Origin of the sequence: Aestuariivirga sp. (assembly GCF_047602625.1) — a bacterium.
Lineage (GTDB): Bacteria > Pseudomonadota > Alphaproteobacteria > Rhizobiales > Aestuariivirgaceae > Aestuariivirga.
In genome coordinates this window covers 1,789,826-1,847,496 of record NZ_JASGGV010000002.1, presented here as the reverse complement: position 1 = coordinate 1,847,496, position 57,671 = coordinate 1,789,826, and the positions used below count along the sequence as shown (strand labels likewise).

51 protein-coding genes, 1 tRNA gene and 2 pseudogenes (2 of these 54 running past the window's edge) are annotated in these 57,671 nt (G+C 62.1%); 30 read left to right on the top strand and 24 right to left on the bottom strand.

Translation table 11 applies throughout. The annotated features are described in order from the left end of the window. Positions 1-1,004, top strand: partial view of an ROK family transcriptional regulator gene (locus QM694_RS14135; RefSeq protein WP_415008638.1) — the 3' portion only. 220 nt of this gene lie to the left of the window's left edge; the window shows 1,004 of its 1,224 coding nt (coding positions 221-1,224); the start codon falls outside the window, past its left edge; its stop codon occupies positions 1,002-1,004. Further along, positions 1,004-1,435 (top strand): RbsD/FucU family protein, encoded by a 432-nt coding sequence (locus QM694_RS14130; protein WP_415007565.1) that lies wholly within the window; start codon positions 1,004-1,006, stop codon positions 1,433-1,435. Before QM694_RS14135 ends, QM694_RS14130 begins: the two co-directional genes overlap by 1 nt. On the opposite strand, the gene QM694_RS14125 is transcribed toward QM694_RS14130, so the two are convergent. Beyond that, positions 1,436-2,209 carry an enoyl-CoA hydratase gene (locus QM694_RS14125; RefSeq protein ID WP_415007564.1) on the bottom strand — a complete coding sequence of 258 codons (774 nt, stop codon included), beginning with the start codon at positions 2,207-2,209 and terminating at the stop codon, positions 1,436-1,438. Positions 2,210-2,217: 8 nt separating this feature from the next. Next, complete coding sequence (gene mutM, locus QM694_RS14120) at positions 2,218-3,099, bottom strand: bifunctional DNA-formamidopyrimidine glycosylase/DNA-(apurinic or apyrimidinic site) lyase (RefSeq protein WP_415007563.1); 882 nt, start codon at positions 3,097-3,099, stop codon at positions 2,218-2,220. A 110-nt stretch (positions 3,100-3,209) separates the two neighbouring features. Here mutM and trpS point away from each other — a divergent pair, with 110 nt between their 5' ends. Next, on the top strand, positions 3,210-4,253 hold the full coding sequence (gene trpS / locus QM694_RS14115) for a tryptophan--tRNA ligase (RefSeq protein WP_415007562.1): 1,044 nt from the start codon (positions 3,210-3,212) through the stop codon (positions 4,251-4,253). A gap of 4 nt (positions 4,254-4,257) precedes the next feature. Here the strand turns inward: trpS and QM694_RS14110 are convergent, their stop codons facing one another. Next, on the bottom strand, positions 4,258-5,499 hold the full coding sequence (locus QM694_RS14110; protein WP_415007561.1) for a VPLPA-CTERM sorting domain-containing protein: 1,242 nt from the start codon (positions 5,497-5,499) through the stop codon (positions 4,258-4,260). A gap of 303 nt (positions 5,500-5,802) precedes the next feature. Between QM694_RS14110 and QM694_RS14105 the strand changes: the two genes are divergently transcribed. The 7 genes from QM694_RS14105 to QM694_RS14075 are packed head-to-tail and all read left to right on the top strand — an operon-like array spanning position 5,803 to position 12,052. Then, positions 5,803-6,363, top strand: a complete 561-nt coding sequence (locus QM694_RS14105) for a NifU family protein (protein WP_415007560.1) — start codon at positions 5,803-5,805, stop codon at positions 6,361-6,363. Between the two features lie 35 nt (positions 6,364-6,398). Further along, complete coding sequence (gene tsaB, locus QM694_RS14100) at positions 6,399-7,451, top strand: tRNA (adenosine(37)-N6)-threonylcarbamoyltransferase complex dimerization subunit type 1 TsaB (protein WP_415007559.1); 1,053 nt, start codon at positions 6,399-6,401, stop codon at positions 7,449-7,451. Next, positions 7,448-8,221 (top strand): lysophospholipid acyltransferase family protein, encoded by a 774-nt coding sequence (locus QM694_RS14095; RefSeq protein WP_415007558.1) that lies wholly within the window; start codon positions 7,448-7,450, stop codon positions 8,219-8,221. Before tsaB ends, QM694_RS14095 begins: the two co-directional genes overlap by 4 nt. A gap of 11 nt (positions 8,222-8,232) precedes the next feature. Further along, on the top strand, positions 8,233-9,585 hold the full coding sequence (miaB, locus tag QM694_RS14090) for a tRNA (N6-isopentenyl adenosine(37)-C2)-methylthiotransferase MiaB (protein WP_415007557.1): 1,353 nt from the start codon (positions 8,233-8,235) through the stop codon (positions 9,583-9,585). A 22-nt stretch (positions 9,586-9,607) separates the two neighbouring features. Beyond that, entirely contained in the window at positions 9,608-10,618 is a 1,011-nt protein-coding gene (locus tag QM694_RS14085; protein ID WP_415007556.1) for a PhoH family protein, read from the top strand. Further along, positions 10,615-11,079, top strand: coding sequence for an rRNA maturation RNase YbeY (gene ybeY / locus QM694_RS14080; protein ID WP_415007555.1), 465 nt, complete (start codon positions 10,615-10,617; stop codon positions 11,077-11,079). The genes QM694_RS14085 and ybeY overlap by 4 nt, the downstream gene beginning before the upstream one ends. Beyond that, positions 11,066-12,052 carry a hemolysin family protein gene (locus QM694_RS14075; RefSeq protein ID WP_415007554.1) on the top strand — a complete coding sequence of 329 codons (987 nt, stop codon included), beginning with the start codon at positions 11,066-11,068 and terminating at the stop codon, positions 12,050-12,052. Before ybeY ends, QM694_RS14075 begins: the two co-directional genes overlap by 14 nt. 157 nt (positions 12,053-12,209) lie before the next feature. On the opposite strand, the gene QM694_RS14070 is transcribed toward QM694_RS14075, so the two are convergent. After that, positions 12,210-13,199, bottom strand: coding sequence for a 2-hydroxyacid dehydrogenase (locus QM694_RS14070; protein WP_415007553.1), 990 nt, complete (start codon positions 13,197-13,199; stop codon positions 12,210-12,212). 163 nt (positions 13,200-13,362) lie between these two features. Here QM694_RS14070 and QM694_RS14065 point away from each other — a divergent pair, with 163 nt between their 5' ends. After that, positions 13,363-13,965 (top strand): SH3 domain-containing protein, encoded by a 603-nt coding sequence (locus QM694_RS14065; RefSeq protein ID WP_415007552.1) that lies wholly within the window; start codon positions 13,363-13,365, stop codon positions 13,963-13,965. A gap of 185 nt (positions 13,966-14,150) precedes the next feature. After that, positions 14,151-14,495 carry a hypothetical protein gene (locus QM694_RS14060; protein ID WP_415007551.1) on the top strand — a complete coding sequence of 115 codons (345 nt, stop codon included), beginning with the start codon at positions 14,151-14,153 and terminating at the stop codon, positions 14,493-14,495. Between the two features lie 8 nt (positions 14,496-14,503). Here QM694_RS14060 and polA read toward each other — a convergent pair whose 3' ends face one another. After that, the gene (gene polA / locus QM694_RS14055) at positions 14,504-17,440 is read right to left on the bottom strand and encodes a DNA polymerase I (RefSeq protein WP_415007550.1); all 2,937 of its coding nucleotides are present in this window, start codon (positions 17,438-17,440) and stop codon (positions 14,504-14,506) included. Next, positions 17,409-18,467 carry an acyltransferase family protein gene (locus QM694_RS14050; RefSeq protein ID WP_415007549.1) on the bottom strand — a complete coding sequence of 353 codons (1,059 nt, stop codon included), beginning with the start codon at positions 18,465-18,467 and terminating at the stop codon, positions 17,409-17,411. The genes polA and QM694_RS14050 overlap by 32 nt, the downstream gene beginning before the upstream one ends. Before the next feature lie 163 nt (positions 18,468-18,630). Here QM694_RS14050 and QM694_RS14045 point away from each other — a divergent pair. Next, positions 18,631-18,707, top strand: a tRNA-Arg gene (locus QM694_RS14045). A 312-nt stretch (positions 18,708-19,019) separates the two neighbouring features. Here the strand turns inward: QM694_RS14045 and QM694_RS14040 are convergent. The 5 genes from QM694_RS14040 to QM694_RS14020 all read right to left on the bottom strand — a co-directional run bounded on the left by QM694_RS14040 (position 19,020) and on the right by QM694_RS14020 (position 23,284). Further along, a complete protein-coding gene (locus QM694_RS14040) occupies positions 19,020-19,367 on the bottom strand; it encodes a hypothetical protein (RefSeq protein ID WP_415007548.1) in 348 nt (115 codons plus the stop codon). Between the two features lie 94 nt (positions 19,368-19,461). After that, positions 19,462-20,790 carry a histidine kinase dimerization/phospho-acceptor domain-containing protein gene (locus QM694_RS14035; RefSeq protein ID WP_415007547.1) on the bottom strand — a complete coding sequence of 443 codons (1,329 nt, stop codon included), beginning with the start codon at positions 20,788-20,790 and terminating at the stop codon, positions 19,462-19,464. Continuing rightward, the gene (locus tag QM694_RS14030; protein WP_415007546.1) at positions 20,787-21,461 is read right to left on the bottom strand and encodes a winged helix-turn-helix domain-containing protein; all 675 of its coding nucleotides are present in this window, start codon (positions 21,459-21,461) and stop codon (positions 20,787-20,789) included. Before QM694_RS14030 ends, QM694_RS14035 begins: the two co-directional genes overlap by 4 nt. A gap of 5 nt (positions 21,462-21,466) precedes the next feature. Further along, the gene (locus QM694_RS14025) at positions 21,467-21,730 is read right to left on the bottom strand and encodes a PepSY domain-containing protein (protein ID WP_415007545.1); all 264 of its coding nucleotides are present in this window, start codon (positions 21,728-21,730) and stop codon (positions 21,467-21,469) included. A 442-nt stretch (positions 21,731-22,172) separates the two neighbouring features. Further along, positions 22,173-23,284, bottom strand: a protein-coding gene (locus QM694_RS14020; protein ID WP_415007544.1) for an IS3 family transposase whose coding sequence is annotated in 2 segments (ribosomal slippage) — positions 22,173-23,032 and positions 23,032-23,284 — 1,113 coding nt in all. Because the reading frame shifts where the segments join, the coding sequence is not laid out codon by codon here. A gap of 408 nt (positions 23,285-23,692) precedes the next feature. Here QM694_RS14020 and QM694_RS14015 point away from each other — a divergent pair. The 9 genes from QM694_RS14015 to QM694_RS13975 all read left to right on the top strand — a co-directional run bounded on the left by QM694_RS14015 (position 23,693) and on the right by QM694_RS13975 (position 34,340). Beyond that, positions 23,693-25,651, top strand: a complete 1,959-nt coding sequence (locus QM694_RS14015; RefSeq protein ID WP_415007543.1) for a DUF4387 family protein — start codon at positions 23,693-23,695, stop codon at positions 25,649-25,651. Positions 25,652-25,685: 34 nt separating this feature from the next. Further along, entirely contained in the window at positions 25,686-26,507 is an 822-nt protein-coding gene (locus tag QM694_RS14010; protein WP_415007542.1) for a hypothetical protein, read from the top strand. Positions 26,508-26,524: 17 nt separating this feature from the next. Beyond that, a complete protein-coding gene (locus tag QM694_RS14005; RefSeq protein WP_415007541.1) occupies positions 26,525-28,168 on the top strand; it encodes an alpha-keto acid decarboxylase family protein in 1,644 nt (547 codons plus the stop codon). A 70-nt stretch (positions 28,169-28,238) separates the two neighbouring features. Continuing rightward, entirely contained in the window at positions 28,239-28,535 is a 297-nt protein-coding gene (locus QM694_RS14000) for a hypothetical protein (protein WP_415007540.1), read from the top strand. A gap of 17 nt (positions 28,536-28,552) precedes the next feature. Beyond that, a complete protein-coding gene (locus QM694_RS13995) occupies positions 28,553-28,987 on the top strand; it encodes a hypothetical protein (protein ID WP_415007539.1) in 435 nt (144 codons plus the stop codon). A gap of 149 nt (positions 28,988-29,136) precedes the next feature. Continuing rightward, entirely contained in the window at positions 29,137-30,240 is a 1,104-nt protein-coding gene (locus tag QM694_RS13990; RefSeq protein ID WP_415008637.1) for an alpha/beta fold hydrolase, read from the top strand. Between the two features lie 368 nt (positions 30,241-30,608). Then, entirely contained in the window at positions 30,609-31,208 is a 600-nt protein-coding gene (locus QM694_RS13985; RefSeq protein WP_415008636.1) for a gluconate 2-dehydrogenase subunit 3 family protein, read from the top strand. Positions 31,209-31,211: 3 nt separating this feature from the next. After that, complete coding sequence (locus tag QM694_RS13980; RefSeq protein WP_415007538.1) at positions 31,212-32,984, top strand: GMC family oxidoreductase; 1,773 nt, start codon at positions 31,212-31,214, stop codon at positions 32,982-32,984. 12 nt (positions 32,985-32,996) lie between these two features. Beyond that, entirely contained in the window at positions 32,997-34,340 is a 1,344-nt protein-coding gene (locus QM694_RS13975; protein ID WP_415007537.1) for a c-type cytochrome, read from the top strand. Between the two features lie 8 nt (positions 34,341-34,348). On the opposite strand, the gene QM694_RS13970 is transcribed toward QM694_RS13975, so the two are convergent. After that, complete coding sequence (locus tag QM694_RS13970; protein WP_415007536.1) at positions 34,349-35,230, bottom strand: PilZ domain-containing protein; 882 nt, start codon at positions 35,228-35,230, stop codon at positions 34,349-34,351. Between the two features lie 159 nt (positions 35,231-35,389). Between QM694_RS13970 and QM694_RS13965 the strand changes: the two are divergent. Next, positions 35,390-36,084: pseudogene (locus QM694_RS13965) on the top strand (DUF1194 domain-containing protein). Here QM694_RS13965 and QM694_RS13960 read toward each other — a convergent pair. Further along, positions 36,081-37,484 carry an aspartate ammonia-lyase gene (locus QM694_RS13960; RefSeq protein WP_415007535.1) on the bottom strand — a complete coding sequence of 468 codons (1,404 nt, stop codon included), beginning with the start codon at positions 37,482-37,484 and terminating at the stop codon, positions 36,081-36,083. The pseudogene QM694_RS13965 and the gene QM694_RS13960 overlap by 4 nt on opposite strands. Positions 37,485-37,644: 160 nt before the next feature. Between QM694_RS13960 and QM694_RS13955 the strand changes: the two genes are divergently transcribed. Then, a complete protein-coding gene (locus QM694_RS13955) occupies positions 37,645-38,742 on the top strand; it encodes a TRAP transporter substrate-binding protein (protein WP_415007534.1) in 1,098 nt (365 codons plus the stop codon). A gap of 70 nt (positions 38,743-38,812) precedes the next feature. After that, the gene (locus tag QM694_RS13950; RefSeq protein WP_415008635.1) at positions 38,813-39,145 is read left to right on the top strand and encodes a DUF1330 domain-containing protein; all 333 of its coding nucleotides are present in this window, start codon (positions 38,813-38,815) and stop codon (positions 39,143-39,145) included. Positions 39,146-39,491: 346 nt separating this feature from the next. Here the strand turns inward: QM694_RS13950 and QM694_RS13945 are convergent, their stop codons facing one another. Then, positions 39,492-40,937 (bottom strand): TRAP transporter large permease, encoded by a 1,446-nt coding sequence (locus QM694_RS13945; protein ID WP_415007533.1) that lies wholly within the window; start codon positions 40,935-40,937, stop codon positions 39,492-39,494. After that, a complete protein-coding gene (locus QM694_RS13940) occupies positions 40,934-41,545 on the bottom strand; it encodes a TRAP transporter small permease subunit (RefSeq protein WP_415007532.1) in 612 nt (203 codons plus the stop codon). The genes QM694_RS13945 and QM694_RS13940 overlap by 4 nt, the downstream gene beginning before the upstream one ends. A 93-nt stretch (positions 41,546-41,638) precedes the next feature. Here QM694_RS13940 and QM694_RS13935 point away from each other — a divergent pair, with 93 nt between their 5' ends. Further along, positions 41,639-42,094 (top strand): MmcB family DNA repair protein, encoded by a 456-nt coding sequence (locus tag QM694_RS13935; RefSeq protein WP_415007531.1) that lies wholly within the window; start codon positions 41,639-41,641, stop codon positions 42,092-42,094. Between the two features lie 3 nt (positions 42,095-42,097). On the opposite strand, the gene irrA is transcribed toward QM694_RS13935, so the two are convergent. Further along, a complete protein-coding gene (gene irrA / locus QM694_RS13930; protein WP_415007530.1) occupies positions 42,098-42,508 on the bottom strand; it encodes an iron response transcriptional regulator IrrA in 411 nt (136 codons plus the stop codon). Positions 42,509-42,639: 131 nt separating this feature from the next. Between irrA and fabA the strand changes: the two genes are divergently transcribed. From fabA to fabI, 3 genes and pseudogenes are all read left to right on the top strand, one after another. Then, complete coding sequence (gene fabA, locus QM694_RS13925; RefSeq protein WP_415007529.1) at positions 42,640-43,155, top strand: 3-hydroxyacyl-[acyl-carrier-protein] dehydratase FabA; 516 nt, start codon at positions 42,640-42,642, stop codon at positions 43,153-43,155. A 20-nt stretch (positions 43,156-43,175) separates the two neighbouring features. Continuing rightward, positions 43,176-44,391, top strand: a pseudogene (fabB, locus tag QM694_RS13920) (beta-ketoacyl-ACP synthase I). Between the two features lie 4 nt (positions 44,392-44,395). Next, the gene (gene fabI, locus QM694_RS13915; RefSeq protein ID WP_415007528.1) at positions 44,396-45,193 is read left to right on the top strand and encodes an enoyl-ACP reductase FabI; all 798 of its coding nucleotides are present in this window, start codon (positions 44,396-44,398) and stop codon (positions 45,191-45,193) included. Here the strand turns inward: fabI and QM694_RS13910 are convergent. The 8 genes from QM694_RS13910 to mutS are packed head-to-tail and all read right to left on the bottom strand — an operon-like array spanning position 45,190 to position 57,070. After that, positions 45,190-46,005, bottom strand: a complete 816-nt coding sequence (locus tag QM694_RS13910) for a HesA/MoeB/ThiF family protein (RefSeq protein ID WP_415007527.1) — start codon at positions 46,003-46,005, stop codon at positions 45,190-45,192. The two genes, fabI and QM694_RS13910, sit on opposite strands and share 4 nt — an antisense overlap. Further along, positions 46,005-46,445, bottom strand: a complete 441-nt coding sequence (dut, locus tag QM694_RS13905) for a dUTP diphosphatase (protein WP_415007526.1) — start codon at positions 46,443-46,445, stop codon at positions 46,005-46,007. The genes QM694_RS13910 and dut overlap by 1 nt, the downstream gene beginning before the upstream one ends. Next, the gene (gene coaBC / locus QM694_RS13900; protein ID WP_415007525.1) at positions 46,442-47,650 is read right to left on the bottom strand and encodes a bifunctional phosphopantothenoylcysteine decarboxylase/phosphopantothenate--cysteine ligase CoaBC; all 1,209 of its coding nucleotides are present in this window, start codon (positions 47,648-47,650) and stop codon (positions 46,442-46,444) included. Before coaBC ends, dut begins: the two co-directional genes overlap by 4 nt. Before the next feature lie 39 nt (positions 47,651-47,689). Continuing rightward, positions 47,690-49,252: a 2-polyprenylphenol 6-hydroxylase gene (ubiB, locus tag QM694_RS13895; protein ID WP_415007524.1), complete on the bottom strand. Its 1,563-nt coding sequence runs from the start codon at positions 49,250-49,252 to the stop codon at positions 47,690-47,692. Continuing rightward, entirely contained in the window at positions 49,252-50,016 is a 765-nt protein-coding gene (gene ubiE / locus QM694_RS13890; RefSeq protein ID WP_415007523.1) for a bifunctional demethylmenaquinone methyltransferase/2-methoxy-6-polyprenyl-1,4-benzoquinol methylase UbiE, read from the bottom strand. Before ubiE ends, ubiB begins: the two co-directional genes overlap by 1 nt. 23 nt (positions 50,017-50,039) lie before the next feature. Next, the gene (gene murJ / locus QM694_RS13885) at positions 50,040-51,596 is read right to left on the bottom strand and encodes a murein biosynthesis integral membrane protein MurJ (RefSeq protein ID WP_415007522.1); all 1,557 of its coding nucleotides are present in this window, start codon (positions 51,594-51,596) and stop codon (positions 50,040-50,042) included. Positions 51,597-51,599: 3 nt separating this feature from the next. Continuing rightward, a complete protein-coding gene (locus tag QM694_RS13880) occupies positions 51,600-54,368 on the bottom strand; it encodes a [protein-PII] uridylyltransferase (protein WP_415007521.1) in 2,769 nt (922 codons plus the stop codon). Continuing rightward, positions 54,365-57,070, bottom strand: coding sequence for a DNA mismatch repair protein MutS (mutS, locus tag QM694_RS13875; protein WP_415007520.1), 2,706 nt, complete (start codon positions 57,068-57,070; stop codon positions 54,365-54,367). The genes QM694_RS13880 and mutS overlap by 4 nt, the downstream gene beginning before the upstream one ends. A 123-nt stretch (positions 57,071-57,193) precedes the next feature. Here mutS and QM694_RS13870 point away from each other — a divergent pair, with 123 nt between their 5' ends. After that, positions 57,194-57,671, top strand: partial view of an NADP-dependent malic enzyme gene (locus QM694_RS13870; RefSeq protein ID WP_415007519.1) — the start only. 1,802 nt of this gene lie beyond the right edge of the window; 478 of the gene's 2,280 nt are visible here — the first part of the coding sequence; its start codon is at positions 57,194-57,196; the stop codon falls past the right edge of the window.

The window sequence follows — 57,671 nt, the reverse complement described above, 5'->3', positions numbered from 1 at the left end:
GCCACAAGCCGCAGCGCGGCAAGGTGGGGCAGCCGCTGGTGCCCTTCGCGCTCGATCCCGACGGGGCGTTTTCCATTGGCCTCAAAGTGGGGCGGCGCTCGGCCGACCTCGTGCTGATGGACCTGACGGGCGCCCTCCGCAAATCGGTGCGGCGGGCCTATGCCTTTCCCGCCCCCGCCGAACTTCTGGGCTTCGTGCGTTCAGGCCTCACCGAACTGGTGGAGGACCTGAAGCCAAAGCTCCGTACACGGATTTCCGGCATGGGGATCGCGGCACCCTTTGAATTGTGGAACTGGGAAGAGGAAGTGGGCGCGCCGCATGATGTGCTCGACGCGTGGCGGGGCTTCGACCTTGCCGCCGAGATTGCGGTACTCTGCGACTGGCCGGTGGAGTTCTGCAATGACGCCACCGCCGCCTGTTCCGCCGAACTGCTGTTCGGCAAGGGGCGCGAATACCGCGACTTCGCCTATTTCTTCTTAGGCTTCTTCATCGGCGGTGGGCTGGTGATCAATGGCAGCGTGCATCATGGCCGCACCGGCAATGCCGGGGCGCTCGGCTCCTTTCCGGTGCCGCAACCAACGGGCGGTGCTGTGCAACTGATCCGCACCGCGTCTTTCTACGTGCTGGAACAGGAGTTGAAGCGGCAGGGCAAGGACCCCAACATGCTGTGGCGCAACGCCGATGACTGGAGCGATGTGGGACCGGCGCTTGACCGCTGGATCGCCGAGGCCGCCACAAGCATCGCCTATGCGGCGGCGGGAGTGGCCAGCGCCACCGAGATGGTGGCGGCGGTGATCGACGGGGCGATGCCCGGGGATGTGCGCGCCAAACTGGTGAGCGCCACCAGTGCTGCGCTGGCGAACATCAACATGCAGGGCATTTCGCCGTTCAGCGTGGTGGCCGGCACCATCGGCGCCGATGCGCGGGCGATGGGAGCGGCCAGCCTGCCGCTGTTCGCCAACTACATCATCGACCGCGACGTGCTGTTCAAGGAGATGGCGTGATGCTGAAGGGAATCGACCCGCTGCTCGGGCCGGAGTTACTCCGTGTGCTGAGGGCCATGGGGCATGGCGACGAGATCGCCATCGTGGACGGTAACTATCCCGCCGAGACCGACGCCAAAAATCTCATCCGCATGGACGGCCACGACGCGCCGCGCATTCTCGGCGCCATCCTGTCGGTGATGCCGGTGGACGAGATGGTGCCGCAGGCCGTGTGGCGCCCGGCCGCGTTTGGCGATCCCGCCCGCATGGAGGCGGTGTTCGATGACTTCGCCGCCGTTCTGAAGAAGCACGAGCCGCAGCAGAACATCGTGCCGCTTGTGGGGGCCGATTTCTACAATCGCGTGAAAGGCTGCTTCGCGCTCGTCGCCTCGGGCGAGCGGCGGCTTTACGGAAATATCGTCATCCGCAAGGGCGTGATCCAGCCAGGGTGATCAGCGGTTGTGGAAGTCGGGTTTGCGCTTGTCGATAAAGGCCTGCATGCCTTCCTTCTGGTCTTCGGTTGAAAACATCGAGAGGAACAGGCGGCGCTCGAAGCGCATGCCTTCGGCGAGGGTCGTTTCAAAGGCGCGGTTGACCGTCTCTTTCGCCATCATCACGATGGGCTGCGAATAGGAGGCGATCTTCTGCGCCGCCGCAACCGCTTCATCGAGCAGCTTTTCGGGTGGCGTGACGCGGGCAACGAGGCCGCAGCGCTCGGCCTCCGCCGCATCCATCATGCGGCCGGTGAGGATCATGTCCATGGCCTTGGACTTGCCGATGAACTTGGCCATGCGCTGCGTGCCGCCCGCACCCGGCATGATGCCAAGGGTGATTTCCGGCAGGCCGAATTTGGCGGTGTCGGCGGCGAAGATCATGTCGCACATCATGGCGAGTTCGCAGCCGCCGCCCAAACAGAACCCCTGCACGGCGGCGATCATGGGCTTGCGCGTTTCGGCAATGCCGTTCCAGCCGGAGAGGAACTTTCCCATATAGGCATCGACATAGGTCATCGACGCCATTTCCTTGACATCGGCGCCCGCCGCGAAGGCCCTGTCGCTGCCGGTGATGAGGATGCAGCCGACATCGTTTTCAAGTTCAAATACGGCGAGCGCCGTCTGCAGTTCCTCCAGCAGTTCGGCGTTCAAGGCGTTCAGGGCCTTGGGACGGTCGAGTGTGATGATGCCGGCGCGGCCCTGCGTATCGACACGGATATTCTTGTAAGCCATGGCGGTTCCTATTTCTGGCAGGCCTGACAATAGAACGTGGAGCGGCCGGCTTGCACCTTTCTTTTGAGCGGCGATCCACAGGACGGGCACGGCTCGCCCTCGCGGTCATAGACGGCGAAGCGCTGCTGGAAGGCGCCGGATGCGCCATCGGTGTGGGCAAAGTCCTGCAAGGTCGAACCTCCGGCTGCAATCGCCTCCTGAAGCACGGCGCGGATGTGGCGCACCAGTTCCTCAAGACGGGGATCGGTGGATTTGCCGCGCGCCAGGGTTGAGGCCTTGCGGGCGGGCGACAGCCTTGCGCGATAGAGCGCCTCGCAGACATAGATGTTGCCCAGCCCCGCGACGATCGACTGGTCGAGAAGGGCGGCCTTGAGGGGGGCGCGCTTTCCGGTGAAGGCGCGCTTCAGCAGCATCGCATCGAGTTCATTGCCCAACGGCTCGATGCCGATGCCATCCAGCAGGGGATGGCGGCCATCGGCTTCGACAATATCCATGACGCCGAAGCGGCGGGGATCGGTATAGACGATGCGCGTTTCATCGCCCAACCGGATCAGCACATGGTCGTGCGGGCCGTTGCCCTGTTCGCCCGCACCCGTTTCAAAATAAAATTCGCCCAAGTTGCTGGCCGGGCCTTGACGCTTCAGCACCGTGAAGCGGCCGGTCATGCCGAGATGAATCAGCAGGCTCGCGCCGTCATCGAGGGCGGCCAGAATATATTTGGCGCGCCGCCTCAACCCGGTAACCGTGCGGCCTTCCAGCCTTTCACGGAAGCGCTCGGGGAACGGAAAGCGAAGGCCGCTCCGCCTTGTTTCAACGGCAGCGATGCGCTGGCCCGCGAGCACGGGCTCAAGGCCCCGCATGACGGTTTCGACTTCCGGAAGCTCTGGCATGAGGTCCTTCAGCTAGGCGCATGAGGCGTCCTTCGCAAGCCCGCAATCGGCTCTTTTCAGGCCCAGCGTTTGGGCGCATAAGCCTTCGCGGTTTTTTACGAAAGCATCCCATGTCTCACTTCAGCCCACGCGTCTTCTCCGGCATGCAGCCGACCGGCAACCTGCACCTCGGCAATTATCTGGGCGCCATGCTGAACTGGATCGCCATGCAGGAGACGCACGAGTGCATCTATTGCGTGGTCGACATGCATGCGATCACCGTATGGCAGGATCCGAAAGAACTGCGGCGGGCCATCGTGGACGTGACGGCGGCCTATCTCGCCTGCGGGCTGGACCCGAAGAAGAGCATCATCTTCAATCAAAGCCAGGTGGCCGAGCACGCCGAGCTGGCGTGGATCCTCAATTGCGTGGCCCGCATGGGCTGGCTGAACCGCATGACGCAATTCAAGGAGAAGGCCGGCAAGGACAAGGAGGCGGCGAGCGTGGGGCTGTTCGTCTATCCCACCCTCATGGCCGCCGACATTCTTGGCTATCACGCCACCCATGTGCCGGTGGGCGAGGACCAGAAGCAGCATCTTGAGCTGGCGCGCGACATCGCGGTGAAGTTCAACAATGACTATGCTGAAGCGATTGCCGCGGCAGGGATCAATGACGGGGTGTTCTTCCCCTCGCCCGAGCCCTTCATCACCGGCCCCGCCACGCGGGTGATGAGCCTTCGGGACGGCACCAAGAAGATGTCAAAATCCGATCCTTCAGACCTGTCGCGCCTGAACCTGATCGACGACGCCGACACGATTGCGAAAAAGATCCGCAAGGCCAAGACCGACCCCGAACCCTTGCCCACCGAAAAGGCGGGGCTGAAAGGACGGCCCGAGGCCGAGAACCTGACCGGCATCTATGCGGCACTTGCGGGCGAGAGCGTGGAGAAGGTGCTCGGGCAATATGGCGGCGGGCAATTCTCGGTGTTCAAGAATGCGCTGGCCGACCTTGCGGTGGCGAAACTCGCCCCCATCGGGGCCGAGATCAAGCGCATGCAGCACGATGACCGGGCGCATGTGGAAAAGGTGCTGGCCGATGGCTCGGCCAGGGCGCGGGCCATCGCCGCGCCGATTTTGAGGAAAACCCGCGAGCTCGTCGGGTTCGTGCTGTCCTGAAGGATCAGGCGCGCGGACGGCGGCGGCGCAGCAGGTTGAACGCGCCCAGCCCTGCGATGCCGCTGGCCAGCAGCGGCAATGCGGCGGGAACCGGAACCGGCGACAATTCGGGCTTCGTCAGGCTGCCGAGGCTGAGTCCGGTGCCGAGATCGACGGGCGGGCCGTCACCGATCTGCAGGTTGTTCCCAGTGTTGTTATTGCCGTCCTGGCCGCCATCGCAGGCGCAGGCATATTGTTTTTCGGGCTCTCCGGTGTCCGTGCCGGAGACGGGGAGCGCCTGATGCAGGGGCGTCCAGAACATTTCGGCCCTGCCATATGACGCTTCCAGGGAACCTGCGAAGAACGGCGCGCTGTAATTGAAGGAGACGCGGGCGACAAAGCCGGAGCTGATTGTACGGGACCGCGAAACCGCGTTCACGCCGGGTTCATTGCGCTCCCACCCCCAGCGGACAACATCAGCCGGACACGCCCTGCCAGAGCCACAACCGCCATCGTCAGGCGAGGGTTCTGTTGTAGCGTTTTCCGAGCGGTCAAGACGGTCAAATTGCACGGTGATGGAATTGCTGAAGAATGGCAAAGCCTGATTGACGGGATAAAGATAAGGAAACGATGCGGAAAATGCCCGGTAGGCTTGCCCGATCGGAGTCTCGAAGGTCTTGCGGTTGCGCCCGTCCTGCCAGAGCGATCCCGGGGGCTCCCGCAGGCTGGCCATGGCGTTCAGGCCATAAAGCATGTTGACGGAGGCCGCGGCGAAGGACGATTCGAGGGCATGGGCCTTCACATCCCGCTGGACAGGCAGGTATTCGGCGCGCGGCCGCGCCGTGATGACATCGGCCAGAACCCTGTTGCCGGGCAGCTTGAATTCATCAGGCCTGACCAGACCCCGCACATCCATATGCCATGCGGCCAGCGGCGCTCCGGTTTCAGCCCCGCCGCTTTCGCTGGTGAAGCCGTAGAAAACGCCAACCGCCTGGCTGAAAAACGGGTTGTCCTGCCTGAATGGGGAAAGGGGCGCGAAGCCACCGGCGCTTTCCGACATGAGATAAAACCGGCTGCCGGGCGCGATCATGCCATCGGCAAAGCAAGACATGGAAACGCAGCGATCCGCCACGAGCTTTGCTGACGTTGCGGCACTCCGTTCCGTCTCGAAGTCCGGCCCAACCGGCACCGCATTGGCGGGCGCGGCAGCGGCAAATCCCGCCCAGATCAGGGCGAAACAGAGAAGGCCTGGCTTGAGATACTTCAACTTCCAACAACTCCACCAACTTCATGGATTGCGGCCAGGCATAGCATTGGCGATCTAACAAACTAAAAATTGCAAAGGTGTTTGCTTGCACCGGAAGCACGAAATGAAACTAACTTGAATTATCCGTTTCGTTTTCCTTCAAATTCAAACGCCTCTGTTAATGGTTTGAAAACCCCGCCTTGCGGCAGGCGCCAAGAGCGGCAATATGATTTTTCGCGGCGTAACCCCCACGGCAGGGCCGGCAGAAACAGATTGGAAACCTTCTAAAGAATGTCTATATAATCCCGACAAGAGGAATCGGACATGTTCATCCAGACAGAAGCCACCCCCAATCCCGCCACGCTGAAATTCATCCCCGGCAAGCCAGTGCTGCCCGGCAGCACGCGCGAATACAAGGGCGTGGGCGAGGCTTCGGAATCGCCGCTGGCCCAGAAGCTGTTCGGCATCAGCAATGTGGCGGGCGTGTTCCTGGGGCAGGATTTCATCACCGTGACCAAGGGCGGCGGCGAATGGCAGCATCTGAAGCCCGCCATTCTCGGCACCATCATGGATCATTATCTCTCCGGCGCGCCAGTGCTGACGGGTGCTGCGCCCACGGAGGATGCGGCGGGCGAGGAAGAGTTTGACGAAGCGGATGGCGAGATCGTCTCCACCATCAAGCAGCTGCTCGAAACCCGCGTCCGCCCGGCGGTGGCGCAGGATGGCGGCGACATCACCTTCCACGGCTTCCGGGACGGCGTGGTGTTCCTGAACATGAAAGGCTCATGCGCGGGCTGCCCCAGCTCCACCGCCACGCTGAAGCACGGCATCGAGAACCTGCTGCGCCATTTCGTTCCGGAAGTGACGGAAGTCCGCCCGGTTTGACGGCGGCGGCGTCTCCCGCCTAAGACGCCGCTGACATGAAGCTTCTCGCACTCGATACCTCGATGTCCGCTTGTTCGGCGGCGCTCCTTGATGACACCACAGTGGTGGCTGAGGACTACGCCGTCATGGAGCGCGGCCATGCCGAGGCGCTGGCCCCCATGGTGCAGCGGGTGATGGCGGGTATCCCCTTTTCCAGCCTGCAGCGGATTGCAGTGACAACCGGCCCCGGCACCTTCACCGGCGTGCGGATCGGGCTTTCGATGGCGCGGGGGCTGGGGCTTTCGCTCAAGATCCCGGTGATTGGCATCGACACGCTGCGCGCGATTTCCGCCAATGCACAGGGAGACGGCCCGCTGCTGGTGGTGAATGACGCGCGCAAGGACGATATCTATGCGGCGTTGAACGGCGCCGTGCCCGCCGTGATGGCGATGGCCGATTGCCTGGCGCTTTTGCCGCAAGGGCCTGTGCGGGTGATCGGCACGGCTGGTGATGCGCTGATCGCCGCCTCGGGGCGGAACGACCTGATCCGTATACGGACGAATGACTTGCCTGTTGCGGCGCGGTTCGGGGCGCATTGCCTCTATACCCAGCCCGAAGATGCGCCGCCGGAGCCGCTCTATCTCCGCGCGCCCGACGCCAAGCCGCAGGCGCTTGACCTGCGGCTGATGTCCTGCGGGGATGAGGCGGCGGAACTGCTGGCGGAGCTTCACAGGGCGTGCTTCGCGGACGGGTGGGATGCGGCGGCGTTCCGCAAGATGCTGGCGATGCCCGCCACGGCGATGATCGCGCAGGCGGGCTCCATGCCGGTGGGCTTCATCCTGACGCGGCAGGCGGCGGATGAGGCCGAGATCATCACCATCGGCACGCATCCATCCGCGCAGCGCCGCGGCGTGGCGCGGGCGCTGCTCGATCATCAGTTCACGGAGCTTCGTGGGCGGGGCGCGGTGCAGTGCTTCATCGAGGTGGCGGCGGAGAATGAGGCGGCGCTGGCGCTTTATGCCTCCGTCGGATTCACGCAGGAAGGATTGCGGCGCGGCTATTACGCCAATGGCGATGACGCCATCGTTATGCGGCGGATGCTGACGTGAATCCCCTGCGCTCCTGGTCGGTGCTGATCGTCTATGCGCTGGCGACGATTCCGCTGATGCCGCTGCAGCAGTTGTTCGTGTGGGCGTGGCCCGGCATGGCGCGGGTGTTTCCGCATTATTATCACCGCATGGTGCTGCGGATACTGGGCGTGAGGCTGAAGGTGGTGGGCGAACCGGCGCAAGGCCCGGCGATCCTCGCCTGCAACCATGTGAGCTGGCTCGACATCGAGGTGATGAGTGCCGTGGCGCCTGTCTCCTTCATCGCCAAGCGGGAAGTGAACCGCTGGCCGTTCTTCGGATCGCTGGCCAGGCTGCAGCGCACGGTGTTCGTGGACCGCGAGCGCCGCCACGCCACCGGCCCCTCGCGTGATGAAATGCGCGAAAGGCTGAAGGCTGGCGACACGCTGGTGCTGTTCGCGGAAGGAACATCGGGCGACGGCTTTTCCGTGCTGCCGTTCAAGAGCGCCTTCTTTGGCGCGGCGGACGAGCCGGGCGTTCAGGTGCAGCCGGTGACCATCGCCTATAACGGCCACCGCAACCTGCCGATGACGCGGCGGCTGATGCCCTTCTATGCCTGGTATGGCGACATGGATTTGCCGCCGCATCTCTGGGGGGCGATCGCCTCAGGGCCCATCGAAGTGACGGTGATCTGCCATCCGCCGCTGAGGCTTGCCACGGAGATGAACCGCAAGCAGCTGGCCCGCCACGCCGAAACACTGGTCCGGCAGGGGCTGGTGGAGGCGCTTCACGATCCGGCGAAATTCCGCTAGGACGCGGGGCCATGGATGCACCCGCAAAAAAGGTCTTCGTCAAGACCTATGGCTGCCAGATGAATGTCTACGACAGCACGCGCATGCGCGATGTGCTGGCGCCGCTCGGCTATGCCGAGACCGATACGGCAGAAGGGGCGGACCTCGTCATCCTCAACACCTGCCATATCCGCGAGAAGGCGGCGGAAAAGGTTTATTCCGAGCTTGGCAAGCTGAAGCGCCTGAAGCGCGAACGGCACGCCAAGGGCCAGGAGATGCGGATTGCGGTGGCGGGCTGCGTGGCGCAGGCCGAGGGCGAGGAAATCATCCGCCGCGCGCCAACCGTCGACCTCGTGTTCGGGCCGCAGACCTATCACCGCCTGCCCGCCCTTTTGGCCCGGCAGGAAGATACCGGCCGCGCGGTGGTGGAAGCGGAGTTTCCGGCCGAGGACAAGTTCGCGGGGCTTAGTACCGCCAAAAGCCCGGTGCGCGCCGTTTCGGCCTTTCTCACCGTGCAGGAGGGCTGCGACAAGTTCTGCACCTTCTGCGTGGTGCCCTATACACGGGGTGCGGAATTCTCGCGTCCCCTGGCGCAGATCGAGGCGGAGGCGCGGCGGCTGGCGGAGGCGGGGGTGCGGGAACTGACGCTGCTCGGCCAAAACGTCAACGCCTATCACGGCGAAGATCAGCAGGGCCAGGCCATCGGGCTTGCCGCTCTCGTCGCACGGCTGTCATCGATCCCGGGTATCGAGAGGCTGCGCTACACGACGAGCCACCCTCGCGACATGGATCAAGCCCTGATCGCCCAGCATGCCGAAAACCCCAAGCTGATGCCCTATCTGCATCTCCCCGTTCAGGCCGGGAGCGACCGCATCCTGAAAGCCATGAATCGTGGCCATACCGCAGGGGACTACCTGAAACTGATCGCAAAAATCCGCGCCGCCTGCCCCGGCATCGCCATGTCCGGCGATTTCATCGTGGGCTTTCCGGGGGAAACGGACGCCGATTTCCGCGCCACGCTCGGCCTCGTGCGCGAAGTTCACTATGCCAGCGCCTTCAGCTTCAAATATTCGCCCCGCCCCGGAACGCCCGCCTCGGACATGAAAGCCCAGGTGCCGGAGCCCGAGGCCTTGGCGCGCCTCCATGAACTGCAGGCGCTGCTGCATGAGCAGCAGACGGCCTTTAACGCCGCCTGCGTGGGGCGCACGCTCGACATCCTCGTGGAAAAGCCGGGCCGCGATCCGGGGCAGCTGGTGGGCAAATCGCCCTATCTGCAGGCGGTGCATCTTCAGGGCGAAAAGGCCCTTATCGGGCAAATTATCCCTACCCATATAACAAGTGTTGGACGAAACAGCCTTTCCGGTCATTATGGGACCACGGCATGATTGATTCTGGAGAAACGATCCGTTGAATCCGCCTGTCACTGCAGCTCAGCTGACCCAGCCCAAGGGCGCACGCCCCGACGATACCGACATCCTGACCATCGCCTTTGACGACAATCGCCTGCTCTCGCTGGTATGCGGGGAGCATGACGAGCATCTGGCGCTGATCGAGCACCGGCTGTCGGTTGACATTACGCCGCGCGGCAACCGGCTGGCCGTGAAAGGCCCGGCTCCCGCCCGCGCCATGGCCAGAGACGTGCTCTCCTCACTTTATAACCGTGCCAAGCGCGGGCTCGACATCACCAAGGGCGAAGTCGACGGGGCGATCCGCATGCGCGAGGACGCGGCAGCGGCAGGCAATGCACCGGCGGGCGCCATCCGCACCCGCCGCAAGCTGGTGATGCCGCGCACCCCGGCGCAGGGGCGGTATATCGAGGCGATCCGCCACAATGAACTCGTCTTCGGCGTGGGCCCTGCGGGCACCGGCAAGACCTATCTGGCGGTTGCCTGCGCGGCGGAAGCGCTGATGAATGGCGACGTTGACCGGATCGTGCTGTCGCGCCCCGCTGTCGAGGCAGGCGAGCGGCTGGGCTTCCTGCCTGGCGACATGAAGGAGAAGGTGGACCCCTATCTCCGGCCTCTCTATGACGCGCTCTACGACGTGATGCCGGCCAGCCTCGTGGCCAAGGGCATGGCGGAAAACCAGATCGAGATTGCGCCGCTTGCCTTCATGCGCGGGCGCACGCTGGCGGGCGCCTTCATCATTCTGGACGAAGCGCAGAACACCACGCCGCAGCAGATGAAGATGTTCCTCACCCGCCTCGGCGAAGGAAGCCGCATGGTGGTGACGGGCGATCCCACGCAGGTGGATCTTCCCAATGGCGTGACCTCCGGCCTTGCCGATGCTGTCGCGACGCTGAAAGGCGTGGACAGCGTGGCGGCCATGGCCTTCGCCAATGCCGATATCGTGCGCCATGCGCTGGTGGGGCGGATCGTCCAGGCCTATGACAAGAAGGCCAAGAAGCCCCGGGCATGATCGTTTCCATCGATGTCGAGGAAGAGGGCTGGGAGGCGATCCCGGCCCTTGAAGATTTGACGCGGGGCGCGATCGATGCGGCTGCGGCGATGACCCATGCGCCGGACGGCGAGGTGAATGTGCTGTTCACCGGTGACGCGGAGATCGCCGGGATCAATGCGGAATGGCGGGGCAAGCCTCAACCCACCAATGTGCTGTCCTTTCCGGCGGAGGATTTTCCGCTGCCGCCGGGCGAGGCAAAGCCCCTGGGCGATATCGTGCTGGCCTTCGGCGTTGTTGCTCAGGAAGCACGCGAACAGGGCAAGACATTGCCGCACCACACGCAACATCTTATTGTGCACGGGTTTCTGCATCTCCTCGGGCATGACCATGAGGACGACGCAGAGGCCGAGGCGATGGAAGGCCTCGAACGCGACATCTTGAAAGGACTCGGTATTTCCGACCCCTATGAGCGACAGTGACGACCGGCCTTCGGGCACAGCACCCGACAGTTTCTGGCGGAAACTGAAAGCGCTGGTGGCGCGCAGCCCCGACAAGGGCCTGCGCGAAAGCCTCGAAGGCGCCATCCAGACCCATGAGGCGCAGAATTCCAGCGAAAACCTGGGGCAGGAAGCGAAGTCGATGATGCTCAACATCATCGACTTCTCGGACTTGCGCGTCGACGACGTGATGGTGCCGCGCGCCGACATCGAGGCGATCGACGACACGGCGACGCTCCGTGAACTGATGAAACATTTCCTCGACGCCGGCCATTCGCGCCTGCCCGTCTACAAGGAGACACTCGACGGCATCACCGGCATGGTGCATGTGAAGGACTTCATGGGCTGGATGGCTGCCAAGGGCCAGAAGCGCCGCAAGACGAAATCCGAAAAGCCCGCGCCAGCCGGCATTTCCATCACGGCGGCCGATCTCTCCACCACCGTCAGGCAGTCGGGCCTGCACCGCGAGGTCTTGTTCGTACCGCCCTCGATGCCCGCCACCGACCTTCTGGTGAAGATGCAGGCGAGCCACATTCATCTCGCCATCGTGATCGACGAATATGGCGGCACCGACGGGCTGGTCTCGATCGAGGATCTGGTGGAGGAGATCGTTGGCGATATTTCCGACGAGCATGACACCGACGAGGACAGCCTGATCAAGAAAACCGGCGACGGCGTTTATACCGCCTTGGGCCGCGTCGATATTTCCAAGCTCGAAGACCTGCTGGGCGTCGATTTCCTGCCCGAGGATGAGGAAGAGGAAGCCGACACGCTGGCCGGCCTGGTGTTCAAGCTGGCCGGCCGCGTTCCGGCGAGGGGCGAAATCATCCGGCACCCGAGCGGAACGGAGTTCGAAATTCTCGACTCCGACCCCCGCCGCGTGAAGCGGCTCAGGATCACCGTCAAGACGCCAGTGCAGGAAGGCGGCGAAGGGAAGGAAGACGAGACGGGGTGAGAGGTGGTTGCGTCACCATCTTCTAACTTTGTAAAAGCAGCGGGATTCCTGCTTTCGCAGGAATGACGGAAGAAAGAGTGGGCCCGGCTTGATACGTCACCCTGGCGAAAGCCAGGGTCCCGCTTGCTAATGATGGATGACGCGGGCGAGGAAGATTTCACACCATCCCCGGCAGCACGCGGTCCGGGGGGTTGTGGCCGTCGACCCAGGTCTTGATGTTGATGATAACCTTCTCGCCCATGTCGATGCGGCCTTCGATGGTGGCGGAGCCCATGTGGGGGAGGAGCACGGCTTTCTTCGACTTCAAGAGGCGCGGGTTGACGGCCGGTTCGTTCTCGAACACGTCGAGCCCCGCGCCGCCGAGATCACCCGATTCCAGGAGCCTGGCCAGCGCGCCTTCGTCGATCACTTCGCCCCGCGCGGTGTTGACGAGAATCGCCTCGCGCTTCATCAGCTTGAGTCGGCGGGCGGAGAGCAGATGATAGGTGGCGGGCGTGTGCGGGCAGTTGATGGACACGATATCCATGCGGGCCAGCATCTGGTCGAGGCTTTCCCAATAGGTGGCTTCCAGCTCTTCCTCGACCTTGGGGTTCACCGGCTTGCGGTTGTGATAGTGAATCTGGAGGCCGAAGGCTTTGGCTCTACGGGCCAGCGCGGTGCCGATGCGGCCCATGCCGATGATGCCCAGCCGCTTGCCCCATATCCTGTGACCGAGCATCCAGGTGGGCGACCAGCCTGCCCATGTATTATCCGCGCCGATGACCTTTGCGCCCTCGATCAGGCGGCGGGAGACGGCCATAATGAGGGCCATGGTCATGTCGGCGGTGTCTTCGGTCAAGACCCCCGGCGTGTTGGTGACGGTGATGCCCTTCTTCTGCGCCGCCTCAATGTCAATGTGGTCGACGCCATTGCCGAAATTGGCGATGAGCTTCAACTGCTCGCCGGCGGCGGCGATCACGTCCTTGCCGATCCTGTCGGTGACCGTCGGCACCAGAACCTCGGCCTGCTTCACGGCGGCGGTGAGGGCTTCCTGGTCCATCGCCTCGTCGGCGGCACTGAGCCTCGTATTGAACAGTTCCATCATCCGCGTTTCCACCACATCCGGCAGTTTCCGGGTGACGATCACGAGGGGCTTGCGCTTGCTCATATTCTTCGGCTCTCCGGCATCAAACCTTGACACATTCTTAACCCTGCCCGGGCCATCGTAATGCGGCGGCCCATCCGTTGCACGGCGGGGCCGTTGGTGTAAACTGTGCTTCGCGTTGCCGGGGCACGCCAAGGCGGGCTTCGGCGGGGGAACTGGTACTCAGATGGCTGGACATCGGCGGATCGGCTCCATCGTTCTGGGCTTGGCCTGCCTCGCAGTGGCGGGCGGGGTGGCGTTTTCGCTGTTCACCAAGCATCCCGATTCGCTGGCGCGCGCCATCCCCGCGGATGGCAGCGAGACGACCGGCGCCATCGACAATGCCCCCAAGACGCTTGGGCCTTCGGGCCTTCCAATCCCACGCTTCGTGTCGCTCAAGGCCGAGAAGGTGAATGTGCGGCGGGGGCCCTCCAGCGACCATGCGGTGGCCTGGGTGTTCCAGCGCAAGGGCATGCCGGTGGAAATCGTCGCCGAGTTCGAGAACTGGCGGCGCATCCGCGACAGCGACGGGCAGGAGGGGTGGATCCTGCAGAACATGCTCTCCGGCAAGCGCACCGCCGAAGTGGCGCCGTGGCGGCAGGGCGAGGACATTCCGCTGCACAGCGACGCCGCCGCCGCGTCTGGCCTCGTGGCGCGGGTGTCGTCGGGCGTGATCACCGACGTCAAAAGCTGCACCGGCGACTGGTGCGAAGTCTCCGCCGATGGCTACAAGGGCTGGATCGAGCAGACCAGCCTGTGGGGCGTTTATCCGGGTGAGCCGGTGGATTGACGCAGGCTCCCTGAGCGCCAAGTCCCAACCTCACGTCTGTCTTTCCCGCAAAAGCGGGAATCCCGCTTCTCTCTCCGCCCATTTTGCCTCATCAAAGCGGGGCCCCCGCCTTCGCGGGGGTGACGGGTGTGGTTTGTGATTCCCGAGTGGCAAGAGGAGACGGCATGAAACGATTCTTGTGCGCCATGGTTGTGCTGGCGTGTTCCACCTCGATGGACGGCGGCGCGGGCAATGCAGATTCTTCACTCATGCCTGAAGTATGCGAAAATCCAGACATCCCGGCCGATGTTCTTCACAAGATCGCCAATATCGCCTTCGCTGAAGCACGGCAGAAGGGTAAAACACTGGCCAGGCACGCGAGCGTTCTTGCCGACCTCTTGCCGGCGCGGAAGGATGCCGGCAGGCAGGTGTGGGCGGTCCGGCTCTCGCCGCTTAAATGCCACTCGCTTTCAACGGACGGCGGCGGGTTTGATGTCGAGATTGATCCCGCCACATTCACCGTCATCGTTAGTTATGTAAGCTTATTGTAAGCACCCGCTCAATGCGCCTCTTCCCAGTTCTGGGCGGCGCGGGCATCGACTTGCAGGGGGACGGTGAGCGCGACGGCGGGAAGCGGGGCTCCTTCCATCACCTTCCTCGCCACGGCCATGGTGTGCTCCACCTCCGCCTCCACCGCCTCGAAGATCAGCTCGTCATGCACCTGCAGCAGCATGCGGGCGGAGAGGCCTTGTTCCGCAAGCGCCCCGTGCATGCGCGCCATGGCGCGGCGGATGATGTCTGCCGCCGCGCCCTGGATGGGGGCGTTGATGGCGGCGCGTTCGAGAAAGGCGCGTTCCGACGCGTTCGGCGAATTGATGCGCGGGAAATGCGCGCGCCTGCCGAAGATGGTTTCGACATAGCCATCGGCCCGCGCGGCCTTGCGCGTTGACTCCATATAATCCCGGATGCCGGGGAAGCGCTTGAAATAGGTCTTGATGTAATCGCCCGCCTCCTCCCGCCCGATCGACAATTGATTGGCGAGGCCGAAGGCCGAGATGCCGTAGATGATGCCGAAGTTGATGGCCTTGGCCCTGCGGCGCACCAGCGGGTCCATGCCCTGAACGGGAACGCCGAACATTTCACTGGCCGTCATGGCGTGAATGTCGAGGCCATCGGCAAAGGCCTTCTTGAGCTGCGGAATATCGGCGACATGGGCTAGGACGCGCAGTTCGATCTGGCTGTAATCGGCGCTGATGAGCTTCGAGCCCGGCGGCGCGATAAACGCCGACCTGATCTTGCGGCCTTCCTCGGTGCGGACGGGAATGTTCTGCAGGTTCGGCTCTGTCGAGGAGAGCCGCCCGGTGGAGGTGGAAGCCAGCGAATAGCTGGTGTGGACGCGGCCCGTTTGCGGATTGATGTAGCCCGGCAGCGCATCGGTGTAAGTCGAGCGGAGCTTGGAGAGCTGCCGCCAGTCCAGCACGCGGCGGGCCAGCTCCACGCCCTGCGCCGCCAGATCCTCCAGCGTATCGGAATCGGTGCTCCAGGCGCCGGTCTGCGTCTTGCGGCCACCGGGCAAATTCATCCGTCCAAAGAGGATATCGCCCAGCTGCTTGGGCGAGCCGATGTTGAAGCGCTCGCCCGCCAGCGCATAGACTTCCGTTTCAATGGCCGCCGCCGCTGTGGCGAAGTCATTGGAGAGTTTCTTCAGCGTATCGGGATCAACCAGCACGCCTTCGCTTTCCATGCGCGCCAGAACCGGCACCAGCGGGCGCTCCAGCGTTTCATAGACGGTGGCCTTGGATTTCGCGGCGAGCCGGGGCTTGAGCAGCAGCCAGAGCCTGAGCGTCACGTCAGCATCTTCGGCGGCATAATGGGTGGCGCGGTCGAGCGGTACGCGGTCGAAGCTGATGGCCGATTTGCCGGAGCCCGCCACATCCTTGAAGGAGATGCACTTGTGGCCGAGATGTCGCTCCGACAGCTCGTCCATGCCATGGCCGACATCGCCCATTTCGAGCGTGTAGGAGATGAGCATCGTGTCATCGATGGGCGAAACATCGATGCCGTAACGCTTCAGGACTTCGAGATCATATTTGAGGTTCTGGCCGATCTTGAGGATCGAGGGGTCTTCCAGCAATGGCTTGAGATGCGCCAAGGCATCGGCCAAGGCGATCTGGCCTTCCACTTCCTCACCACCGAACAGGCCGCCGCCCGCCGCCTTGTGGGCGAGCGGGATATAGCAGGCCTTGCCCGGTGCTACGGCCAGCGACACGCCGACGAGATTGGCCTGCATGGAATCGAGCGCATCGGTTTCGGTATCGACGGCGAGAAAGCCCTGCTCCCGCGCGGCGGCGATCCAGCGGTCAAGGCTTTCGAGCGTGGTGACGGTTTCATACTCCGCATGGACGAAGGGAATGGCGAGGAGGGCGCTGTCATCCCGCGTGAGATCGGAGTCCGTGGCTGCGGGCGCGGGTTCAGGCGTTGCGGCAGGCGCTGTTTGCGGCGCGGCTTCCGCAGCGGGCGATTCCGGGGCGGCCTCAGCGCCATCCGGCGGCCAGAATTTCACCTCGACGGGGATGGGCTCAATGGCCGCCATATCGGCATCGAGTTCGCCCGCCACCTTGCGCATGAAGGAGGAAAATTCCAGCGCCTTGAGAAAGCCGATCAGCTCTGCCGCCTTCGGATCATCGACCGCGAAGGCGCCGATCTCGTGTTCCAGCGGCACCTTGTCATCCAGCGTGACGAGGTGCTTTGAGATGCGCGCCTGCTCCGCAAACTGCACGAGATTTTCGCGCCGCTTCTGCTGCTTGATCTCCGGCGCTTTGGCGAGCAGCGTTTCAAGATCGCCATATTCTGAGAGAAGCTGAGCCGCCGTCTTGATGCCGATGCCGGGAACGCCCGGCACATTGTCAACCGAGTCACCCGCCAGCGCCTGAACGTCGATCACCTTGTCCGGCGTGACGCCGAATTTTTCCAGAACCTCGGCCTCGCCGATCTCCCTGTCCTTCATCGTATCGTAAAGCGCCACGCCCTTGCGCACGAGTTGCATCAGGTCCTTGTCGGACGACACGATGCGGCAGGTGGCGCCCGCCTCCGCCGCGAGCCTGGCATAGGTGGCGATGAGATCATCGGCCTCGTAATTTTCCTGCTCCACGCAGGAGACATTGAAGGCGCGGGTGGCCTGGCGGATGAGGCCGAACTGCGGGCGGAGATCGGCCGGAGGCTCGGGCCGGTGGGCCTTGTATTCGGGATAGATGTCATTCCTGAAGGTCTTTGCCGAATGATCGAAGATGACGGCGAGATGGGTGGGCTTGTCGCCGCTTTTGGTTTCTTTCAGCAGTTTCCACAGCATGTTGCAGAAGCCCTGCACGGCGCCCACCGGCAGGCCATCGGACTTGCGCGTCAAGGGCGGCAGGGCATGATAGGCGCGGAAAATATAGCCCGATCCGTCGATCAGGTAGAGATGGTCACCGGGCTTGAGACTGGAGGGATTTGCCATGAACGGCACTATGCCATCCGGCCCCCGATGATGAAAGCCTTGCCCACTCGGGCCTCCGGAACAGGAAGGAGGCCCAAGTGTTGCGCGTGGCCCAGAACAGCAGCACCGGCCCCACCACGCCCGCCGCCGTGACGAGCAGCGACACAAGCGCCAGATCACCGGCGAGCGGCGTCTTCAGCAGCAGCGACCGCGCGCCCGCCATGAAGAGGAAGAAGGCGAGATAGATGACGATGGAGTTCTGCCCGCAATAGCGGAGCGGCTGGGCCAGCCTGGTCTTCGACAGCAGCACGCCAGACGACACCACCGCCAGCGCGCCGATGAAGCCCAGCACGAGGCTGACGCCGGGAAGCTGAGACCAGCCGTGATGCACCACGAAGGCATTGCCGAAACCCCAGATGACGAGGCCTGCGAAAATCACCGCCATCGGCCTTGCATCGACGCGGGACGCGAAGGCGAAGATATGGGAGGCCAGCCAGAAGCCGGCATAGAAATAGACGAAGCGGGCGGCGAATTCATCGATCAGCAGCCAGCCGGTGTTGAGGTGGCTCATTTCCAGAACGGCGCCCGCTGCAAACATCGCAAGCGGCGGCACGCGGCGCAGCGCCTTCACCACCACGAAGAAGATGGCCAGCATATAGATGAACCACAGCGTGCCGAAGGGTTCGATCAGCCCCAGCGCATAGTTCTGCGCGAGCCCCGTGACGCCGCCATCCTGATAGAGGCCATAGCCCTTGGTGAGGAACTGGATGGTCATCCACAGCAGATAGAAATAGGCGAAGTGCAGCACTTTGGAATCGAGATAGCCCGCCCAGGGCTTGTCGATGCGGGCGGCGAGGAAGAGGCCGGAGATCATGAAGAAATCCGGCATGCGGAAGGGCCTCGCCCATTCGATGAAGCTGTTGAGGGAAGACAATTCGCCCGCCGCCTTTTCCACGCCCAGCGTCGAATGCATCATCACCACGAGGATGATGCAGATGCCCTTGGCATAATCGACCCAGTCAATGCGCGGTTTCGCCGTGGCGGCCATGAGTTTTCTCCCGGCTGTGCCCCAATGGAACAGCGTGTGTGCGGTTTGAGGCTTTTTGTGCAAGGGCTGGGCCTTGCGGGACTTGGCGGGAAAACAGGGTAAATGCCGGAAACCCGGCCATTGCGCGGCAAAGTGTTGATCGGCTATAGGTTCAGCGCGAGTTGCACCCGTAGCTCAGCTGGATAGAGCGCTGCCCTCCGAAGGCAGAGGTCGCACGTTCGAATCGTGCCGGGTGCGCCATAAAATCAAACACTTAGCGCATAACACCAAATCCCGTCAGGGGCACCGGAAGCATATAGGAAGCGCTGGCGGGAAAAATATTTTTTCTCGTTCACGTCTCAGGAAGCACCTTCCCACCCGAGAAGCCGTTCCCGCCCGTCCCTTTGCTGTTCTTCACGGCGGGCGATCCGGCGACGCCGTCACCACTGAACTGCTGGTCCATCCAGTTGGGAGCAGGTTTTGGCTTGATTCGAGTTCCGCATGAGACCGGATCGAAACTTCAATTTCGTGGCCCACAATCCTTGAGCGATTGCCACTTTGGATGTCACACCCTCACGTGCAGGATTTTCCCATGGCGGGCGTGAGTTCCAGAGCGGGAGCCTTTATTGTCACATTGCGCATATAGCACAAAACACCGTCGTCCGGCGCTGAAATCCGGAGATCGAAAGTTCCCTCCTTGAGCGCCGGAATGACGACGGACTTTCCGTCATCCAAGGCGCCATCGGGAATCGCCTCCATGATGTTCTTGCCCCAAGCCTTCTTGCCGGGTTTAGAGACAAACATTTCGTCAATTGGCAATCCTGAATGGTTGGTGACTTTAATGCCGGCAGCTGAAGCTGTCGACGCAGAAAGAATCAAAAAAACAACAGCTATCGATCTTGCATTCATCGTCATCTCCATGGCACGCACCGGTTCGGTTGCCGCAGGAAAGAGAATATCCGCAGAACCCTGTCAGGTTGCTGTCAAAGTAGACGATGAGGCCGCCGCCGAATATTCAGTCTTTCTGGCCGGGCGGCAAATACAGCTCAAACGCAATGCTTTTATCGCTCCTGATTTCCCGGACGGAGCCGCCATGGATCCCTGCGATTTTCCGGACAATCTTCAGGCCAATTCCCAATCCTTCGTTTCGAGTGCGCATGCCTTGACTTTGACCGCTCAAAGGCCGCTCGCTCTCCACGCGAATGCAGCTTTCCAGAACAACGACCGAAATGCCAGTTCCTCGCGGCGTGTGAAAGACAGCATTTTCAATGAGATTTCTCAAGGCGTCTTTCAACAATGCCGGAATGGCTGATGCCATTGTTTTTTGCGACATGACGGCAAGTTCAATCGCGTGATTATTTTCGTAAATCCACGGCGCCAGCTGCGACACTGTTTCCTGGCAAAGGCCCGCAAGATTGACGGTTTCGAACATGCCGTGATCGAAGGATTCAAGCCGGGCCAGGGCCGTCATCTGATCCACAAACTGCACCAGTTCGTCGAGATCACGTTCGGCTTTGCGCGCCCGGGGACTCGATATGCGCTCCAATTCCAGTTTGATTGCCGCGAGCGGAGTCCTGACTTCGTGGGAAATTCCGGACGTAAGAGTCCTTTGTGCCTGCATCAACTCCCCCACACGCGCGAAGGCCTTGTTTACGGCATTCGTCAGATGAGCGATCTCCTGAGGCATGCCTTCAGATTGCAAATGCGAACGTGCATCCAGCGGATCCAGGACTTCCGCCGCCGCCGCGGCTCTGTGAACAGGTTTCAATGCCTGCCGGACAGAGAGCGTGGTGGCGCCCAGAACCAGAACCAGCAGTATTCCCATGGGAATGATCATGTGCTCCAGAACTTCATTCAGAAGGACGGATCGCACGACATCCTGCGGGTCACCGGCAGTTTCCACATCAATGACAAACACTTGGCCAGAGATAGAAAACGCCCTGCCCCCCACAAGAGCGAGCGGTTTGCCCGGAGTGACAGTTCGAAGCCAAAAATCGGGCGGATGAACTTCAATGGGCAGGAAACGCCCTTCGCAGGCATCGTCACAGGAATTGAAAATCAGGCTACCCGAAGCTTTCCGTATCCGCGCCACATAGCCGGTTTGCGGTCCTTCGTATCGGTCCGCGAGATATGCCGGCAGATGATAGGTGACAATCGAATCTCTTACCTGAATGCCTTCGGCAAGCCGCTCCGTCTCCTGTTCCACATAGAGCCGCGAAAGCTCTCCGACATTCCAGTAGTAGTTGAGAAACACCACGGCCAGTTGCAGGAGCATGGCGAGAATGGCAAAGAAAAAGACCCTTGTGACCAAAACGGAGCCTAGTGTCGGAGTCCCTCTGTTCACGGTCGCGTTCCGCGAAGAAGGTAACCCACACCCCTGATGGGCTCGATTGCGACGGTTGCGCCTTTGGCTGTCAGCTTCTTCCGAAGCCGCGATATTGTCAGCTCAATTGCGTTTTTGCTCCGCTCCGCTGAAAAGTCCGACAGGGCATGCTCAAGTTTCTGATTTGCAACGACCGTTCCCGCGGACCGCAAGAGCAACTCCAAAACCGAGGCTTCGGAATTCGTCAGTGCGAGAGACAACCCTGAGCATGCCGCCGTGCGCGAGGCCACATCCATCTTGAGGTTCGAGTATTCGAGAACAGGCATGGCAGAGACGGGCGATCTGCGCATCAAGGCCCGAACGGGACTGTGTCCGATATAGCGTGGTTCGGCACCGCTCAAAATGCCTTTGAGTTGAGCGGCGAGTTTCGCCGGTGTTGGAAAGAAGTCGGCAAAACGTGCGTGCCGGGAGCCACAAAATCCCCAGAAGAGGCGCACGATGAGAGCCAGAAAAACCACATACCCTGTGACCCGGTGCCAGTATTTTCCTTCGTCGAGAATGAAAAGATTCAGCACACAACACGTTACGATCGTCCAATGAAACGACCTTACCACCGGGTCCCAGACCACGATCTGATTCCGCGTGAGAGGAGGGCCCGCGCCCTCCTCTTGATCCTCTGACAAATACTTCATCGAGTTCAATCGTCCTTCTGGACAATTCCGCCATTCAAAGGATTGAAATAGACCTCGGCCCGCTCGCCGCTTTTGTCTTTGCCATAGATTTCATAGCAACTTCCGGTGATCTCAAAGGTTTTTACCTTGTATCCCAGGCTCTCGATGATTCCTTTCATCTTGGCTTCTGTCATCCACTCTGACTTTGGCCGGTCTGTGCAATTGGGACTGGCGTTGGCCGCGACGGAAAATACGGCACAAAATGCAGCGGTCATCGTAAGGGTTTTCATATCATTTTCCTGAGTGACACCACCCTGGCGGCGGCTCTCGCACAGATAACGATCAAGGCTGTCAGATCACCGTCAGTGTGATCAATGGACGCATTCAAGCATGCCAGCGCCGCATGGGTTTTGCGTTCTCATTCGCTGTATTCTTCGCTCTATCGTGTGTTGGAAGCCCGGCTTTCATCCCGGTCTCATGACAGTTGCGCTGGGGTATTTTGATTAAAAAGCGGCTTCAGCCTTACCAGGCCGTTCACGAGAACCCGCGCCACGAACGGGTATCCTTTGCTCTGGAGATTCCGGAACGGTGAAACTCACCCGTCCTGCTTCTCGCCCTTCGCCACGATGCGCAGGGAGCCATCCGGCAGAGGCCGCTGCACCTAAGCAGTGCCTCATGACCGCCCTACAACTCCTCCACAACTGTCTGACCTGCTTCCCTGAATGCCCTCGCTTATAGGTTGGTCCTGTTCAGGTTTTGGTCCATGTTGGACCGGTTTGCAAACTCGACTGGGGTGAGCCCGTTCAGGCTCGTGTGTGGGCGGTTCTGGTTGTAGTCGGTCCTCCATTCTTCGATGATGTTCTGCGCCTGCCGGTAACTTACGAACAAGTGCGCGTTGAGACACTCGTCGCGCAGTCGGCCGTTGAAGCTTTCGACGAAGCCGTTCTGCATGGGTTTGCCGGGGGCGATGTAGTGCCATTCGACGGCGTGTTCCTCTTGCCACTGCAGGATGGCATTCGAGGTGAGCTTCGTGCCGTTGTCACTCACCACCATCAGGGGACAGCCACGGCTTTCGACGATGCGGTCCAGCTCCCTCGCAACTCGGTGGCCGGAGATCGAGTTGTCGGCGACGGCGGCGAGGCATTCCCGGCTGAAGTCGTCGATGACACAGAACACCCGGAACCGTCGGCCATCGGTCAGGGCGTCGGACACGAAATCCAGGCTCCAGCGCTGGTTCGGCTCCTGCGGGATGTTCATGGGCGACCTGGTGCCAAGAGCCCGCTTCCGGCCGCCACGCTTGCGGACCGTAAGACGCTCCTCGCGATAGAGCCGATACAGCTTCTTCCAGTTCACATGGACGCCTTCACGCTCCAACAGGATGTGAAGCCGCCGGTAGCCGAACCGCCGCCGCTGGCTGGCAAGCTCCTTCAGCCGCCGCCGCAAGCCAGCATCGTCAGGGCGCTGTGACTGGTAGCGGTAGACCTTCGGATCGATCCCCACCAGGGCACAGGCATGGCGCTGGCTATACGCCTTCTCCTTCATCGCCCAATCCACGGCATTCCTCCTCGAACTGGGCGTCAGAAGTTTTTTGACAACATCTCGCGGAGTGTCGAGGCATCCATCATCGACTCCGCCAGCAGCTTCTTCAGCTTGGCGTTCTCTTCTTCCAGAGCCTTCAGCTTCCGGGCCTGGGACACTTCCATGCCGCCATATTGCGAACGCCACTTGTAGAACGTCGCATCGCTGATCCCGTGCTTCCGGCACAGATCCGCCGCCGACAAGCCAGCGCGATGCTCCTTCAGGATCGAAATGATCCGTTCCTCGGTGAACCTGCTCTTCTTCATCGTCCGTCTCATTTCCAGAGAACAGACTAACCGCAAACCGGGGACATTTCAGGGGAGCAGGTCACGACGCATCGTGCCTCGAAGGTGGCCTCCAGAGAAGCGGTGTAGTTTTGCGAATGAAAAGGCACTGCTTGAGTGCGAGAGCCGCTGAAATCACTGGCTGAAGTGCCGTCAATTTCCGCTCGCCGAACACTGTGAAGGGCGAGGGCTGCCGCTCCCGGCACACCGCGAGGAATCCGCCGGGGCCCGCGCGGGCAACAAGGCCGCGCCGCACGTTCAGCGGCCTGATGGTGCTCTATGCATCAATTTCAATAACATAGGAGTTCTCATCTTTACGGGTATCCTAAGGAATCTCTTGAAACGGCCCTTCAGGGGCGCATTGATGCCATCATCTCTGATGCGGGCTCGATGGATGCAGGCCCTTATTATCTCGGAACCGGCACGGAATATTTCGAGCGCGAGGCCGTGAAGGCGGACTGGCGCCACATGGTGGAAGCGGCGCAGAAGACCGGCGCGCCCGTCATCCTCGGCTCGTCCGGCATGGCAGGCGGTGACCGGAATATCGCTTATATGCTTGACGTGGCCAAGGAGGTGTTCGCGGAACTGGGCGTCAAGGACGCCAAGGTGGCGGTGATCGGCGCCGAGCTTGCCCCCGAGATCGTTATCAAGGAATTCCGCGCCGGGACTCTTCGTGCAACAGGTGCTGGGCCTGAGCTTTCCGAGGAGGCGCTCCGCGAAAGCACAATTGTGGGCCAGATGGGCATTCATCCGCTCATCACCGCGCTTGAGAGCGGAGCGCAATATGTGATCGCTGGGCGCTCGTGCGATATCGCCCTTTTTGCGTCTGACATGATCCGGCGCGGCATCGATCCCGGCATCGCCTATCACGTCGGCCATGTGCTGGAATGCGGGGCGCTGGCTTGCGATCCCGGTTCGCCGTCGGATTGTCTGGTGGCGGAAATCTATGATGACGGTTCGGCGCTTTTCGTCGCTCCCAACCCGCAACGGCGCTGCACACCCTATTCGATCGCCGCGCATTCCCTTTATGAAGAAAGCCATCCGCAGCTGCAGTTCTATCCGGAAGGCATTCTGGTGATGGAGAAAACGGAGTTCTTCGCCAAGGACTCGCGCACCGCCGGAATCCGCAACAGCCAGTTCGTGCGTTCATCAAAGCCTTGGCCGTGGAGCATCAAGCTCGAAGGCGCGCGCCGCCTCGGGGCGCGGAAAGTGTCGCTGCTGCGCATCGATCAGGCCGATTTGCCAAAAGTGCCCGCCGATGTTCTCGTCTATGGCCGCAACGGCGTTCAGGCCCGTCCCGTTTCCGGCGACGAGCGCGAACTGGGCATCATCATCGAAACAACCTCCAAGACGGAAGAGGGCGCGGTGCTGCTGGCCAGCCTGCTGACGCATTATCTCATCCACTATGGCTATCCCGGCCGCAAGGCGACAGCCGGCAATATCGCCTATCCGATGTCTCCGAATCTCGTCTCGTTTCAGCGCGCGGATGGCAGCTTTGGCGCCGTTGTGCCAAGTGGCACGCGTGATCCCGTGTTCTTCGAGAACTACGCCAAGGTGAAAGGCGCCGTGCTGAAGTTGATCCGGGAGGAGTTTCCCGATGCGCTGGCGAACGCCCGCTACGAGATCATCGATGCCGATGCCTGCAGCCCGGTGGCGCTCATCCGCACCGTTGACCGCGATCCCGCATTGCTGGCGAAGCGTCATGCGAAGGATGTGGCGAAGGTCACCTCGATTGTCCCCGCGCAGCCCGGCTCGCTGTTCAACCTTGATGCCGCGGATGCCTATGAGTGGACGCTCTATCATCTCCTGCAGAACGAGAGCGTGATCAAGGAAACGATGTTCCCCATCACCTATTATCAGGCGAACGGGAACGTGTGGACAAAGACCCGGTCGGCACGGCCAAATTATTTCGATATCGGCATCACCGGTTATAATGGAAATCTTGACGACCGCTCCCTGTCGCGCATATCCGATGTGCCTCCGGCGGGCCTCAGGCATGGCGACCAGCGGCTTCTTGATCTGGCCGTGGTCATCCGTTCGAAGGACGCGGGCATCAACCGGCTGACCTTCGACATCATCTTCAACTCGCCGGAACACTATGAAACGGGCCTGCGGTCGAACGTCTTCCACGCCGGCAGCATCGCGAAAATCCTGGGGCTTCCCGAAAAGCAGATCGTCGGCACCTTCTTTGTCGACAGCTGCAATGCCATCAAGATTTCCATCGACCGCCCGAATATTTCAGCATCGGTGGATGAACACGATGTATTCGGCGCGCAGCAGCAGTCACAGATCGAGCGCCTTGTGGTGCCGGTCTATACCGAAGCGCTCGCCAAGGCATCGGCGTTCTGACGTTTACCTGCTCCCATCACACAGGATTGCGGCCATGATCGAGTTATCTTCCCTGGCACTCACGCTGTTGCCAAAAATGGCCATTGCCGCGATCCTTGTGGTGGGCGCGACGCTGATTGCAGAGCGCGCCGGGCCTGTCGTCGGTGGCCTGGTGGCGACGCTGCCGCTGGCGAGCGGCCCTGCTTTTGCCTTCATCGCGCTGAACCATCCTACGAGTTTTATCGCAGGGACGGCGTTGTCGAGCCTCGGCGAGATCGTGCCGACACTTCTCTTTGTGGCGAGCTATGCCCTGCTTGCGCAACGGTTTCATGCGCTGGCCTGCATGGGCCTCGCTCTCGCCATCTGGGCCGTCTATGCCGTCCTTACTTTGTGGAGCGACCGCGGCATCGCCACCGCCCTGATCCTCAACCTTGTGGCGTTCCCGCTCTGCATCGCCCTGACCTATCACCTGGGAGACGCGAAGGTCCCTGCATCCCGGGCGAGCGCGCTTGACATCACCTTGCGGGCCGCCAGTGTCGCGGTGGTTGTCGCCGCCGTCGAGATTGCGGGCCTCATCGCCTCGCCCGCGGTGACGGGCGTTCTAGCCTGCTTCCCCATCGTTTTCGTCACCATGGCGGGCATCATACACTTTCGGCACGGCGGAAAGGCTGCAGCCGCCGTGCTTGCCCACTCTGCTCCTGGCCTTGCCGGTATTTCGCTGGCCTTCCTCGTCGTGAACCGGCTGGCCGAGCCGCTCGGCTCATGGCCCGCGCTGGGCCTCGGCCTGCTCACCTCAATCTGCTGGAATATCGCGCTGTTCCTTCTTCACAGGGCGCGGCCTTCCATGCGTTCCCAAATTGCTCTCGCTCAAAACTGATCTGAAGGACCAAAGCCATGACCAAGACTGTTATCGAATATGCCCTCTCCCGCCTGAGGGAGATCGGAATTGCCGATGTGTTCGGCGTTCCTGGTGACTATGCCTTTCCGGTCAATGACGCCATCTGCAATGATCCGCGCATGCGCTGGATCGGCTGCACCAATGAGCTGAACGCAGCCTATGCCGCGGATGGCTATGCCCGCATCAAAGGTGTTGGCGCGGTTTGCACAACATTCGCGGTTGGCGAGCTGAGCGCCATCAATGCCATCGCCGGATCCTATGCCGAGCATCTGCCGGTGTTTCATCTGGTGGGCATGCCGAACATGGCGACCCAGGCCGGCCGCAAGGCAGTGCACCATACGCTTGGCAATGGCGAGTTTGATCTGTTTCGCCGGATGAGCGAGCCGGTCACCGCCGCAACCGCGGTCATGATGCCAGAGACTGCGGCGCGCGAAACTGAAAGGCTGATTTTTGAAGCGCTTTACCATCGCCGCCCCGTCTACATGGGATTCCCGGCCGACCTGGCGCTGAAGCCGGTTCTTGATACCGCCGAACCCATCCCGATGCCGCCGAGCGATGCGCAAGCGCTGGCGCAAGTCAGCGCTGCGATCCTTGAAGCGCTGTCCAAGGCAAAAACTGCTGTCGTGCTGGCGGGCATGCTGGTGGGGCGCACGGGTCAATCCTCTGCGCTGTCAGAACTGCTCGACGCATCAGGACTTCCGTTCGCCACCATGTTCATGGGCAAGTCCGTTTTGGACGAGCAGCATCCCGGCTATATCGGCATGTATGATGGCAGCCTGCTGGAGCCCGAGGTGCAGAAGTTCGTCGAACATGCCGATCTGGTTCTCGATATCGGCGCGCCGCTGACCGACTTCAACAGTGGTGTGTTCACGGCCCGCCTTGATCCCGCCAAGACAATTTATATTGGCCATCACCATACACGCATCGGCGCAAAGACGTTCGCCAATGTCGAACTTGGAGACCTGCTCGCGGCGCTTGCCGCACGGCTCTCACGCCGCGACTGGCCAAAGAGAAAACCCTCGCAACTGGGCGCCGCCAAAGGATCGGGTGCAGACCCGATTACCGCCGATGCGCTTTATCCCCGCTGGGCAAAGCTCATTGAGGCCGGCGATGTGGTGATTGCCGAAACCGGCACCGCATCCATGGGGCTGGGTTTTGCGCTGCTGCCGAAAGGCGCGTCTTTCCACAATCAGACGCTCTGGGGTTCGATCGGCTGGGCCACGCCAGCTGCAGTTGGCGCTGCTACCGCAGCGCCCGGGCGCCGGACTGTTCTCATCACCGGCGAAGGGTCGCACCAGCTCACCGTTCAGGAACTCGGGCAATTTGCCAGGCTGGGGCTGAAACCCATCGTATTCGTGCTGAACAATGACGGATATCTCATCGAGCGCCTGCTCTGCAAGGACCCGGACATTGCCTATAATGATCTCGCTCAGTGGCACTATACGGAACTGCCGCATGCCTTCGGCTGTGAAGACTGGATGTGCCTGCGCGTGACCACTTGCGCGGAACTGGACGATGCCATGGCAAGGGCGAGAAATGCCAGCACGGGAGTTTACATTGAAGTCATTACCGATAAATACGTATCCTCACCCTTGGCGCTGAAACTGCATGACGCCATGCAGGCCATCTATCGGGCCTAAGGATAAGGAGCGCGCCTCAACCAGGCCCCAAACGGCAACTCACACTTTGTATTTTAAGAGGAGAAAGAGCATGTCCAAGACGCTAAGCCTTCCCATGCGGGCCGCTATTGTTGCCATGGGTCTTACAGCGGGGGTTTTTTCGCTGACAGACAGCGCCTCGGCGCATTACTGGCGGCACGGCTGCTGGGGCTGCGGGGCATTTGTTGCCGGAGCCATCGCGGGGGCCGCTGTTGCTGCGCCCGCCTATGTTCCGCCCTACTATTATCCGCCGCACCCAGTGCCGGTCTATCCGCCGGTTGTCTATCCCGCCTATCCCGCCTATCCGGTGTGCCCGGTTGGCGTGAAACCCTGGTATTGCGTGTATTGATCGGGAGAGGATGAATCATGTCCATAAAATCTTTTGTGGTGTTCGGCATCGCTGCGTTCAGCCTTTCTACCGCAACGGTGGCGCTGGCAGATGAAGCAGCCTCTACTAACCCGCCGCCCATCCCGACGCTTCGCTGCGAGATGAAGCACATGACGGCCTGCGATGCTGACGGCAAGTGCAAGTCCGGCAGCGAGATCGACGGTATGAAACTGCCTCTGAAAGTGACTGTCGATTTCGAGAACAGCGTCGTGGCTGCGGTGGATGAAACAGGCTATGCGCGCACCGACCATGCTGATCAGATCGTCAAGACGGAACAGCAATTGGTTCTGCACGGCGTCGACGGCGAATATGGCTGGCAACTGATGATCAGCGACAAATCGGAAATCGCCTCTCTGATGATGTCCACCGCCGACTCCTCGCTTGCGGCGTTTGGAACTTGCAGCAATAAATAAATTGTATCGCAGCACGCTCCGCCGCAGCCAGGCGGCGGAGATGCGCATATCCAATTTTCAAATTGTAACCCTGGGGCTTAAAAATGCAAATGCACCTTCCGCGCAGGCTTTTGTCATCCACCTGCCGCTTTTTCGCAATGGCATGCGTGATGTTGACTGCGGCGGCATTCCTGCCCGCCAATGCCTTTGCGGCAGCGGGCGCGCTCATCAGCGCCAAGCCCATGGAAGGTGCGCCGGATGGGTCCGCCGCCTATCGCATTCTCTACACCTCGACCGATGAAAATGGTGCTGAAGTTATGGTCTCCGGCGTCGTCATCATTCCCACCGCAGCGCCCATCCCGCCGGGGGGGCGGCGCATCGTCGCCTGGGCGCATCCGACCACGGGCGTGGTGGAGAAATGCGCGCCGTCGCTGGCGCATGTGTTCTTTGACTCCGTGCAGGGCCTGAAGGAACTGCTCGACCAGGGTTATATCGTCACGGCCACGGACTATCCGGGCCTCGGCACGCCTGAGGTTCATCCCTATCTGGTGGGCGCCAGCGAAGGGCATGCGGTGCTCGATTCCGTAAGGGCGGCGCGGCGGCTGCCGGGCGCCGAGGCGTCGCTGGACTATGCCGTCTGGGGCCATTCGCAGGGTGGCCATGCCGCGCTGTTTTCCGGGCTGCTGGCCAAATCCTATGCACCAGAGCTACATCTTGCCGGTATTGCGGTTGCCGCGCCCGCCACGGAACTTGCAACGCTCATGCAGGATGACCAGGGCACGGGCGGCGGCAACAACATTACCGCCATGACGCTGTGGTCATGGTCGCGCGTTTATGATGCCTCTCTTGATCCGGTCGTCCTGCCTGAGGCAAGGCCCGTCATCGACAAGCTGGCGGATCTCTGCATCGAGCGCTGGTTCGACATGCTCACCCGGCGCGGACCGACTAAAGAGCTTGAAAAGGGATTTCTGAGTGTCAGCGACCTGTCACAGGTCGAACCCTGGAAGCGTCTTTTGCGTGAAAATACGCCCGGCCCCCTTCCCGCCGATATTCCGGTTTTCGTCGTCCAAGGCAGCAAGGACGGGCTGGTGCGGCCGCAGGTGACGGCAGCCTATGCGCAATCCTTGTGCCAGCGCGGCAGCGCGGTAAAGTTCAAGATGTATGACGGCGTCACCCACGCTTTCATCGCCCGCGATGCCGCCCACAATGCGGTGGAATGGATGGCCAAACGCTTCGCCAATGAAGCGCCGCCCAGCGATTGCGGAAAGTTCTGACGGCTCTGCACCAGTTTCTGTTTCACAAGAGAAAATTTCCGCCGGGTGATTGCTCCGTTAAAAAATGGACATTGTATTTAACGCGCAAGGCCCGGAAGCGATCCCTGATATTGCGGCATATGAGGTATCCATTTCCATGGAGCCAATTTACTTTCCGCACTGCTTCAGAATGATAGACTGATCTTTCATCAGCTTGGCCAAATCTTTCGGCCAAACATCATCCCAGCCAAACCCAGCTTTCGACGCTCAGGTAAAAGGACAAGGCCATGATGGACAACTCCAGCCACACATCGCGGCGCGGATTTCTTCTGGGCACGGCAGCCAGCGCGACACTGATCCCGATGCCGCTTCAGGCCCGCGCCGAGGCGATGAAGGATCTGCCGCCGCTCGACCAGTACAAGCCTGAATATCTGAATGCCGATGAATGGGCCTTCGTGATGGCGGCGTGCGCCCGCCTTATCCCATCCGATGGCAACGGCCCCGGCGCCATTGAATGCCGCGTGCCGGTGTATATAGACCGGCAGTTGGCTGGCGATTTCGGCAAGGGCACGGACTGGTACATGGTTGGGCCGTACCAGCCCGCGGCCGAACCGACGCTCGGCTTCCAGAGCCCGCTGCCGCCGGCGGAGATTTACCGGCAAGCGATCCCTGCCTTCGACGCGTGGTGCAAGACCACGCATGGCGATGCGTTCGCCAAACTGCCCGCCGAAAAGCAGGACCAGGCGCTGACCTCCCTGCAGAAGGGCGAGGCGAAGCTTGAGCCGGAACTGCGTGACTTTTTTTCGTTCCTGCTGGCCAACACAAAGGAAGGCTATTTCGCCGACCCGAGCCACGGCGGCAATTACAAGATGCAGGCCTGGGTATGGATTGGCTTTCCGGGTGCGCGCGGCAATTTCACCGAATGGGTGGGCCGGCCCAACGCAAAATATCCGCCAGGCCCCGTGTCACTCAGCGGTGAGAGGGCTTGAACCATGGCTTCGAGAACCGATCCGAAAAAAGACGTTGTCATCATTGGGCTGGGCTGGACAGGCTCGATCCTCGGCATGGAACTGGCGCAGGAAGGGCTGAATATTCTGGCGCTCGAGCGCGGCGAAGACCGCAACACGGTGCCCGACTTTCAATATCCCGAGGCCTTCGATGAACTGAAATACGGCATCCGCTACGGGTTGATGCAGAAGCCAGCGAAATCCACCCTCACCATCCGCCACACAACCGATCAGGTGGCTTTGCCCTATCGCCATCTCGGCGCGTTCCTGCCGGGCGATGGCGTGGGAGGTGCCGGCGTGCACTGGAACGGCCAGACATGGCGGCAGATGGAGGTTGAACTCCGCCTCAAGAGCTATGTGGAAGAAAATTTCGGCGCCAAGATCATTCCGGAAGGCATGCAGTTGCAGGACTGGGGCGTGACGGCAGCGGAGCTTGACCCCTTCCATGCCAAGTTCGAGCGTGTAGCGGGCATTGCTGGCAAGGCCGGGAATCTGAACGGCAAGATTCAGGAAGGCGGCAATCCGTTTGAGGCGCCGCGCTCCACCGATTATCCGATGCCGCCGATGAAGAACACCTGGGATTCCGAACTCTTCGCCGAGACGGCGCGCAAGATGGGTTATCACCCGTTTCCCAGGCCTTCAGGCCACGCCTCCGTTCCTTATGTGAACGACTATGGCATGCAGATGGGACCCTGCAATTATTGCGGCTTCTGCGAGCGCTATGGCTGCAACAATTATTCAAAGTCGAGTCCGCAGGTGTGCGTTCTCGACGCGCTGAAGCGCATGCCGAATTTTTCCTACAAGGTGAATTCGGAAGTTCTGAAGATCGAGAAATCGCCGGACGGCAAGACGGCTTCTGGCGTGACCTATATCGACGGCAAGACGGGCGAAGAGGTGTTCCAGCCGGCGGACCTTGTGCTGGTGTGCGCCTTCTCGCTGCACAATGTGCACCTGCTGCTGCTATCCCAGATCGGCCAGCCCTATGATCCCGCGACAGGCGAAGGCGTGATCGGGCGGAACTATTCCTATCAGGTGACGGGCGGCACCTCGATGTGGTTCCGTGACAAGGTGTTCAATCCTTTCGTGGGCACCGGATCGGCCGGCATGTCGATGGACGATTTTTCAATCGGGCAGATCGATTTCGCCAAGGAAGGCTTCATCGGCGGCAGCTATATCACCGGCGCGCACACGGGCGGGCGGCCCATCGAGCAGATGTCGCTGCCGCCCGGAACGGCCTCATGGGGCGGCGGATGGAAACAGGCGGTGCATGACTGGTACGGCCACAACATGTCGATCGCCACCCATGGCTCCAACATGGCCTATCGCGACACCTATCTCGACCTCGACCCGACCTACAAGGACCGATATGGGCGGCCACTGATGCGCATGACCTTCGACTGGAAGGACAATGACATACGCATGACGCAGTTCATGCGCGGCAAGATCGAGGAAATGGCCAAGGCGATGAGCCCCGATTTCATGGCTTCGGGCTACAAGAAGCCGGGCGATCATTTCGACGTGACGGCCTATCAGTCCACGCATAACGTTGGCGGCGCGATCATGGGAACCGATCCCAGGACCTCGGCGCTGAACCGCTATCTGCAATCCTGGGACTGCCATAATGTGTGGGTGATGGGCGCCTCCGCCTTCCCGCAGAACACGCAATACAATCCCACCGGCCCGCTGGGCGGGCTAGCCTACTGGGCGGCACATGCTCTGCGTACGGACTATCTCAAGAATCCCCGGGCTTTGATGTGAGGAGGCGATGCCATGAAAACATTTCTCCGCGTCATCATCGGGCTGGCCGCTTTGGCGGTGATTGCCATTCTGGCGATCATCTATGTGCCCGCCGAACTGACGAAGCCCACGGAAAACCTCGCCGCTGACTGGAAGCCCGCGGCAGGGCAGGGCGAATATGCCATGCGCATGGCCGATTGCGCGGCCTGCCACACGGCCCCCGGCGGCGCATTCCTGGCCGGCGGGCGGGCGATCGACAGCCCGATGGGCACCATCTGGGCGTCCAACATCACGCCGGACAAAGACACCGGCATCGGCGCCTGGAGCCTTGATGAGTTCCGCGGCGCGCTTGTGGATGGCATCGGCAAGGGCGGCAGGCATCTTTACCCGGCCATGCCTTATGAAAATTACCGCAAGCTGTCGGAGCAGGATATCCGCTCGATCTATGATTATCTGATGCATGACGTGAAGCCGGTTTCCAACCGTACTCAACGCACGGCCCTTTCTTTCCCATTCAACCAGCGCTGGGGCATTCGCGTGTGGAACTGGGCGGCGCTGGGCGAAGCCGGGTTCAAGGCGAAGCCGGACAAGATTGCCGCCGACCCGGTGCTGGCGCGCGGCGCCTATCTGGTGGAGGGGCCCGGCCATTGCGCCGCCTGCCACAGCCCGCGCACGCCCATCATGTCGCAGAACGGCACCGATGCAGGGTCCGCCACATTCCTCACCGGCGGGGTGATCGGCAACTGGCCGGCGCCCGATTTGCGCACCGCGCATTCGGCGCTGATGAAGTGGTCGGACCAGGATTTGCTCGACTATCTCACCACCGGGCGCAACAGCCATGACGTTGTCTCGGGCGAGATGAAACTGGCTGTCGAAGAATCGCTGCAATATATGACGCCCGATGACGCCAAGGCGATGGTGGCCTATCTGCGCGCCATTGGAGAAACAGCGCCGACGCCCGAACCGCCCGCGCCGGCGGACCAGAAAGTCGCTGACCGCATCGCGGCGGCCAATGACCCGACGACCACGAAGCTCAAGGCAGCCACTGATCTGTCGCTGGGCGAACAGCTTTATCTCAACAATTGTTCGGCCTGCCACATGGCGGATGGCAAGGGCGCGGCATCGGTGTTCCCGTCGCTCGTCGGCAATGCGCTGGTGACGGCGAAACAGACAGGCGGCTTGACCGATACGATCCTCAACGGCGCGGAAATGCCTTCGACGGCAGCGCGGTCCGCCCGGCTTCGCATGCCCGCCTTTGCCAACCGGCTTTCAGACGATGATGTGGCTGTGCTGGAAAGTTTCCTGCGCAGCGGCTGGGGCAATTCCGCGGGCGCTGTTACGGCAGCGGACGTCGCCCCGCTGCGAAAGACACAATAAACTGGGGCTTAGCGTTTTGCGGCTGCGATTTCAGCCGGAAGGCGGCCCTCGGCGCTCAGATCGCGGAGATAGTTGCTGATGACATCTGCCGGAACGATGAGCGGCAGGCGTCCGGTGGGATAGTTCCCGGCGCCGGCCGTGCAGGTGAGGCGCAGATCGGGGAGGGTTTCCAGCGGATGGCGGCTTCCCACTTCATATTCAAGCACGCCGCCGTCACTGCTTGAGAAGGGAAGCTTCACCGTGCAGCAATGAACGCTTGCGCCCTGTTCAAGAACTGCGCTGGACGGCTGGCCGATCCGCAGCATGCGGCGCACCGACGTTACCTCGCGCATGTCCCAGCCTTCGGCCGGAACGATATGGAGGCCGAGCGACGGCAGGCAGATGAAGGGATGGCAGGCGCCGATTTCGCCGTTGTTGGTGAGATGGATTTCAACCAGGCAATCGCCCCGATCAGAATCCAGCGGATGCATTTCGTAGCCCAGGCGGAAATCGGGATGGATGTGGAGCGATTGCGGATCCGGCGCATTGGCCAGACGGTGCGCCGCCGGGATGCCGCTGTTGCTGTTGTCGCTCCTGAGAAGGCTGGGCGCCGATCCGTGCCGCTCGTCCAGCGTAAAGGGACGCGCCACAGCGGTGAAGCGGATGCCCACTTCATCGCCTGCACGCCAGGTGACTTCACTGGCTACGCGGATCGCCTCATCGGGAAGATAGAGATCGAAAAGCTCCGGCAACGGAAAACCCGAAGGCGGCTGAAGCCGTGCCCCGGTGAGGGAAATATCCGTCACCACCGCATCCACCACGGCGTTCGAATGCGGCAGGATCAGCTTGCCGGTTTTCAAAACCTTGTGGCGTAGCGCGGCACGCCGTTCGCTGGCGGCTTCATGGGTCATGGGCCGATCATAGCCCGCAAGGCTGGAGGATGGCTTAAGGGACGCACTGAACGGCGGTTAAACGGGTCTGCTCAAATTGAAGGACGGGCATTGTGCAACCGGCATCATCCGGGGCGAAAATGCGGCATACATTGCGCCCCGATCCTGTTAAAGTGACGCATGGGAAAACTCTTGCTGACGGGCGGTCTTCTCATCGTGGCGGCGGCTTCGCCGGCCAAAGCCGTGGAGCCTGTCGATCTTCAGCTGGTTCTGGCCGTAGATGCATCCGGCAGCGTTGACCCTCAAGAATATGCCCTGCAGCTTCAAGGCATCGCGCTGGCGTTCCGTGACCCTGTTATCCTGAAAGCGATCGAGGATGGCCCTGCGGGAAAGATCGCCGTGAACCTTCTGGTGTGGGCGGATTATCAGGAACCGCAGAGCCAAAGCGGCTGGTTTGCCATTGGCACGGCCCGGCAGGCGGAAGCCTTTGCACGGAAGGTGGAGTTTTTCCCCGCGCGCAGAACGGCGCCACCAGCATTGGCGACGGCATTGCCGCGGCGATACGCAGCTTTGACGGCAACGGATTCACCAGCGCGCGCAAGGTTGTTGATGTCTCAGGCGATGGCGAAGAAACGCCATCGAGCGGCGCCGTGATGCTGCCGGAAGCCCATGCACTGGCGCTCCGGCTGCACATCACCGTCAACGGGCTCGCGATCACCAATCAGGATGCGTTCGTGGGAAGCTACTATGAGAACGCGGTCAAGGCGGGCCCTGACAGTTTCGTCGTGACAGCCAATTCCTATGATGACTATGCCGGAGCCATGCGGCGCAAGCTGCTGCGCGAGATCGGCCACCCGGTGCTGTCGCAGCGCTAGCGTTTCCGGTGCTGGCCGAGAAGATTCTCTGTCGAGAAGGCATCGTTCAGCTGCGCCTCGGTCATCAGCCCGTGGGCCAGAACCACCTCGCGGATGGAGCGCCGTGTTTTCAACGCCTCCTTCGCCACCTGGCTGGCGGCGCCATAGCCGATATAGGGATTGATGGCCGTGACGGCGACGAGCGAGCCTTCCAGCAATTCACGGCAGCGCTCGCGGTCGGCTTCGATGCCGATGATGCATTTTTCGCGCAGCGTGCGCTGGCCGCGGATGAGCATGCGCATGGATTGCAGGATGTTGAGCACGATCACCGGCTCCATGGCATTGAGCTGCAACTGCCCCGCTTCCGCCGCCATGGTGACGGTCAAATCATTGCCGATCACCTGATAGGCGATCTGGTTCACGACCTCGGGGATGACCGGATTGACCTTGCCCGGCATGATGGAGGAGCCAGCCTGAACGGCGGGCAGGCGGATTTCGCCCAAGCCGGCGCGCGGGCCGGAATTGAGAAGGCGCAAATCATTGCACATCTTGGAGAGCTTGACGGCGATGCGTTTGAGCACGCCCGAGAAGGTGACGAAGGCGCCCAGATCTGACGTCGCTTCGATCAAATCCGCCGCCGGTGTGAGCGCCACGCCGGACACATCAGACAAATGCTGGATCACCTTCACCGAATAGCCTTCCGGCGTGTTGATGCCGGTGCCGATGGCGGTGCCGCCGAGGTTCACCTCGCGCAGCAGGTTCGAGAATTCGCGCAGGCGTTCGATGTCCTCGCCGATGGTGACGGCGAAGGCGCGGAACTCGGAACCGAGCCGCATCGGCACCGCGTCCATCAATTGCGTGCGCCCCACCTTGATGACGTCATCGAACTCCACGGCCTTCTGCATCAGCGCATCGCGGAGCGCCTGCTGCGCCTCGATCAGTTCCGGGCAGCTGCGCAGGATGGTGAGGCGCACGGCGGTGGGATAGACATCGTTGGTGGACTGCGACAGGTTCACATGATCGTTGGGATTGACGGCGGCATAATCGCCGCGCGGTTTCCCAAGATTGCGCAGCGCCATGTTGGCAATCACTTCATTGGCGTTCATGTTGGTGGAGGTGCCGGCGCCGCCCTGCAGCATGTCGACGATGAAGTGCTGGTGGCCCTCTCCGGCGATCACCTGATCGCAGGCCCTGATGATGGCATCGGCCACTTTGGGATCGAGCTGCCCCAGTTCCCAATTGGCCATGGCGGCGGCCTTCTTGGCCATGGCGAGGGACTGCACGAATTCCGGATAATGCCGGAGCAGGATGCCGGTGATGGGGAAATTCTCCGCCGCCCGCGCCGTCTGGCTGCCGTAGTCCGCATCAGCGGGGATCGCCATGTCGCCAATGGAGTCCCGCTCGATCCGTGTTGCCGTCATGATGTGTTCTCCTGAATCGGACGCCATTCTAGCCTGTTTTTTGAGCAGTTGCGCGAGGTTGCCGCCGGGAATCTTTCGCATATAGTGAGCGGTCAAGCGCAGGCGTTCCGGCTCGCCGTGCAGACAAACAAAAAGCCGTGCAAACCGAATGGGAGACCACATGGACCGCCGCAAATTCATCCGCTCTACGGGCGCCGCAACCGTCGCCACCGCCGCCCTGGCAGCGCCCGCCATCGCGCAATCGATGCCGGAGCTCAAATGGCGCATGACGTCGAGCTTCCCCAAGGCGCTCGACACGATCTATGGCGGCGGCGAAACCGTCGCCCGCTATATCCGCGAGGCAACAGACGGAAAATTCCAGATCCAGGTCTTCGCGGCGGGCGAAATCGTGCCCGGCCTCGAAGCCGCCAATGCGGTGGGTTCGGGCTCGGTCGAGATGTGCCACACCTGCAGCTATTATTACTGGGGCAAGGACCCGACCTTCGCGCTCGGCACCGCCGTGCCCTTCGGCCTCAACTCGCGCCAGCAGAATGCGTGGATGTATTATGGCGGCGCCATCGACCTCATGAACGAGTTCTATGCCACGCATAATCTCGTCGGCTTCCCGGCCGGCAATACCGGCGCCCAGATGGGCGGCTGGTTCCGCAACGAGATCAAGTCCGTCGCCGATCTGCAGGGCCTCAAGTTCCGCATGGGCGGGTTCGGCGGCAAGGTGTTCTCGAAGCTGGGCGTGGTGCCGCAGCAGATCGCCGGCGGCGAAATCTATCAGGCGCTTGAAAAAGGCACCATCGACGCCGCCGAATGGGTCGGGCCCTATGACGACGAGAAGCTCGGCTTCTACAAGGTGGCGCCCAATTATTATTATCCCGGCTGGTGGGAAGGCGGCGCCTATCTGCACACCATGATCAACAAGGCGAAGTGGGAAGAGCTGCCGCCGGTCTATCAGTCGCTCGTCAAGACGGCGTGCCAGGCGGTGACGGCGGATGTGCAGGCCAAATATGATTACGTGAACCCGCAGGCGCTGAAGCGGCTGGCGGCGGCGGGCACCAAGTTCCACCCCTTCCCCGCCGACGTGATGGAGGCGAGCTTCAAGGCGGCGAATGAAACCTATGCCGACATCACGGCCTCCAACGCGGCGTTCAAGAAGATCTATGATTCGATGGTGGCCTATCGTGCCGACGCGTTCCTGTGGGAGCAGTTCACCGACTACACCTTCGACGCCTTCATGATGGGCCAGCAGCGCAAGAAGGCGCTGTAAGCCAAATCCTGCGCATTCACATCGCGGGGCTCCTCCCGGCGGGGAGCCCCGAACCATTTGGGAGGACATGATGGCCAAAGCCTACTGGATCGCGCGCGTCGATGTGCATGATCCCGAAACCTACAAGCTCTATCTCGCCGCCAACCAGATCGCCTTTGCAAAATATGGCGCGCGCTATGTGGTGCGGGGCGGCGCGTTCGAGTGCGTCGACGGCACGTCCAGGTCACGCAATGTGGTGATCGAGTTTCCAGATCTCGCGACCGCCCAGGCCTGTTACGCCTCGCCCGAATATCAGGCGGGACTGGTTCACCGCAAAGCCGCGAGCGTTGCCGATGTGATCGTGATCGAGGGCTATGAAGGGCCGCAGCCCGGCGCCCAGTCCCCGACTTCTTTCCGGCATTAAGTTAGCTCATGTAAAATATCTTATAAGCAGCGAATACGATAAGGCCAATGCAATACAAAATGACAAATGGGAGGCCTACCAACACCCGTGTTTTATTCGACATAAGCCGACCACGTGATCCCCCCACGCCATACCGCAGCTTTACTCCACTATCTTCTGTAAAATCCCATCTCCTGCTCGAATAAAACATCAAATCGCGCAGCCATGAACGAATGGCAAACACAACCACCAGCGAGGCAAGCGCCAAAACAACAAGAAACACCAATAGGTCATTCGGCATATTTGTTGGCCTCTGACTTTAAGGGCGCTGAACTTTTCGAAGAAATTTTCTTATGCAGCAAAGTCTTTATTGGTTAATCGACGGCGGGCTGTTGAGATCGATGGGGGGCGGGCCTGTGAGGTCGCCACCCTCGCCCGTATCGGGTACGGTGATCTGGATGTTGGGATCAACCTTGATGGGCGCATCCAGGAACGCCGTGACCATCTGCGGGAACATGATGAGCAGCCCCACCATGATGAGCTGCAGGATGACCCACGGAATGGCGCCCCAATAGATGTCGCTGGTCTTGACCGTGGGCGGCGCGATGCCGCGCAGGTAAAACAGCGCGAAGCCGAAGGGCGGGTGCATGAAGCTCGTCTGCATGTTGGCGCCGAGCAATACGCCCAGCCAGATCAGGTCGATGCCCAGCGTATGGGCGGCGGGCACCAGCAGCGGCACGATGATGAAGGCGATCTCGAAGAAATCGAGAAAGAAGGCGATGACAAAGACAAAGGCGTTCACGAAGATCAGGAAGCCCACTTCGCCATAGGGCAGGTTGACGAGGAAGCTCTCGATCCACACCTTGCCGCCCACGCCCTGAAACACCAGGCTGAAGACGCGCGAACCCAGCAGGATGAACACCACCATGGCAGTGATGCGCATCGTCGTCTGCATGCCCTGATAGACGAGCGGCCATGTGAGCGTGCCGTTGATCCACGCCAGCACAAATGCGCCGACGACGCCCATGGCGCCCGCCTCGGTGGCCGTCGCCAGCCCCATGAAGAGCGTGCCCAGCACGATGAAGATGAGCGCCAGCGACGGCACCATGCCGCGCACGCAGCGCCACAGCAGCGGCCAGCCTTTCAAGACGCGCGCTTCGGGAGGCAAGGCCGGCACATCCTGCGGGCGGATGAAGCTCAACAGCAGCACCCAGCCCATGAAGAGCAGCACCTGCACGACGCTGGCGCCGACGGCACCTTTATACATTTCGCCGACATCGACGCCCATCTGGTCGGCCAAAACGACGAGCACCAGCGAGGGCGGAATCAGTTGCGTGATGGTGCCGGAGGCGGCGATGACGCCCGTGGCATGGCGCACGCTGTAGCCATATTTCATCATGATGGGCAGCGAGATGAGACCCATGGCGATCACGGACGCCGCCACCGTTCCGGTGATGGCGCCCAGCACCGCGCCCACCAGAATCACCGCATAGGAGAGTCCGCCCCGGACGCCTCCGAACAATTGGCCGAAGCCTTCGAGCAGATCCTCAGCCAGCCCGCAGCGCTCAAGGATGGCGCCCATCAGCGTGAAGAAGGGAATGGCCAGCAGCAGGTCGTTGGTGAGAACGCCGTGCAATTGAAAGGTGAGATTGCCGAGAAAATCCGGCGCGATCAGGCCAAGCTGGATGCTGACAAAACCGAACAGCAGGCCCACGGCGGCGAGCGAGAAGGCTGCCGGATAGCCATAGAGCATGAACAGGATCAATCCTGCGAACATGAGCGGCGCCATGTTGTGCGTCAGGAAATCGATCATTGCACCGGCTTTTCGTAAGTATGGCCGCGCACATATCCGGTGGTGAGCCCGGCAACGCACTTGATCAGTTCGGAGATGCCCTGCAGCAGCACCAGCGCGAAGCCAAGCGGCAGGCACAGCTTGGCGGGCCAGCGCGGCATGCCGCCGGCGTTGGAGGACATTTCATTGCTGGTCCATGCCTCCACGAACCATGGCCAGGTGAAATAGATCATCACCACGCACATCGGCACGAGGAACAGGAGGCCGCCGATCAGGTCGATCCACAGCCGGGCGCGGTCGCTCACCGAGCCATAGACGAGATCGACGCGCACATGCTCGTTCATGCGCAGCGTCCAGGGCGCGCCGAACATCACCATTCCCGCGAACATGGTGAGCTGCAAATCGCTCATGATGTTGGAGTTGTCGCGGTAGAGATTGAACAGCCATGTCAGCGGCCCTTCGAGAATGCCGAGCTTCTGGCCGACATAGAGAACGCCGCCGACGCTGTAGCGGGCAAAGGCATTGAAGGCGCTGACGAGCGCCGCCAGCAGCACCAGCCATGTGGCGATGACGCCGAACACGCGGCTTATGGAATCGATTGCCCTGCTGATGGCGAGAAGCGCCGCCATTCCCATTCCTGCCCCTGTCCGCCTGCCGTTGACCGGCCGCGCAGTTTCTGCGCAGAGACTAGGGCCGGAGGCCAGGGCTCACAACGGAAATCCATGCCTGAAATTCGTGCAGATGGCCGTCAATCGGAAACGGCGGCGATGATCCAGCGGGGCGTGGGACGCATCCTCCGCGCCTCGGGCTTTGCCTGCCTGCCGGAGTTCACGCTCGCCAGCGGGCGGCGCGCCGACATCATGGCGCTGAACGGTGACGGTGAAATCTGGATCGTCGAGATCAAGTCCTCGCCGCAGGATTTCCTGAGCGACGGCAAATGGTGGGAATATTGGGAGTATTGCGACCGGCTCTATTTCGCCATTCCGCAGACGATGGACGATGTGCTCATTCCCGCCGACACCGGCCTCATCATCGCCGATCAGTTCGGGGCCGACATTCTCAGGCATCCGGTGGCGCAGCCGCTGCATGCGTCGCGCCGCAAGGCTTTGACATTGGCCTTCGCCCGCGCCGCGGCCCTCCGGCTGCACGGACTTTATGATCCGCTGGTGGAGTTCTGACGTCTAATTGCGGCGGAGGCGGACGATCACGTCGATGCGATCCACCACCGTGCCGGGCGGCAGGGGCGGCAGGCCTTTTACTTCCACATCGTCAGAGCCGATATCGACGAGCTGGCCCTTGTCCTCGAGGAAGTAGTGGAAGTGATTCGAGGTGTTGGTGTCGAAATAGCTCCGGTTGCCTTCGATCGCCACTTCGCGCAGCAGGCCCGCTTCGGTGAACTGGTTCAAGGTGTTGTAAACGGTGGCGAGCGACACCGGCACACGAGCGTTCACCGCCTCGCCATGCAGCGATTCGGCGCTGACATGACGGTCGCCCGAGCCGAACAGGATGCGCGCCAAGGCCATGCGCTGGCGCGTGGGCCTGAGCCCGGCACCCCTGAGTTTTTTTGCCAGTTCCATTTCAGATATCTGCATGTCACCCTATCTATACATCATTGCAACGGTTTCCTGCAACTCGGGCGGACGCTCACGGCAATTGCGGGCTTTGAATGGGCAAAACCGATGTGTTAGGAAGCCCCACCGAAGGCGGGGCAGAACGAGAGAGAATGACGGAGCGCAAATCCCGGTTTGACTATGAGGACCTGCTGGCCTGTGGCCGGGGCGAATTGTTTGGCCCCGGCAATGCGCAGCTTCCGGCGCCGCCCATGCTGATGTTCGACCGCATCACCGAGATTTCCAGCACCGGCGGCGTGGCGGGGCTTGGCAAGGCAACCGCCGAATTCGACATCAAGCCCGACCTCTGGTTTTTCGGCTGCCACTTCATCGGTGATCCGGTGATGCCGGGCTGCCTGGGCCTTGATGCGCTGTGGCAAATGACGGGGTTCTTCCTCGGCTGGCTGGGCGAACCGGGAAAGGGCCGGGCCATTGGCGTTGGCGAAGTGAAGCTCAAGGGCATGGTGACGCCCGCCGTGAAGCTCGTCACCTATGAGATCGAGATCACCCGGCTGATCCTGCGCAAGCTGAAGCTGGCGGTGGCCAACGGCATCATGAAAGCCGACGGCGAGGTGGTGTATCAAGTGACCGACATGAAGGTCGGCCTGTTCGAGCCCTCGGCGGCCTGAGACACGAAGGAGAGCATATCATGAGGCGCGTCGTCGTTACCGGCCTCGGCATCGTTTCGAGCATCGGCAACAATGTGCAGGAAGTGGTTTCCTCGCTCAGGGAAGCGAAGTCCGGCATCGTGAAGGCCGACTCCTACGAGAAGCTGGGGTTCCGCTGCCAGGTGCATGGGGCGCCCAACTATGATCTCGAACTCGATCGACCGCCGGGTGCGCCGCTTCATGGGCGACGGCGCGGCGTGGAACTATGTGGCCATGCAGCAGGCCATCACGGACTCCGGCCTTGAGGAAAAGGACGTCAAGAACGACCGCACCGGCATCGTCATGGGATCGGGCGGGCCATCCACCCGCACCATCGTGGCCGCTGCCGACGTGACACGCGAGAAGGGGCCAAAACGCGTGGGGCCATTCGCCGTGCCCGCCGCCATGTCATCCACCAATTCGGCGACGCTCGCCACGCCGTTCGGCATCAGGGGCGTCAATTATTCGATCTCCTCGGCCTGCGCGACATCGGCCCACTGCATCGGCAATGCGGCCGAGATGATCCAGTGGGGCAAGCAGGACGTGATGTTCGCAGGGGGCGGCGAGGAACTGGACTGGACGCTCTCGGTGCTGTTCGACGCGATGGGCGCCATGTCCTCCAAATATAACGCCACGCCGGCAAAAGCATCGCGCGCCTATGACAAAAACCGCGACGGCTTCGTGATCGCCGGCGGTGCGGGCACGGTGGTGCTGGAAGAACTGGAACATGCGAAAGCGCGCGGCGCCCGGATTTATGGCGAGCTCGTCGGCTATGGCGCGACATCGGACGGCTACGACATGGTGGCGCCTTCGGGCGAAGGAGCGGCGCGCTGCATGCGTCTCGCCATGTCCACCGTGAAAGAGAAGATCGACTACATCAACCCGCACGCCACTTCGACGCCGATCGGCGACAAGAAGGAAATCGAGGCGGTGCGCGAGGTGTTCGGCAAGGACATTCCGAATATCTCGGCCACCAAATCGCTCACCGGCCATTCGCTGGGCGCGACAGGCGTGCAGGAAGCGATCTATTGCCTGCTGATGATGAAGAACGGCTTCATCTGCGAGAGCGCCAATATCGACGAAATCGATCCGGAGTTCGCTGATATTCCCATCGTGCGGCAGCGCATCGACAATGCCAGGATCGACGTCGCCATGTCGAACAGCTTCGGCTTCGGCGGCACCAACGGCACCCTCATTTTCCAACGCTACAACGGCTGATCACATGACACATGGGTTGATGGCGGGGAAACGCGGCCTCGTGATGGGCGTCGCGAATGACCATTCGATTGCCTGGGGCATCGCCTCCCAGCTTCATGCGCAAGGGGCGGAACTTGCCTTCACCTATCAGGGCGAGGCGTTCGGCAAGCGCGTGAAACCTCTGGCGGATGAGGTGGGATCGAAACTCCTGCTGCCGTGCGATGTGGAACACATTGCCACCGTCGATGCCGTGTTCGAGGCGCTGAAGAAGGAATGGGGCAGCATCGATTTTCTGGTGCATGCCATCGCCTTTTCCGACAAGAACGAACTGAAGGGCAAATACGCCGATACGACGCGCGAGAACTTCACCCGCACCATGGTGATCTCTTGCTTCTCCTTCACCGAAATCACCCGGCGCGCCGCGGCGATCATGCCCGATGGCGGGTCCATCGTAACGCTGACCTATGGCGGCTCGGTGCGGGTGATGCCCAACTACAATGTGATGGGCGTGGCGAAGGCGGCGCTTGAGGCATCGGTTCGCTATCTGGCGGCGGATTATGGGCCGCAAGGGGTTCGCGTGAACGCCATTTCGGCTGGCCCCATGCGCACGCTGGCAGGCGCCGGAATCGGCGACGCGCGCGCCATGTTCAACTACCAGCAGTCGCACGCGCCGCTGCGCCGCACGATCACGCTGGAAGAAGTTGGCGGTGCCGGGCTTTACCTGCTCTCGCCATTGTCCAGCGGTGTCACGGGGGAAATCCACTATGTGGATTCGGGCTACAACATCATTTCCATGCCGCGGCCTGAGGATTTGAAGGCTTAACGCGGCGCGTAATTTGCTTCGACCAGCGACGTGATGACGGGGTTTTTGCCCGTGAGCGGATTATCGGGGTTCCAGTGCAGCGCCGTTTCATAGAAGCGGCAGGACAGGGCATCGATCATCACCAGGCGGCCGGCGAGGCTTTCGCCGATATCCAGAATCTCTTTCATCACCTCCATCGCCTGCATGGAGCCGACAATGCCGGGAAGTGCCCCCAGAATGCCCGCCTCCTCGCAGGAGGGGAACAGGCCGCGCGGCGGAATTTCGCCCATCAGGCAGCGATAGCTGGGCCACGGCGTTCCGTCGGGCTTTTTTTCATAGGGCTTGAAGGTGGAAATCTGCCCATCGAACTGACCGACCGCTGCCGACACCAGCGGCTTTTTGGCGAAGTAACATGCATCGCTGACGAGAAAGCGGGTGGGGAAATTGTCGCTGCCATCGGCAACGATGTCATAGCCGGACAGGATGGAGAGCGCGTTGGCCGCCGTCAGGCGCTCCGTATGCTGAATGATTTTGACATGCGGATTTATCGCGCTGAGCGTGGCGGCGGCGCTGGCCGTCTTGGTGGCGCCGATGCGCGCCGTGGTGTGTACCACCTGGCGCTGCAAATTCGACAGGCCAACCGTATCATCATCGACAATGCCGATCGCGCCGATGCCGGCCGCCGCGAGATAGAGCAGGAGCGGCGCGCCGAGACCACCCGCCCCCACGACCAGCACCTTTGCCGCCTTGAGCTTCTGCTGGCCGGGGCCGCCCACCTCATGCAGCACGATATGGCGGGCATAACGCTCGATCTCTTCCGGCGACAGGGCCATCAGCGCGTGCCCGACGAGCCGAAGCCGCCCTGCCCGCGCGCGGTTTCATCAAGTGAGGACACTTCCTGCCACACCGCCGTGGTGACAGAGGCAATCACCATCTGGGCGATGCGGTCGCCGCGCGCGATGACGAAGTCCTGCTGTCCCAAATTGATGAGCGGCACCTTGATCTCGCCGCGATAGTCGCTGTCGATGGTGCCGGGCGCATTGAGGACTGTCACGCCATGTTTCACCGCGAGACCTGAGCGCGGGCGGACCTGCGCTTCAAACCCATCCGGCAATGCGATGGCAAGGCCGGTTGGCACCAGCGCCCGCTCGCCGGGCTTCAGATGAAAGCCTTCCGACGCGCGAAGGTCCATGCCGGCGGCGCCCGCGGTTTCATAGGCAGGCAAGGGCAGCCCTTCGGCCTGGGCCAGGCGCAGGATGCGAACGGGCGTCATTTCGGCAGAAGCTCCGCCAGCTTGTCCATGAGGCGGCGCGCCACTTCCTGCTTGGTCATCTCCGGCCAGATTTCGACGCCCTGCGCGGTGACCACATGCACCTTGTTGCGCTCGCCGCCGAAGGTGCCCGTCTCCGGGCTCACATCATTGGCGACGATCATGTCGCAGCCCTTCTTCGCCAGCTTCTCGCGCGCGTGCTCCACCAGTTTTTCGGTTTCCGCCGCAAAGCCGACCACCAGTTTCGGGCGCTTGTCCGCGCGGGTGGCGATGGTGCGGAGAATGTCGGGGTTCTCGACCATGGCGAGGGATGGCGAACGGCCTTCGGCTTTCTTGATCTTTTCGGTGGCGGCGCGGGCCACGCGCCAATCCGCCACGGCGGCGCAGAAGATGGCGATGTCGCAAGGCAGTTCGTTCTCGCAGGCCTTCAGCATCTCCTCTGCCGTTTCAACCGGGATCATGCCGGCGCCCGGCGGAATGGTAAGATCGACGGGGCCGGAGATCAGCATGGTTTGCGCGCCCAGCGCCACGGCGGCTTCGGCCAGCGCGTAGCCCTGCTTGCCGGAGGAGTGGTTGGAAATATAGCGCACCGGGTCAATCGGCTCGCGCGTGGGGCCGGCGGTGATCATCACCTTTTTGCCGGCCAAAGGCTTTGCCTGCGGCGTCAGCGCCTTTTCGATGGCGGCGGCAATCTCAATGGGTTCGGCCATGCGGCCGGGGCCAAATTCACCACAGGCCATCTCGCCGTCATTCGGACCCACGAACAGCACGCCATCGCGCTTCAACTGCGTGGTATTGCGGCGTGTGGCCGGGTTGGTCCACATGCGGACATTCATGGCAGGCGCCAGCAGCACCGGTTTGTCGGTGGCGAGCAAGGCGGTGGAAGCCAAGTCATCGGCATGGCCATGCGCCATCTTGGCCATCAGATCCGCCGTGGCAGGGGCCACCACCAGAAGATCGGCGGAGCGCGAGAGTTCGATGTGCCCCATCTCGATTTCATCGGTGAGGCTGAAGAGATGGTCATGCACCTTGGTGCCGGTGAGGCTTGCAACCGACAGGGGCGTGACGAATTCATGCGCGGCCTTGGTCATGATCGCCTTGACGGCGCAGCCGCGCCCCCGGAGCAGGCGGATCAGCTCAAGCGTCTTGTAGGCCGCGATGCCGCCGCCGATGATGAGAAGAACGGATTTTCCGGAAAGTGCTGACATGGGGCCATTATGGCAGCAAAGGGCTGGCTTGGCCACGCATCAGGCGAGGAGCCGCCAGGCGATGACGACGAGTGCCAAGGCCCCTGCCGCAAGGGCATAGCGCGTCCAGCGGGTTTCGCGCGCCTGGGCCTTGGCCAGCGCCTTGGTGGTTTCGGGATCAAGCCGGATGCCGCCGCCATCGGCAAGGCGGGACAGGACATCGGCGCCCGCCCTTGTTTCATCCAGCAGTGCTGGAAGCGTTGCCGCCATGCGGCCCAGCGTCTCGACCATATTCTCAACCCGGCCTACCGGACCGAGCTGCCGCTCGATCCAGCCTTTCACGACGGGTTCCGCTGTCTTCCACATATTGAGATCGGGGTTCAGCGTGCGGGCCACGCCTTCCACCACCACCATGGTTTTCTGCAAGAGGAGAAGCTGCGGCTGGGTGGTCATGTCGAACTGCGCCGTGACTTCGAACAGCTGGGTCAAGAGGCGGGCCATGGAAATCTCGCCCGCCGGCCTGTCCATGATCGGCTCGCCAATGGCGCGGATCGCCTGAGCGAAAGTTGCGACATCCTGATGTGCGGGCACATAGCCCGCATCGAAATGGACCTGTGAGACCCGCAGATAATCGCGGGTGATGAAGCCATAGAGAATCTCGGCGAGGAACAGGCGTTCTTTGGCATTCAACCTGCCGGTGATGCCGAAATCGACGGCCACCAGATTGCCGGCGCGGTCCACGAACAGGTTTCCCTGATGCATGTCGGCATGGAAGAAGCCGTCGCGGATGGCGTGGCGGAGAAAGCTCTGGATCACCGTGTCGGCCAGCGCATCGAGATCGAAGCCCTGCGCCTTGAGGGCCGTAATTTCGCTGATCGGCGTGCCGTCGATCCATTCGGTGGTGAGCACCTGGCGCGCGGTGCGCGGCCAATCGACCAGCGGCAGGCGGAAGTGCTGATCGTCCTTGGTGTTCCCGCGCATCTCCGAGATGGCCGAGGCCTCCATACGGAGATCGAGTTCGAGCTTCATGGATTGTTCGAGCATCGCCACCGCATCGACGGGGCGAAGGCGGCGGCCCTCCGCGCCGGTGCGCTCGATGACGCGGGCGGCGAGATAGAAGCTGCTGAGATCGGCAGCGAAGCGCTTTTCCACGCCGGGGCGCAACACCTTCACCGCCACGTCGCGGCCATCCCCCGTGCGGGCGCGATGAACCTGGGCAATCGAGGCGGCGGCGACCGGCGGGCCGAACTCGCTGAAGAACTGCTCCACCGGGCCGCCCAGATTGGCGCTGACGATGGCCCGTGCCTCGTCCTGCGGGAAAGGCGGCAGACGGTCCTGCAAGGCTTTGAGCTCGAAGGCACGCTTGGGGCCGACGACATCAGGCCGGGTGGCGAGGAATTGCCCGAGCTTGATATAGGAAGGGCCGAGTGACGAGAGGGCCATGGTGAGGCGGCTTTGCGCATCGGCATCGGGCGAGCGCGTGCCGAATTTCGCCATCTTCAGGCCGAAGCGGGCGGGCCATGGCAGGAGTGCGATCTGTTCGGGCAGCAGCAGCGCATCATAACGGGCGAGGGTGCGCCCGGCCTTCATGAGCCGCAGCAGATCGCCCAGCCTGCCCCACATCAGATGCGCCAGCCGGAATGAATGGCGACCACGCCGCCGGTGAGATTGCGATACGAGGCGCGGGCGAAGCCTGCCTCCTCGATCATCGCCCTGAAGGCTTCCTGATCCGGGAAAGTGCGGATCGATTCGACGAGATAGCGGTAGGGCTGGCCGTCGCCTGTCACCACCTTGCCCACTGCCGGGATGACCGTGAAGGAATAGGCATCATAGATGCGATCAAGCAGCGGCACATCGACATGAGAAAACTCAAGGCACAGGAAACGGCCGCCGGGCTTCAGCACGCGGTAGGCCTCTTTCAGCGCCCGGTCGATATGGGTGACATTGCGGATGCCGAAGGCGATCGTATAGGCATCGAAGCTCTTGTCGGGAAAGGCCAGCGCCTCGGCGTTACCGACGGTGAAATCGCAGCGGGAGAGAAGCCCCTCGCGCTCGCAGCGCTTGCGGCCTTCGCCCACCATCTCGGGCGAGATATCGGCGACCGTGACATGGGTGCCACTGCCGCCCGCCTTCACGATGCGGAAGGCAATGTCGCCCGTGCCGCCCGCCACATCGAGCACATGGAAGGCCTGCGCGCCTTTGGGCGGCGACAGCATGGTGACGAAGTCATCCTTCCACAGGCGATGGAGGCCGCCCGACATCAGATCATTCATCTGGTCATAGCGTTCCGCCGCCTTGGCGAAGACTTCGTTGACGAGGCCCTGCTTCTCATCCTCCGCCACGCGGCGAAAGCCGAAGGCCGTATCCCTGGTGCGATCGTCGGTCATGCGCCCGTCTTAGCGGGTTTTTCCTAACGCTTCAGCATGGATTTGAGTTCGCCAAATCGCATGGCCCCGGTGATCTGGGCAAAGGCAAAATAGGAGACGATGCCCGCCAGCACCAGAAGGCCCAGCGTCCAGAGATGGGTGATGAAGCCGCGGCCCGGTTCATAATTACCCTGAAACAGCCAGACCCCGGCCAGCAGCACCGCCCCCATGCCCAAGCCTGAGAGCACGATGCGCGGCAGGCGCTGCTTCATCCGTTGATCCATGGTGAAGAAACCCCGCCGCTGCAGGGTGATGCCAAGCTGGGCGCAATTGACCCAGGCGGCGAGCGTCGTCGCCATGGCGATGCCGACATGGCCGAAGAAACGCGACAGGGTGAAGCTCGCCACCACATTGACCACCACGGAAATGATGGCGAAGCGCATGGGCGTTGCCGTATCCTCCCGCGCGTAGAATCCGGGCTGGAACACCTTGGTCATGGAAAAGGCGGGAAGGCCCGCCGCGAAGGCCAGCACCGCCGGGGCCACCGCCAGCGTATCCTCGCGGCGGAACGCGCCATGCTCGAACACCGTATGGAGAATGGGGGCGGCAATCGCCATCAGCGCCACGGCGGCAGGGATGGTGAGGAACAGCGACAGCTCCAGCGAGCGGTTCTGGACATTGAGCGCGCCGTCCGTGTTGCCGGCACGGAGCTTCCGCGACAGATCAGGCAGCAGCACCACGCCGATCGCCACGCCAATGACGCCCAGCGGCAATTGATAGAGGCGGTCGGCGTAATAGAGATAGGAGACGGCGCGGTCGATGGTGGTGGCGATCATGGTGGCGATCACCAGATTGATCTGCATGATGCCGCCCGACACGATGCCGGGGATCGACAGATAGAACACGCGCTTCACATCCGGCGTGAGTTTGGGAAAGCGCGGGAACAGCGGCATGCCCGCCCGTCTGCAGGCAATGGCAAGAAGCGCATATTGGGCGATGCCGGACGCGAAGATGCCCCAGGCGAAGATATAGCCGGTTGCCGCAGAGTTGCCGGTCTGGAACCACCATGCCACCACGTTCGACACGATCATCACCAGGTTCAGCAGGATGGGGGCGGCGGCGGCGGCGGTGAAGCGGTGCAGGCTGTTCAGCACGCCCGACTGCAACGCCGTGAGCGACATGAACAGCAGATAGGGAAAGCAGATGACGGTGAGCGCCACGGCAAGCTGGAATTTCGGCGGATCGGCGGCAAAGCCAGGCGCCAGCACATGCATCAGCAGCGGCATGGCCACCATGGCGGCGGCGCAGAAGATGACGAGCCAGGTGAGCAGCGCCGAAAACACTTCAACCGCAAAGCGGTGCGCGCCCGCTTCTCCCTCTCCTTCCACGCGCTTGGCGAAGAGCGGCACGAAGGCAGAGTTGAATGCACCTTCGGCAAAGAGGGCGCGGAAGAGATTGGGAAAGCGCTGCGCCACGAAGAAGGCTTCGGCCACAGGCCCTGTGCCGATGGCGAAGGCCACGAGCTGATCGCGCACGAAGCCCAGCACGCGGCTGACCATGGTGAGGCCGCCCACGGTGGCGGCGGATTTCAGGAGCGACACGGCTTAAGCCCGCATGGCCGTCGCCACAGGCGGCGACAGCACGCCTGTCAACGCATGTTCGATCTGCTTCTGGCGCGCCTGATTCTCGATCTTCGCACCCGTGAGATCCGTCACATAGAACACGTCGATGGCTTTTTCGCCGAAGGTGGTGACATGGGCAGAGGTGATGTTGAGATTGAGGCGGTAGAGCGCTTCGGTGAGATCGTAGAGGAGGCCGATGCGATCAAGGCCGTTGATCTCGATCACCGTCACGCGATTTGAAGAGGTGTTGTCGATGATGACGCGTGGCTCCACCGTGAAGGCGGCGATGCGGAGCTGCGGCTTGTAGGCGCGGGCCACCGCTTCCTTCAGCCAGAGTTCGCCGCGCAGCGCCTTCTGGATCAGGTCGGCGATGCGTTCGGCGCGGCGCTTCTCATCCGCCTCTTCGGGAAATTCGCGCTGGATCAGGATGGTGTCGAGCGCCATGCCATCGGCTGTCGTGAAAATCTGCGCGCCCGCGATGTTTGCTCCCGCCGCCGCACAGGCGCCGGTGATGAGCGCCAACAGGCGCGGATGATCGGGCACGTAAATGGTCAGTTCGGTGATGGCGGTGAAGGCATCGGTTTCAACCGAGGTGACGATGCTCTTCGGTACCGCCGAGGCCATCAGCGCCTCGTGCCTGATCTGCTTTTCCACGGGCACGCTCAGCCAATAGGCATCATAGTGACGGGCGGCATAGGCGGATTTCTGCGCCTCGCCCCAATTCGGGAAATGCGAGAAGAATTCGGCCTGCGCCTCGGCCACGCGGGTCTTGCGGGTGATCGCCGTGTGGCCGCCGGAAAGAACGGGCTCGGCCTCGCCATAAAGCGTGCGCAGAAGCTGGCCTTTCCAGCCGTTCCACACGCCGGGGCCGACGGCGCGGATATCGCAGATCGTCAGCACGACAAGCAGCTTGAGGCGCTCGAGGCTTTGCACGATCTCGCAGAAATCTAGGATGGTCTTGAAGTCGTTGAGGTCGCGCATCTGCGCGGTCTCGCTCATCAGCAGGTGATAGCGGATGAGCCAGGCCACCGTGTCTGTTTCGGCGGGAGACAGGCCAAGCCTTGGGCAAAGTTCTTCCGCAACCTGCGCGCCGGCGATCGAGTGATCTTCCTTCCGGCCCTTGGCAACGTCATGCAGGAACACCGCCACATAGAGCGCCCTCTTCGAGGTAATCGACGGCATGAGGCGCGAGGCGAGCGGATGATCCTCAGCGAGGCGGCCATGATCAAGCGCGGCCAGCACGCCCACGGCGCGGAGCAGATGCTCGTCCACCGTATAGTGGTGATACATGTTGAACTGCATCATCGCCACGACCTTGCCGAAATCGGGGATGAAGCGGCCCAGCACGCCCGCCTCATTCATGCTGCGGAGAATGGATTCAGGATCCAGCGTGTCGGTGAGAAGCTCGAGGAAGATCGCGTTGGCTTCGGGATCGGTCAGCACAGGCCCACGCAACAGCGGCAGGGCCTTCCGCATCTGCTTCAGCGCCTCGGGATGAATCTCGGCGCCATATTTCGCCGCCACGGCGAAGATGCGGATCAAATTCACCGGGTCCTTTGAAAACACGTCCGGCGATTTCAATACGACGCGGCCGTTTTCGATCTGGAAGGCGGGCGCATCGGTGACGGTGCTGCGGACATTGCCGCGCAGGCGGCCGAACACACGGCTGAGCGCGGGGGCATCCTTCATCTGGCGCTCTTCGAGGCTGGCGCAGAGGATGCGCGTGAGGCTTCCCACTTCCTTGGCGATGAGGAAATAGTGCTTCATGAAGCGCTCGACATGCTTCAGCCCGCCATGCGCCTTGTAGCCCAGCCGCTCGGCGATATCGGACTGGCGGTCGAAGCTCAGGCGGTCATTGCCGCGCTTTGAAATGAAATGCAGGTGGCAGCGTACCGCCCAGAGAAAATTCTCGCATTTCTTGAACAGCGCCAGTTCGTCGCGGGTGAAGGCGCCTTTTTCGGCCAGCTCATCGGTGGAGTTGGTGGCGTAGAGAAATTTGGCGATCCAGAAGAGCGTGTTGAGATCGCGGAGCGCGCCCTTGCCGTCCTTCACATCAGGTTCGACGAGGTAGCGGCTTTCACCGGACTTGTGGTGGCGCAGATCGCGCTCGGCCAGTTTGCTGGCCACGAATTCGCGCGCGCCCCTGGTGACGATTTCTTTCCGGAACTGGGTGGTCAGTTCGTTGAACAGCTTGCGGTCGCCGCAGATATAGCGCGCCTCGAGAATGGCGGTGAGGATGGTCGAATCGGTGCGCGCCAGCCTTATGCTTTCCTCGATCGAGCGGGTGGCATGGCCCACCTTCTGGCGGGCGTCCCACAGTGCATAGAGAATGAACTCGACGACATTCTGTACACGGAGCGATGGCTTGGCGGGCAGCACGAAGAGAAGGTCGATGTCGGAACCGGGAGCCAGCGTGCCGCGGCCATAGCCCCCCACCGCCACGACGGCGATCCTCTCCGAATCCTCCTTGCCCGGCGCCGGGAACAGCGTTTGCCGCGCCAGGTCGAACAGCGCATGGATGATCTCGTCCTCGGCATAGCTCAGCGTTTCGGCGCAGAGCGTGCCCCTGCCATCGGCGAGCAGGCGGCGTTCCGCCTCATCGCGCGCCTGATCGAGCACGGTCTTGAGATGCGTCACGATGGCCGGGCGGAGCTTCGGCGACTCCCGGCCATATTCGGCCACAAGCCCCGCCAGCGCCTGCCTGAGGGCGTGAACGCCGATCACCTTTTCGGGGTGAGAGATGGCCGTCATTGCGTCTCCGCCAAGAGCGCCTTGAGCTCGTACAGAAGGCTCAGGGCCTCGCGCGGCGATAGCTCATCCGGCATGATGGCAGCAAGTTTCTTTTCGGCAGGGGTTGGGCCTTTCGATGCGTGAGGCGCTGCCGGGCGGGCGGCGGAGAAGAGCGGAAGATCATCCACCAGCGTGCGCCTTGCCTGCGCCGCATCGCCCTTTTCAAGCTGTTCCAGAACCTCCGACGCTCTGGCGATGACACCATCGGGCAGGCCCGCCAGCCTTGCAACCTGGATGCCATAAGAACGGTCGGCCACGCCCGGACCCACCTGATGGAGGAACACCACATCACCATCCCATTCCTTCACCTTCACACTGGCATTGGCGAGGTGGGAGAGCCGCGCGGCGAGCGCCGTCAACTCGTGATAATGGGTGGCGAAGAGGGCGCGGCAGCGATTCACCTCATGAAGATGCTCCACCGCCGCCCAGGCAATGGAGAGGCCGTCGAAGGTGGCGGTGCCGCGCCCGATCTCATCAAGGATCACAAAGGAGCGGGGGCTCGCCTGATTGAGGATGGCCGCCGTTTCCACCATCTCGACCATGAAGGTGGAGCGGCCGCGCGCCAGATCATCGGCTGCGCCCACGCGGCTGAACAGCCGGTCTACCACGCCGATATGGGCCGAAGCGGCGGGCACGAAGGAGCCCATCTGCGCCATGATGACGATCAGCGCGTTCTGGCGGAGGAAGGTGGATTTGCCCGCCATGTTGGGGCCTGTCAGAAGCCAGAGGCGGCGGCCCCCGGCGGACAGGTCGCAATCATTGGCGATGAAGGGGCCGGATGCCTCCTGCTGCAGCACCGCCTCCACCACCGGATGGCGGCCGCCACGGATTTCAAAGGCCATGGAATGATCGACGCGCGGGCGCACCAGGCGGCGGACCACGGCCAGCTCGGCCAGGCCCTGCGCGACATCGAGATTCGCCACCGCCTCCGCGGTGCGGGACAGGAGGCGGGCCTGATCACGCACCTCCGAGAGAAGCCGCTCGAACACTTCCTGTTCGATCGCCAGGGCGCGGCTGGCCGCCGCGGCGATCCGCTCTTCAAGCGAAGCGAGTTCCGTGGTGACGAAGCGCATGGCGCTGGCCACCGTCTGGCGGTGGATGAATTTCGGGCGGTGCTGGTCCTGCTGCAGCACGGCGGCGTTCTGGGCGGTGACTTCGATATAGTATCCCAGCACATTGTTGTGGCGGATCTTGAGAGACTTGATGCCGGTCTCTTCGGCATAGGTATTCTGCAAACCGGCAATCACCTGCCGCGTCTCGTCGCGCAATTTTCGGTGTTCATCGAGCGCTGTCATGTAGCGTGGGCGCACGAAGCCGCCATCGCGCGCGAGGAGCGGCAACTCATCATCGAGCGCCACGCGCAACGTGTCTTCCAGACCCGTAGCCGCCGAATCGAGATGATCGCGCAGCCTTTGCAGATTGGCGGGAAGGCCGGCCAGATCGGCATGGCGGTCGAGCCTTTGGCCCAAAGCGCGGGCACAGCCGAGGCCATCGCGGATGGCTGCCAGATCACGCGGGCCGCCACGGCCCAGCGTGAGCCTTGACAGGGCGCGCTCAAGATCGGGCATTGCGGCGAGACTGGCGCGGATGTCCTCGCGCAAGGCAGAGGCCCCGAGCAGGAAATCGATTTCATCCAGCCTGGCATTGATCGCCGCCGGATCGGCCAGCGGATTTGCAAGGCGGGAGGCCAGCGCCCTGGCACCCGCCGCCGTGACCGTCATGTCGATCACCGGCAACAGGCTTCCATGGCGCTCGCCGCCCAGCGTGCGCGTCAGTTCCAGATTGGCGCGGGTGGCGGCATCAATCAGCAGCGCGCTGTCCGGCTCCTCGCGCTGGGGGTTACGGAAGTGCGGCAGGCGGCCCACCTGGGTGAGCAGCACATATTCCAGAAGGCCGCCCAAGGCTGCCACTTCCGCCCGGCTGAAGCTGCCAAAGGCATCAAGGGCGGCGATGGCGAAATGATCCTTGATGCGGCGCTCGCCGGCGGCGGAATCAAACCGGCTCGCGGGCAAGGGCGTGAGCGGCGCGCCGGTGAATTCGAGGATCGAAGCAATGGTCTCATCAGCCAGCAGCGTATCGGCCAGCACAATCTCGCTGCAGGAAAGCCGGGCCAGATCGGCTGCGAGGCGCGACACATCGGTGGTCATCACCCTGAGGTCGCCCGAGGAAATATCGGCCCATGCCAGCGCCAGATCGCCCGAAGCCTTGAGGCGGGTGAGAGAGGCCAAATAATTGTGGGCGCGCTGATCGAGAAGCGTGTCCTCGGTGAGGGTGCCGGGCGTCACCAGCCTGACAACATCGCGCCGGAGCACCGCCTTGGAGCCGCGCTTCTTCGCCTCCGCCGGGTCTTCCATCTGCTCGCAGATGGCAACGCGGTGGCCCATGCGGATCAGGCGCTGGAGATAGCCTTCCGCCGCGTGAACGGGGACGCCGCACATCGGGATATCCTGCCCCAGATGCTTGCCGCGCTTGGTGAGGGCGATGCCCAAGTCACGCGCCGCCGCCTCCGCATCGGCGAAGAACAGCTCATAGAAATCGCCCATGCGGTAGAACAGCAGCGCATCGGGATGGGCCGCCTTGACGGCTAGATATTGCGCCATGACGGGCGATGCGGCGGCTGCCGCCGCCTCGCCTTCATTGCCGCTGCCGTTCCTGTCCATCATCCGGGGTTCCTTAGCAGATTTTACCCCCAACCCCACAAGCCCGGGCAGGGGTTGAGAATGGGGGATGCAAAGCCTAGTGTCGCTGCGGCAGGGATACGGCGCCAAGAACAAGCAGGGCATTTCATGAGCAACGACAAAATCCGCGGGCGCCGTCCGGCGATCACCGAAAGCGAGGCGCTGGCCTTTCACCAGATGGGCAAGCCCGGCAAGCTCGAAATCAACCCCACGAAACCCATGGCGACGCAGCGCGACCTGTCGCTGGCCTATAGCCCGGGCGTGGCCGTGCCGGTGCGCAAGATCGCCGAAGTGCCGGAAACCGCCTATGACTACACCGCCAAGGGCAACCTTGTGGGCGTGATCTCCAACGGCACGGCGATCCTCGGGCTGGGTGACCTTGGCGCCCTGGCGTCGAAGCCGGTGATGGAAGGCAAGGCGGTGCTGTTCAAGCGTTTCGCCGATGTGGATTCGATCGACATCGAGGTCGACACCAAGAATGTCGAGGAATTCATCGGCGCGGTGCGCTATCTGGGGCCAACCTTCGGCGGCATCAATCTCGAGGACATCAAGGCGCCGGACTGCTTCATCATCGAGCAGCGGCTGC

Coding starts and splice junctions, on each gene's coding strand:
- QM694_RS14130 (WP_415007565.1), top strand. CDS start 1,004: ATGCTGAAGGGAATCGACCCGCTGCTCGGGCCGGAGTTACTCCGTGTG.
- QM694_RS14125 (WP_415007564.1), bottom strand. CDS start 2,209: ATGGCTTACAAGAATATCCGTGTCGATACGCAGGGCCGCGCCGGCATC.
- mutM (WP_415007563.1), bottom strand. CDS start 3,099: ATGCCAGAGCTTCCGGAAGTCGAAACCGTCATGCGGGGCCTTGAGCCC.
- trpS (WP_415007562.1), top strand. CDS start 3,210: ATGTCTCACTTCAGCCCACGCGTCTTCTCCGGCATGCAGCCGACCGGC.
- QM694_RS14105 (WP_415007560.1), top strand. CDS start 5,803: ATGTTCATCCAGACAGAAGCCACCCCCAATCCCGCCACGCTGAAATTC.
- tsaB (WP_415007559.1), top strand. CDS start 6,399: ATGAAGCTTCTCGCACTCGATACCTCGATGTCCGCTTGTTCGGCGGCG.
- miaB (WP_415007557.1), top strand. CDS start 8,233: ATGGATGCACCCGCAAAAAAGGTCTTCGTCAAGACCTATGGCTGCCAG.
- ybeY (WP_415007555.1), top strand. CDS start 10,615: ATGATCGTTTCCATCGATGTCGAGGAAGAGGGCTGGGAGGCGATCCCG.
- QM694_RS14075 (WP_415007554.1), top strand. CDS start 11,066: ATGAGCGACAGTGACGACCGGCCTTCGGGCACAGCACCCGACAGTTTC.
- QM694_RS14070 (WP_415007553.1), bottom strand. CDS start 13,199: ATGAGCAAGCGCAAGCCCCTCGTGATCGTCACCCGGAAACTGCCGGAT.
- QM694_RS14065 (WP_415007552.1), top strand. CDS start 13,363: ATGGCTGGACATCGGCGGATCGGCTCCATCGTTCTGGGCTTGGCCTGC.
- QM694_RS14060 (WP_415007551.1), top strand. CDS start 14,151: ATGGTTGTGCTGGCGTGTTCCACCTCGATGGACGGCGGCGCGGGCAAT.
- polA (WP_415007550.1), bottom strand. CDS start 17,440: ATGGCAAATCCCTCCAGTCTCAAGCCCGGTGACCATCTCTACCTGATC.
- QM694_RS14050 (WP_415007549.1), bottom strand. CDS start 18,467: ATGGCCGCCACGGCGAAACCGCGCATTGACTGGGTCGATTATGCCAAG.
- QM694_RS14040 (WP_415007548.1), bottom strand. CDS start 19,367: ATGGAGATGACGATGAATGCAAGATCGATAGCTGTTGTTTTTTTGATT.
- QM694_RS14030 (WP_415007546.1), bottom strand. CDS start 21,461: ATGAAGTATTTGTCAGAGGATCAAGAGGAGGGCGCGGGCCCTCCTCTC.
- QM694_RS14025 (WP_415007545.1), bottom strand. CDS start 21,730: ATGAAAACCCTTACGATGACCGCTGCATTTTGTGCCGTATTTTCCGTC.
- QM694_RS14015 (WP_415007543.1), top strand. CDS start 23,693: ATGGATGCAGGCCCTTATTATCTCGGAACCGGCACGGAATATTTCGAG.
- QM694_RS14010 (WP_415007542.1), top strand. CDS start 25,686: ATGATCGAGTTATCTTCCCTGGCACTCACGCTGTTGCCAAAAATGGCC.
- QM694_RS14005 (WP_415007541.1), top strand. CDS start 26,525: ATGACCAAGACTGTTATCGAATATGCCCTCTCCCGCCTGAGGGAGATC.
- QM694_RS14000 (WP_415007540.1), top strand. CDS start 28,239: ATGTCCAAGACGCTAAGCCTTCCCATGCGGGCCGCTATTGTTGCCATG.
- QM694_RS13995 (WP_415007539.1), top strand. CDS start 28,553: ATGTCCATAAAATCTTTTGTGGTGTTCGGCATCGCTGCGTTCAGCCTT.
- QM694_RS13990 (WP_415008637.1), top strand. CDS start 29,137: ATGTTGACTGCGGCGGCATTCCTGCCCGCCAATGCCTTTGCGGCAGCG.
- QM694_RS13985 (WP_415008636.1), top strand. CDS start 30,609: ATGAAGGATCTGCCGCCGCTCGACCAGTACAAGCCTGAATATCTGAAT.
- QM694_RS13980 (WP_415007538.1), top strand. CDS start 31,212: ATGGCTTCGAGAACCGATCCGAAAAAAGACGTTGTCATCATTGGGCTG.
- QM694_RS13975 (WP_415007537.1), top strand. CDS start 32,997: ATGAAAACATTTCTCCGCGTCATCATCGGGCTGGCCGCTTTGGCGGTG.
- QM694_RS13970 (WP_415007536.1), bottom strand. CDS start 35,230: ATGACCCATGAAGCCGCCAGCGAACGGCGTGCCGCGCTACGCCACAAG.
- QM694_RS13960 (WP_415007535.1), bottom strand. CDS start 37,484: ATGACGGCAACACGGATCGAGCGGGACTCCATTGGCGACATGGCGATC.
- QM694_RS13955 (WP_415007534.1), top strand. CDS start 37,645: ATGGACCGCCGCAAATTCATCCGCTCTACGGGCGCCGCAACCGTCGCC.
- QM694_RS13950 (WP_415008635.1), top strand. CDS start 38,813: ATGGCCAAAGCCTACTGGATCGCGCGCGTCGATGTGCATGATCCCGAA.
- QM694_RS13945 (WP_415007533.1), bottom strand. CDS start 40,937: ATGATCGATTTCCTGACGCACAACATGGCGCCGCTCATGTTCGCAGGA.
- QM694_RS13940 (WP_415007532.1), bottom strand. CDS start 41,545: ATGGCGGCGCTTCTCGCCATCAGCAGGGCAATCGATTCCATAAGCCGC.
- QM694_RS13935 (WP_415007531.1), top strand. CDS start 41,639: ATGCCTGAAATTCGTGCAGATGGCCGTCAATCGGAAACGGCGGCGATG.
- irrA (WP_415007530.1), bottom strand. CDS start 42,508: ATGCAGATATCTGAAATGGAACTGGCAAAAAAACTCAGGGGTGCCGGG.
- fabA (WP_415007529.1), top strand. CDS start 42,640: ATGACGGAGCGCAAATCCCGGTTTGACTATGAGGACCTGCTGGCCTGT.
- fabI (WP_415007528.1), top strand. CDS start 44,396: ATGACACATGGGTTGATGGCGGGGAAACGCGGCCTCGTGATGGGCGTC.
- QM694_RS13910 (WP_415007527.1), bottom strand. CDS start 46,005: ATGGCCCTGTCGCCGGAAGAGATCGAGCGTTATGCCCGCCATATCGTG.
- dut (WP_415007526.1), bottom strand. CDS start 46,445: ATGACGCCCGTTCGCATCCTGCGCCTGGCCCAGGCCGAAGGGCTGCCC.
- coaBC (WP_415007525.1), bottom strand. CDS start 47,650: ATGTCAGCACTTTCCGGAAAATCCGTTCTTCTCATCATCGGCGGCGGC.
- ubiB (WP_415007524.1), bottom strand. CDS start 49,252: ATGTGGGGCAGGCTGGGCGATCTGCTGCGGCTCATGAAGGCCGGGCGC.
- ubiE (WP_415007523.1), bottom strand. CDS start 50,016: ATGACCGACGATCGCACCAGGGATACGGCCTTCGGCTTTCGCCGCGTG.
- QM694_RS13880 (WP_415007521.1), bottom strand. CDS start 54,368: ATGACGGCCATCTCTCACCCCGAAAAGGTGATCGGCGTTCACGCCCTC.
- mutS (WP_415007520.1), bottom strand. CDS start 57,070: ATGATGGACAGGAACGGCAGCGGCAATGAAGGCGAGGCGGCGGCAGCC.